This window comes from Xanthomonas sp. 3075, assembly GCF_014197275.1.
Classification (GTDB): Bacteria; Pseudomonadota; Gammaproteobacteria; order Xanthomonadales; family Xanthomonadaceae; genus Xanthomonas; species Xanthomonas campestris_B.
Window position 1 is genome coordinate 113,770 of the sequence record NZ_JACIFI010000010.1, and the last position, 57,671, is coordinate 171,440.

A 57,671-nucleotide genomic window follows, 5' to 3' on the forward strand; every position below is an offset into this window, starting at 1 on the left:
TCGTTACGGCGGGTGCCGCGCAGGATCAGCGGCAACGCCACGTTCTCGGCGATGCTGCGGTCGTTGAGCAGGCGATGGTCCTGATAGACCGCGCCCACCTGGCGACGATGCAGCGGAATCTGCCGGCCGCGCACCTTGAGCAGGTTGCGTTCGCCCAGCAGCACTGCACCCTGGCTGGGCCGCTCGCTGAGGTGGATCAATTTGAGCAGGGTGCTTTTGCCGGCGCCGGAGTGGCCGGTCACGAACAGCATCTCGCCATCGGCCACTTCGAAGCTGACATCGGTCAGCGCCTGGTGGCCCCCGGCGTAGTGCTTGCTGACATTGTCGAAACGCAGGACGGTCATCCAGCGATTATGCCGGAGCGCCAGCGCTTGCGTCGCATCGCCGACGTCCGGCGATGCGATTGAGATCGCAAACGATCAGTTGCCGGAGACCAGCGACCGCAGGCGACGGCCGATACGGCTCAGCAGCGACGGGTTGCCTGACGGCTTGGCGGCGCTGCGCACCGGCTTGGCGACCACCTGGGTCGGTTTGCGTGGCGCGACGGGCGCGGGCACCGGAATGGCCGCCACCGGCTCGGCACCGTCGACCGGACGGCCGTTACGGCGACGCCGCCGCTTGCGCGGTGCGCGCTCGGCATCGTCCACGGTGGGGGACGGCGCCTGGACCGACGCCGCCGCAACCACCGGGGTGTCGGTCGGCGCGGCCGCTGCCGGGGCTTCGCCTTCCACGCGTGGCTTGCGACGCGGACGTGGCTTGCCATCGGCACTGCCGCCGTCACGGCGACCGCCGCCACTGCCGCTGCGCGATGCGCCACCCGGGCCGCTGCGGCCACCGCCGCGACGCTGTTCTTCGGCGGCACGCTGTTCGCGCGCTTCGCGGAAGATCGTGCCCACGCTGTCGCCGGCATCGGCGTCGACCTCCTCGCCTTCCACCGGCGCGCGCGCGGTGCGCGGCAACGGCGTCAGCAGCTCGGTGGTGACCGGCTCGACCGGGATCTTCTGTTCGATATAGGCCTCGATATCCGGCAGGCTCATCGCATAGCGCTCGCAGGCGAAGCTGATCGCATCGCCCTCTTCGCCCAGCCGCGCGGTACGGCCGATGCGGTGCACGTAATCTTCCGCATCGAACGGCAGGTCGTAGTTGTAGACGTACTTGACCCCGTCGATATGCAGGCCGCGCGCGGCCACGTCGGTGGCGACCAGGATTTCGAGCTGGCCCTTCTGGAAGCGGTTGAGCAGCGACTCGCGCTTCTTCTGCGGCACGTCGCCCGACAGCACGCCGACCCGGTAACCGTGGCGCTCCAGCGTGCGCGCCACACGCTCGACGAACGCCTTGGTATTGACGAACACCATGGTGCGCGCGCCTTCGCTACGCGACAACAAACCCAGCAGCAGCGTCTGCTTCTCTTCGTCGGACGGGAAATAAATGCGCTGGCGCACCCGGGCGGCGGTGATGGTCTCGGTTTCGACCACCAGCTTTTCCGGCTCGTTCATATGCTCGTAGGCGAGCTCGAGCACGCGATGGCTGAGCGTGGCCGAGAACAGCAGCGTCTGCCGGGTGCCGCGCTCGGGCATGCGCCGCAGCAGGAAGCGGATGTCCTTGATGAAGCCCAGGTCGAACATGCGGTCGGCCTCGTCCAGCACGCAGATCTCGCAGGCGTGCAGCGAGACCACCTTGTGCTGCTTGACGTAGTCGATCAGCCGGCCCGGGGTGGCGATGATCACGTCCACGCCCTGCTGCAGCAGCTCGCGCTGCTTGTCGTAGTCCACCCCGCCGTAGACCAGCGCAAAGCGCAGGCCCAGGTCGGCACCGAACTTGACCGCATCCTTGTGGATCTGGATCGCCAGTTCGCGGGTCGGGGCCAGGATCAGCGCGCGCGGGTCTTCCGGCTTGCGGTCGGCCAGCGCCGGGCGGATCAGCAGGCGGTTCATCACCGCCACCAGGAACGCCAGGGTCTTGCCGGTGCCGGTCTGGGCCTGCCCGGCGACATCGCCGCCGGGCAGCGCGACCGGCAGGGTCAGCGCCTGGATCGGGGTACAGCGGGTAAACCCGGCGCTCTCCAGCCCGGTGATCAGCGCCGGATGCAGGTCGAACGTGGAAAAAGTCAAATCGGTCAGCGGTTTGTCGCTCATTATTCCGTCTTCGTGAGGCGCCCTGGGCAGCCCGGGCGCGGCTTGCATCGATGCCGACAGCGTCGCAAACTGCGGCAGTTGTGGCGGACAGCGCGGCTTCAGGACTGACACTTGATTCAGTCGCGCAATGCCCCAGTTTAACGCAATGTGGCGGCCTGCCCGGTCGGGTGGGCCGTTTTGGTTTCCAGGAGACCCAACGTGAGCGACAAGGTTCAACATGTCGGCGATGCCGACTTCGATACAGCTGTACTGCAATCCAGTGAACCGGTCCTGGTGGATTTCTGGGCCGAATGGTGCGGCCCGTGCAAGATGATCGCCCCGGTGCTGGACGATCTGGCCACTACATATCAGGGCAGACTCAAGGTTGCCAAGGTCAATGTGGACCAGAACCGCGCCCTGGCCGTCAAGTACCACGTGCGCTCGATCCCGATGCTGCTGCTGTTCAAGGACGGGCAGGTGCAGGCGACCGAGATCGGGGCAGTTGGCAAGGGCCAGCTGACCCAGATGATCGACAAGACCCTGGGCGGCGCAGCTGCCTGAGTGAATGGGCGTCCAGCAATGGGCGCCCTGTGGTTCGCCAGCAGTTAACTGCGGCCCTGGCAGACGCTTGCGCGGTTGCGCGCAGCGGTGATAGTGTCAGCTGATCCGGCGCACGCTCGTGCACCGCCGTACCCCTCTAGAAACATCTTCTAGACTCCCATCACCAAAGTTCGCCCCCCAGCCGGGCGCTCGCACTCTTAGCGAGGAATCACGCACTTGTCCGATCATCCTTCCTCCGATACCGGGAGCAGCGTCGACGCTCCTGTCGAGAAGCGCGTGCGCAAGCCGCGCGTGAGCAAGACCGCCGTCGCCCATGACGATGCCGGCGCACAGCAGCCCAACCTGCCCTTGCCCGCCAGCCCCGCACCCGACGCTCCACGCGCTCCGCAGGCACCGTCGCACGCTGCCGATTCGGTACCGGCGCAGACGTCCAGCGATGGCCCCTATGCCGGTAACCCGCCCAGCACCAGTCAGGGCGGCGACCGTGGCGAATCCCGCGAAGGCGGCCAGTCGCAGCAGCAGCGCTTCAACCAGGCGCAGCAACAGCAGAATCAGACGCAGGGCCAGGGCCAGCAACAGAGCCAAGGCCAAGGCCAGCAACAGGGTCAGGGTCAGGGCCAGAACGCCGGGCAGAATCCGCAGGGCCAGGGGCAGAACCAGCAAGGCAATCGCCGCGACCGGTTCCGTAACCGCCGTGACCGCGGGCCGCGCGACAGGTTCGGTAACGAAGGCGGCGGCATGCCGTCTTCCGATGGCAGCAACGAGCCGTTCATCGCGCGTCCGCATCCGGCCGTGCCGGAAGGCTTCCCGATCTATTCGCTGAGCGACCTCAAGCGGATGCCGGCGCAGAAGCTGCTGGACATCGCCGATCAGCTCAACATCCAGGAAGGCGTGGCGCGCGCGCGCAAGCAGGACGTGATCTTCGCCCTGCTCAAGGTGCTGACCCGCCATGGCGAAGGCGTTGCCGCCGACGGCGTGCTGGAAATCCTGCCCGACGGCTTCGGCTTCCTGCGTGCCGCCGAAGCCAGCTACCTGGCCGGCCCGGACGATACGTATATCTCGCCCAGCCAGATCCGCCGCTTCAACCTGCGCACCGGCGACCATTTGTCCGGCCGCATCCGCTTCCCCAAGGACGGCGAACGCTATTTCGCGCTGTCGATCGTCGACACCATCAATGGCGAGCCGCTGGAAGCCAGCAAGAACAAGGTGCTGTTCGAGAACCTGACCCCGCTGTTCCCGCGCCGCCGCTTCCGTCTGGAGCGTGGCGATGGGTCCACCGAGGACATCACCGGCCGCATCCTGGATCTAATGGCGCCGCAGGGCAAGGGTCAGCGTGCGCTGATCGTGTCCCCGCCCAAGGCCGGCAAGACGATGATGATGCAGCAGGTGGCCACGGCCATCACCAGCAATCATCCCGAAGTGCACATGATCGTGCTGCTGATCGACGAGCGCCCGGAAGAAGTGACCGAAATGCAGCGCACCGTGCGCGGCGAGGTCATCTCCTCCACCTTCGACGAACCGGCCGCGCGCCACGTGCAGGTCGCCGAGATGGTGATCGAGCGGGCCAAGCGCCTGGTCGAGCACAAGAAGGACGTGGTGATCCTGCTCGATTCGATCACCCGTCTGGCGCGCGCCTACAACAACGTGGTGCCCAGCTCCGGCAAGGTGCTCACCGGTGGTGTGGATGCCAACGCGCTGCACCGTCCGAAGCGCTTTTTCGGTGCGGCCCGTAACGTCGAAGAAGGCGGCTCGCTGACCATCATCGCCACCGCGCTGGTCGAGACCGGCAGCAAGATGGACGAGGTGATCTACGAAGAGTTCAAGGGCACCGGCAACAGCGAAGTGCATTTGAACCGTCGCATCACCGAAAAGCGCGTCTACCCGGCGATCGACATCAACCGCTCGGGCACGCGTCGCGAAGATCTGTTGATCGAGCCGGAGCTGCTGCAGAAGATATGGATCCTGCGCAAGCTGTTGCACCCGATGGACGAGATCGCGGCAATGGAATTCCTGCTGGACAAGATGAAGACCACCAAGTCCAACGACGAGTTCTTCAGTTCGATGAAGCGCTGACCTCGATCGGCATTGTCGATAAAAAAGCCCCGCATCGCGGGGCTTTTTTGTGGGCGCGGTGGTTGTTCGTGAGACGCGAACTTGGTTATCGTCCGCGCCACGCATGCGGTCATTTGGCGGCTACGCCAAACGACGCGCGTCCGCATAGGGCGGGGTGTCGGGGTAATCGTCCTCGCGCAGCCTTGCCTGCAGGTCGCGCCACCATTGCGGGTCGAACAGTTCCGGATGCAGGTGCTTGACCGCTTCCAGCTGCGAGGCCGGCAGGCCCATGAACAGCGCGAAGCGCTCGGGAAACACGTCGCGCGGGCCGACGTGGAACCAGGGCTCGGCGGACATCTGTTCTTCGTAGGTGGTGGGGGTTGGCCAATCGCGGAATGTGCATTCGGTGATCAGGCACAGCTCGTCGTAGTCGTAGAACACCGCGCGCTGATGGCGGGTGATGCCGAAATTCTTCAGCAGCATGTCGCCGGGAAAGATGTTGTTGCGCGCCATGTCCTTGATCGCCTGGCCGTAGTCCAGCGCGGCCGCATGCGCGGCCTCGGGCAGTTGTTCGCGCAGATACAGATTCAGCGGGCGCAGGCGCCGTTGCACGTAGCACAACGCAATCAGTACATCGTCGCCATCCTCGCTCAGGCTCAGCGCGCAGCTGGTCTGCAGTTCTTGCAGCAGCGCAGGCGAGAAGCGCGATTTGGGAAACCGCAGGAAGCGATACGGCTGCGCATCCAGCAGACGACCGATGCGATCGAGCTGGAACACCAACTCGTATTTGCCTTCGACCTGCGCGCGGCTCATGGTCTTGGGATACGCAAAACGGTCGCGGATCAGCTTGAACACCAGCGGATAGCTGGGCAGCGTGAACACCACCATGACCATGCCGGGTGTGCCGTCGGCATGCACCAGTTGTTCGGCTGGATGCGCCTGGAAATGGCTGAAAAACGTGCGATAGCGTTCGGTCTTGCCCTGCTTGGCACGCCCGAGCATCGTGTACAGCTCATCGACCGGCTTGTGGGTGAGCAGGCTGCGCAGGAACACCACCGCATCGCCGACGGTGGCCAGATCGGCCTGGAAGTAACTGCGCGAGTTACTGAACAGCTGCGCGACATCGCTCCGCTTGGTCAGTACCGCTTCGGCGCGTAACCCGGCAGCGTCGTTGACCAGCGCAATGACGAACGGGGAAAAGCGATGTTCGCCAAACACCCGCCCGATCAGATACGCACGACGCTCGCGGTAGAACACCGTCTCCAGCAGTTCCACACTGCGCACCGGATGCTCGCCCCAATGTGCGAGATCGTCGAGCAGGCGCACCGCGATCGCGGCCGCGCACCGGGTACGGTGCGCATACGGCAGGGCAAACGCGTAATCGCCGAGCACGCGCACCAGCATGTCGGTCAGCCGGCCCGGCGAGACTGCGTAGGTATGGCGCGCGACCGGCAGCGTGATCGCATCGGTCGGCTCGATATCCAGCGCGATGAATTCGATCTCGGCATCGACCCCGTGGGTGCCAAAGTACCGCCGGGTCAGGGTGTTGTAGAAGGTCTTGTACAACTCCTGATCGATCAATCCGCTCAGCAGCGCGGCGTAATGGCTGCGTGCGCGCATCCACAAGATCCGGTCGTGCGCCTGCCCGAGCAGCACCGCGCGCAGACGCAACATGCATTCGGTGATGTATTGATCGTAGAGCGCGATGCGTGCGACCGCGTCGTCGCGCGCGGCGCTCCAGTCGCGCGTCTCGAAACGCTGCTTGGCACGTGCGGTGATCTCGGCAAACCGCGCGTGGTAATCCTCGAAGGCTTCATACACGGCCTGGGCGATCGCCAGTGCGCGGCGCTCGGACTGCGGCGGTAACGGGAGCTGGCTCATGGCGGCAGTGTACCCAGCGCATGTTGCGGCGTGCAGCCAAGACAACCGGCCAATCGAGCAGGCGCGTCGTCGACGAATGCCGAGGCCGCTCGCAGCCAGGGACAGCACCCGTGACCGGAAAGACATTGCGCCGTCATGCGAGGTCTGGCACATGCCGACCGCGCTATCGCAATGGCATTAAGCCCACAAAAACGACAAGGCCCGCCTCTCATCAAGGCGGGCCCTGCATGGCGCACTTGCTGGACGCACCGACGGGCGGTGCGCTGGATCAGGCCTTCAGCGTCGCCAACACCTCGTTGAAGGTCTTGCTCGGGCGCATCGCCTCGCTGACCTTGGCCAGATCGGGGTGGTAGTAGCCGCCGATGTCCACCGGCTTGCCCTGGGCGCCGTTGAGCTCGGCCACGATGGTGGCTTCGTTGTCGGTCAGCGCCTTGGCCAACGGTGCGAACTTGGCCTGCAATGCGGTGTCTTCGGTCTGCGCGGCCAGGGCCTGCGCCCAGTACATCGCCAGATAGAAGTGGCTGCCGCGGTTGTCCAGCTCACCGACCTTGCGCGCCGGCGACTTGTTGTTGTCCAGGAACTGGCCATTGGCCACGTCCAGCGCCTTGGCCAGCACGGTGGCCGACGGATTGTCGTAGCGGTTGCCCAGATGCTCCAACGAGGCGGCCAGGGCCAGGAACTCGCCGAGCGAATCCCAACGCAGGCTGTTCTGTTCGACGAACTGCTGCACGTGCTTGGGCGCCGAGCCGCCGGCACCGGTTTCGAACAGACCGCCGCCGGCCATCAGCGGCACGATCGACAGCATTTTGGCGCTGGTGCCCAGCTCCAGGATCGGGAACAGGTCGGTGAGGTAATCGCGCAGCACGTTGCCGGTGACCGAGATGGTGTCCTGGCCCTTGCGGATGCGCTCCAGCGAGAAGGTGGTCGCGTCCACCGGCGGCAGGATGCGCAGATCCAGGTCGTTGGTGTCGTGGTCCTTCAGGTATTTCTCGACCTTGGCGATCACCTGCGCGTCGTGCGCGCGCGCCTTGTCCAGCCAGAACACGGCCGGGGTATCGCTCAGACGTGCACGCTCGACCGCCAGCTTGACCCAGTCCTGGATCGGCGCGTCCTTGACCTGGCACATGCGCCACAGGTCGCCGGCTTCCACCGCATGTTCGAACACGGTGGCGCCGGTGTCGTCGGTGACCTTGACGGTGCCGGCGGCGGCGATCTGGAAGGTCTTGTCGTGCGAGCCGTATTCCTCGGCCTTCTGCGCCATCAGGCCGACGTTGGGCACCGAGCCCATGGTGGACGGATCGAATGCGCCATGCGCCTTGCAGTCGTCGATCACCGCCTGATAGACATCGGCGTAGCAGCGATCCGGGATCACGGCCTTGGTGTCCTGCAGCTTGCCTTCGGCATTCCACATCTGACCGGAGTCGCGGATCATCGCCGGCATCGACGCATCGACGATCACATCGCTGGGCACATGCAGATTGGTGATGCCCTTGTCGGAATTGACCATCGCCAAGGCCGGACGCTGCGCATATTCGGCCTGGATATCGACCTTGATCTGCGCCTGCTGTGCTTCCGGCAGCGAGCCGATGCGTGCGTACAGGTCGCCGATGCCGTTGTTGGGATCGAAGCCGACCGACGCGAGCGCTTCGGCATGTTTGCTCAGCGTGTCCTTGTAGAACTCGCCGACCACCACGCCGAACAGCACCGGGTCGGAGACCTTCATCATGGTGGCTTTCAGGTGCACCGAGAACAGCACGTCCTTGGCCTTGGCATCGGCGATCTGCGCGTCGATGAAGCTGGCCAGCGCACGCTTGCTCAGCACGGCGGCATCGACGATTTCGCCAGCCTTCACCGCCACGCTTTCCTTCAGCACGGCGCTGCTGCCGTCGTTGCCGACGAACGCGATCTTCAGCGTGCCGGCGGCCGCCAGCGTGGTGGATTGCTCGCTACCGAAGAAGTCGCCCTCCTGCATATGCGACACGTGCGACTTGGAGTCGCGGCTCCACTTGCCCATGCGATGCGGATGCTTGCGTGCGTAATTCTTCACCGACAACGGCGCGCGGCGATCGGAGTTGCCTTCGCGCAGCACCGGATTGACCGCGCTGCCCTTGACCTTGTCGTAGCGCGCCTTGATGTCTTTTTCGGCAGCGTCCTTGGGTGCGTCCGGGTAGTCCGGCAATGCATAGCCCTGGCCCTGCAATTCGGCAATGGCGGCCTTGAGCTGCGGCACCGACGCGCTGATGTTGGGCAGCTTGATGATGTTGGCTTCCGGCGTGGTGGCCAGCGCGCCCAGCTCGCCGAGGTCGTCGGCGATCTTCTGGGCGTCGGTCAGCTGTTCCGGAAACAGCGAAAGAATGCGGCCGGCCAGCGAGATGTCGCGGGTTTCGACCACGATGCCGGCGGTATCGGTGTAGGCATCGATGATCGGCAGCAGCGACTGCGTGGCCAGATAGGGTGCTTCGTCGGTGAGCGTGTAGATGATCTTCGGTGTCTTCGACATAGGGTGCGATGGCTCGTGTGGTCGGAAGGAACGCCGCCTCCAGTGACGATGGCGCCGGCGTGCGCGACGGAGGTCGCTGATGGCACGCCGATCGGCCAGCGCGTAGCACGCGGCGATGGATCAGCAGGGCATTGTCGCGTCTGAGCCGCGCCCGGGTAAAGCGACCACGGGCGGACGCTCCATCCCGTCACCCGGCCCATCGACATGGATGCAGCTGTAACGAATGGGTCACGCAGTCAAAAGGCGCGATCGTGTGATCGCGCCTTTTGAGGTGTTGCATGTGCGATAGCGCGTACTCTCACCGTGTTGGCCCGGGATCTACCAGGAGCAGTGGCAGCGCTCATCGGCCCGAAACGGCTGTGAATGCAGTTCGCGTGCGTGGGCACGCAGCCGCTTGACCGATCAGTTCACGGAAATGGTCTGCGGCGAACCTGCCGGCTTGCCACCCACCATCGTCTCGATGGTGTAGCTGCCGGTCGGCCAACCGTATGGCTTGTTGAAGCTCAGGTTGGTGGTTTCGGCGCCGTCGGTATTCAGCGTTGCGGTCTGCTCGCCTGCCACCTGACCGTCCTGAAAGATCATCTTGGCCGAAACCGGCACGTTTTTCGCGCTGCCATCGGTCTTGATCGAGACGATGATGGTGTTTTTCAGGCCGATGTTGGCAGAGGGCTTGACGCTCTTGTCGGCCGCCACCTCGGTGCCGACCACCACGCTGGACACGGTGACGCCGGAACCCGTCGCGGCAGGAGCGGCGGTCTCGGTACTTGCAGCGCCGGAGGCGGTGCTTTGGCCAGCCTGGTCACTCGCTGGTGGAGTGCCGGCCGGGCCGGGCATCGCAGCGGTGGCGGCGCCGGAGGTCGGATCCTTGGACACGGCGGCGTCGTCGGCCTTCTTGCTGCACCCGGAGAGCGCAATGACGCCGGCAAGCGCCACGGCGAGGGTGCTTGAAATGGATATGCTACGCATGGATCAATCTCCAGAGATCGAACGGATCGTTGGTCTTTCAACCGTCTTCAGCGCGCAATGCGCCTATGCCTTGGGAGGCAAGTGCAACACCTGCCCTGGGAACACCTTGTCGGGATCCTTCAGCGTTTCGCGGTTGATTTCGAAAATACGCGGCCACAGATTGCCGTCGCCCAGATGGTGCTTGGCGATGCTGGACAAGGTGTCACCGGTCTGCACGGTGACCGATTCTCCGACCAGCTGTGCATTGCCATGCACGCTGGTACGCACGTTGGAAACGTCTGGCGCAGGCGAGATCTGTGCGGTGCTATCGACCGAAGACGTCACGTCGGAGAAATCGGCTTTCTTGTCGGCACTCATTGCTGCAATCCTTCGAACATCAGGTCATTGCAGCGTGCGTGCAGCGCCGTTAAGCGTGGATCGCGCCTGGGTGAAGCTGGCGCGATCCTGGCTGCGCGGTCATTGGCGCACGTCGCGGAAGATCGACAGCGGTGTCGGCACGCTGGGCGAGCTACGCAGCGGGTTAATGTCCAGCCCGCCACGGCGGGTATAGCGCGCTTCCACTGTCAGCCATTCCGGCGCGCAGCGGTTCAGCACGTCATTGAAAATCCGTTCGACGCATTGTTCGTGAAACTCGGCGTGGTCGCGGAAACTCACCAGATACCGCAGCAACCCTTCCCTGTCGATCGGCGCGCCGCGGTAACGCAGCGTGACGCTGGCCCAATCCGGCTGGCCGGTGACCGGGCAATTGGATTTGAGCAAGGCCGAGGTCAATACCTCTTCCACCGAAGCCAGTTCGTGCGCCGCCAGATACGCGGCATTCGGCGGGCCGTAGTCGTCGATGCTGACATCGAGCATATCGATCGATTCGCCTTCGCCCACCGCATCGATCGGCGGTAGACCGAATTCCACCGCCACATCGGCACCGGCGCGCGTGGACAGGTCGGTGGCGATGCGCGTGCGCACCGCTTCGGCGCTATTGAAACGCGTGGCGTTGAGCGAGTTGAGATACAGCTTGAGCGATTTGGATTCGATCAAGGCGGGCGAATCGCAGGGCACGTGCAAGGTTGCGGTGGCCACGCACGGCTTGCCGTGCGCGTCGAGCCAGCTGAGTTCGTAGGCATGCCAGCGATCACGGCCGATAAAGGGCACTGCACCGGCCAGGCCGATCGCCTCACGGCCGGCCGCACGCGGAATCGGAAACAACAGGGACGGGTCGTAGCCGCTGGGATAGGCGACCTCACGACCGAGTGTGGAATCTTCTGGGGTATTCATCCAGTCATTTTAAGTCGAGCGGGCTGGCCGTGAGGTATACGGCAGACGCTGGAGCACCGAGCTGGCGACCCAAGCAGCGGGCCTTCAAGCTGCCCGCCGCCCCACTCGATCGCCAACGCTCAGCGAGAAACCTGCAACTGCACACGATTCCCTATTCCCCACTCCCCATTCAGCCCGCCTCACCCTGATGCAGATAATCCAGCGACACCTGCAACAGCGCGCGCAAGCCCACATCCAGCGACGATTCGTCGAGCAGGAACTGCGGCGAATGGTTGCTGGGCGCAGTCGCCGGGTCGATGCCCTTGGCGGTGGAACCGACAAAGAAGAACATCGACGGCACCTGCTGGGCGTAGAACGAGAAATCCTCCGCACCCATCTGCAACGGCGGCTCGTAGACATTGTCGGCGCCGACCACGGCCTGCAGGCTGGGCAGCATCTTGGCGGTCAGTGCGGGGTCGTTGACGGTGGCCGGGTTGCCGGGCTGGTCCGGCACCTGCGCATCCACCTTGGCGCCATGCGCGGCAGCGGTGTGCTCGGCCACGGTCTTGAGGTCGGCGAAGATCTGCTGACGCATGCCTTCGTCGAAGGTGCGGATGGTGCCGACCATGTCCACGTCGTCGGGGATGATGTTGTAGCGGATGCCGCCCTTGATCGCGCCGAAGCTCAGCACCGCCGGTTGCTTGGACAGGTTGGCGCGGCGGCTGACCACCGTTTGCGCGGTGGAAATCATGTCGGCGCTGGCCACGATCGGGTCGATGCCGTTCCACGGTGCCGAGCCGTGGGTCTGGCGGCCGATCATCTTGATCGCAAAGCGGTCCGAGGCCGCCATCAGCGGGCCGCTGCGTACCGCGATCTTGCCGGCCTGCACGCTGGAGAACACATGCAGGCCGAACACCGCCTGCGGTTTGAAGTCGGCGAACAGGCCTTCCTTGAGCATCAGCGACGCGCCGCCCTCCTCGTTGCCCGGTGCGCCTTCTTCGGAGGGCTGGAAGATCAGCATCACTTCGCCGGGCAGCTGCTCGCGCATGCCCACCAGCGCTTCGGCCACGCCGAGCAGGATCGCGGTGTGGGCGTCGTGGCCGCAGGCGTGCATCACCCCGACCTGCTCGCCGCGGTACTCGGCGGTGGCCTTGGAGGCGAACGGCAACCCGGTCTGCTCCTTCACCGGCAAGGCATCCATGTCGGCGCGCAAGGCGATCTTCGGCCCCGGCTTGCCGCCCTTGATGATGGCCACCACGCCATGGTGGGCGATGCCGGTGCGCGGCTTGAGACCGAGCTTGCGCAGCTGCGTAGCGACGGTGGCGGCGGTGCGCTCCTCGCGGTTGGACAGCTCCGGATGCTGGTGGAAGTCGCGGCGCCACTGCACCAGCTTGCTCTGCAACGGCGCGGCGGCGGCCTGGACTTCGGGCCGGGGCGCGGCCTGGGCGGCGGCCAGGGTGGGCAGGGCAAGCAGCAGCGCGCTGGTCAGCAGCCGGGAGTGGCGCATCGAAACATCCTCTGGAAATGGAACTTCACTTTAGTCCACCCATGCGCTGGATGGGCTGCAGTGGGGCCCGATTCAGGCCCGCGGTCAACCGCAGCGGCCCTGACGCGTTGCCGCTGCACCGCATCTGTGAACGTGTTGGTCGTTTCGCCGGGCAAGCCGTTACTTCAGTAACACTCAATTGCCTTGCTGCAACGATATGCTTCGCATCGCCGCCCCCCACGGTCGCATCCACGCGACCGGCCCGCCCTCAGGAGTTGTCGCATGTCGCGTTTTTGGAAGATCACACTGCTGGTCGTAGCGGTGCTCGTCGTGGTGCTGGTCGCAGTGCGGATGCTGGGCGGGGGCAATCATGGCAAGCGGGCCGGCGCGCCGGACGACACTGGCAGCGAGGACAGCGGCCCGGTGCCGGTCACGGTGGTGGCTGCCACCACCCAGGATGTGCCGGTCTACGCCAGCGCGCTGGGCACGGTCACCGCACTCAATACGGTCACGGTCAGCCCGCAGGTCGGCGGCCAGCTGATGAGCCTGAACTTCAAGGAAGGCCAGGAAGTGAAGAAGGGCGAGCTGCTGGCGCAGATCGACCCGCGCACGCTGCAGGCCAGCTACGACCAGTCGCTGGCGGCCAAGCGGCAGAATCAGGCGCTGCTGGCGACCTCGCGCGTGAACTACCAACGCTCCAACGACCCGGCCTACAAGCAGTACGTCTCGCGCACCGACCTGGATACCCAGCGTAACCAGGTGGCGCAGTACGAGGCAGCGGTGTCGGCCAACGATGCGCAGATGCGCTCGGCACAGGTGCAGTTGCAGTTCACCCGCGTCACCGCGCCGATCGACGGCATCGCCGGCATCCGCGGCGTGGACGTCGGCAATATCGTCAGCAGCAGCTCGACCATCGTCACCCTGACCCAGATCCGCCCGATCTACGTGTCCTTCAACCTGCCCGAGCGCGAGTTGCAGGCAGTGCGCAGCGGTCAGGCAGCCGCACCGCTGGACGTGGCGGCGCTGGATCGCGGCGATGCGCACATCATCAGCGGCGACGGCAAGCTGGACGTGATCGACAACCGTATCTCCGCCGACAGCGGCACCTTCAGCGCCCGCGCGATCTTCGCCAACACCGACAACGCGCTGTGGCCGGGCCAGTTCGTCAACGTGCGCCTGCAATTGCGCACGATCTCCGGCGGCACCGTGGTGCCGACCCAGTCGGTGCAGCGTGGCCCGGATGGCGATTACGTCTACGTGGTCGGCACTGACAACACCGCGCAGATGCGCACCGTGGTGCAGGGCGTGGAAGTGGACGACAGCCACGTGCAGATCACCAAAGGCCTCAAGCAGGGCGAGCGCGTGGTCACCGAAGGCCAGTTCCGCTTGAAGCCGGGCAGCAAGGTCAGCGCGCTCAAGCCGGGCGAGACCCCGCCAGAACCCACCGAGGCCGAACTCAAGGCCGTGCAGGACAAGCAGGAACGCGGCGGCACCGGTGGCCGCCGTGGCGGCGGCCCGCGCTAACGCCTGACCGCTGGCGACGGGACTTCCGTCGCCAGTGCGCGTCGGCGCCCTGCGCGCCGGTTTCGATTGACGTCTCCAGCAAGGACACCCCCCGTGGGCTTTTCGACCATCTTCATCCGCCGTCCGATCGCCACCTCGTTGTTGATGGCGGGCGTCCTGCTGCTGGGCATCCTGGGTTACCGGCAGTTGCCGGTCTCGGCGCTGCCGGAAATCGACGCGCCCAGCCTGGTCGTCACCACCCAGTACCCCGGCGCCAACGCGACCACCATGGCCTCGTTGGTGACCACGCCGCTGGAGCGCCAGTTCGGGCAGATTTCCGGGCTGCAGATGATGACCTCCGACTCGTCGGCGGGCTTGTCCACCATCATTTTGCAGTTCTCGATGGAGCGCGATATCGATATCGCCTCGCAGGACGTGCAGGCGGCGATCCGCCAGGCCACCCTGCCCTCGTCGCTGCCGTATCAACCGGTCTACAACCGGGTCAATCCGGCCGATGCAGCGATCCTCACGCTCAAGCTCACCTCCGATTCGCTGCCGCTACGCGAGGTCAACCGCTACGCCGATGCGATCCTGGCCCAACGCCTGTCGCAGGTGCCGGGCGTGGGCCTGGTGTCGATCGCCGGCAATGTGCGGCCTGCGGTGCGCATCCAGGTCAATCCGGCGCAGCTGTCGAACATGGGCCTGACCATGGAGTCGCTGCGCAGCGCACTCACCCAGACCAATGTCTCCGCGCCCAAGGGCTCGCTCAACGGCAAGACCCAGTCCTACAGCATCGGCACCAACGACCAGCTCACCGATGCGGCGCAGTACCGCGAAACCATCATCAGCTACAAGAACGGCGCGCCGGTGCGGCTGGCCGATGTGGCCAAGGTGGTGGACGGGGTGGAAAACGACCAGCTCGCCGCGTGGGCCAATGGCAAGCCGGCGGTGCTGCTGGAAATCCGCCGCCAGCCCGGCGCCAACATCGTGCAGACGGTGGAGCAGATCCGCAGCATCCTGCCGCAGCTGCAATCGGTGCTGCCGGCCGACGTGCACCTGGAAGTGTTCTCCGACCGCACCGAAACCATCCGCGCCTCGGTGCACGAGGTGAAGTTCACCCTGGTGCTGACCATCGCGCTGGTGGTGGCGGTGATCTTCGTGTTCCTGCGCCGGCTGTGGGCCACCATCATTCCGTCGGTGGCGGTGCCGCTGTCGCTGGCCGGCACCTTCGGAGTGATGGCGTTCGCCGGCATGTCGCTGGACAACCTGTCGCTGATGGCGCTGGTGGTGGCGACCGGATTCGTGGTCGACGATGCGATCGTGATGATCGAAAACATCGTGCGCTATATCGAACAGGGCAAGAGCGGGCCGGAAGCGGCCGAGATCGGCGCCAAGCAGATCGGCTTCACCGTGTTGTCGCTGACCGTCTCGCTGGTGGCGGTGTTCCTGCCGCTGCTGCTGATGCCCGGCGTCACCGGGCGGCTATTCCACGAGTTTGCGTGGGTGCTGTCGATCGCGGTGGTGATCTCGATGCTGGTGTCGCTGACGCTGACGCCGATGATGTGCGCCTACCTGCTCAAGCCCGACGCATTGCCGGAAAGCGACGACGCGCACGAGCGTGACGCTGCGGCCGGCAAGACCAATCTGTGGACCCGCACCGTGGGCGCCTACGAGCGCAGCCTGGACTGGGTGCTGGCGCATCAGCCGCTGACCCTGGCGGTGGCGATCGGTGCGGTGGCGCTGACGGTGGTGCTGTATGTGGCGATCCCCAAGGGCCTGCTGCCCGAACAGGACACCGGCCTGATCACCGGCGTGGTGCAGGCCGACCAGAACGTGGCCTTTCCGCAGATGGAGCAGCGCACCCAGGCGGTGGCCGCCGCGCTGCAGAAAGACCCGGCGGTGACCGGCGTGGCCGCTTTCATCGGTGCTGGCACCATGAACCCGACGCTCAACCAGGGCCAGTTGTCGATCGTGCTGAAGACGCGCGGCGACCGCGAGGGCCTGGACGAGGTGCTGCCGCGCCTGCAAAAAGCCGTGGCCGGCATTCCGGGCGTGGCCTTGTTCCTCAAGCCGGTGCAGGACGTCACCCTGGACACGCGCGTGGCCGCCACCGAATACCAGTATTCGATCTCGGATGTGGACAGCACCGAGCTGGCCACCTGGGCCGGGCGCATGACCGAGGCGATGCGCAAGCTGCCCGAGCTGGCCGACGTGGACAACAACCTGGCCAACCAGGGACGTGCGCTGGAACTGACCATCGACCGCGACAAGGCCAGCATGCTCGGCGTGCCGATGCAGACCATCGACGACACGCTGTACGACGCCTTCGGACAACGCCAGATCTCCACCATCTTCACCGAGCTCAATCAGTACCGGGTGGTGCTGGAAGTGGCGCCGGAATTCCGCAGCAGCACCGCGCTGATGAATCAGCTGGCGGTGGCCAGCAACGGCAGCGGCGCGCTGACCGGCACCAATGCCACCAGCTTCGGTCAGGTGACCTCGTCCAACTCGTCCACCGCCACCGGCGTGGGCAACCAGAACACCGGCATCGTCGTCGGCGCCGGCAGCATCATTCCGCTGGCCTCGCTGGCCGAAGCCAAGGTCACCAACACGCCGTTGGTGGTGAGCCACCAGCAGCAGCTGCCGGCGGTGACCATCTCGTTCAATCTGGCACCGGGGCACTCGTTGTCGCAGGCGGTAGCGGCAATCGAAAAAGCGCGCGAAGACCTGAAGATCCCGACCCAGGTGCATGCGCAGTTCGTCGGCAAGGCCGCCGAATTCACCGGCAGCCAGACCGATATCGTGTGGCTGCTGCTGGCCTCGATCGTGGTGATCTACATCGTGCTGGGCGTACTGTACGAAAGCTACATCCACCCGCTGACGATCATCTCCACGCTGCCGCCGGCCGGTGTCGGCGCGTTGCTGGCGTTGATGATGTGCGGGCTGAGCCTGTCGGTGGACGGCATCGTCGGCATCGTGCTGCTGATCGGCATCGTCAAGAAGAACGCGATCATGATGATCGACTTCGCCATCGACGCACGCCGCGAAGGCGCCAACGCGCACGAAGCGATCCGCCGCGCCTGCCTGCTGCGCTTCCGCCCGATCATGATGACCACCGCCGCCGCGATGCTGGGCGCGTTGCCGCTGGCGCTGGGCACCGGCATCGGCTCGGAACTACGTCGCCCGCTGGGCATCGCCATCGTCGGCGGCCTGCTGCTATCGCAGCTGGTGACGCTGTACACCACCCCGGTGATCTACCTGTACATGGAACGCGCCGGTGAGCGGCTACGCGCCTGGCGTGCGCGCCGTGCCGCCCGCCGCGACGGTGTGACCCCGGCCTCCACCTCGGAGCGCCCGGCATGACGACTGGTGCAGCGAAGGCTGATCGGATTTCCGGCCTGCGGCGGCGCATGCCCACACGCGCATTCGGGCGTGGCTTTGGCCCTGCTTGCCGAATCCCGATTCCCGATTCCCGAATCCCGGCGCTACAGCCATGAACATCTCCGCGCCCTTCATCAAGCGCCCGATCGGCACCTCGCTGCTGGCGATCGGTTTGTTCGTGATCGGATTGATGTGCTATCTGCGGCTGGGTGTGGCGGCGTTGCCGAACATCCAGATCCCCGTGATCTTCGTGCACGCCACGCAGTCCGGCGCCGATGCCAGCACCATGGCCTCCACCGTCACCGCGCCGCTGGAACGCCACCTGGGCCAGCTGCCAGGCATCGACCGCATGCGCTCGTCCAGTTCGGAGAGCAGCAGCCTGGTGGTGCTGGTATTCCAGAGCAATCGCAACATCGATTCGGCCGCGCAGGACATCCAGACCGCGATCAACGCATCGCAATCGGACCTGCCCTCCGGGCTCGGTACGCCGATCTATTCCAAGGCCAACCCGAACGACGACCCGGTCATCGCCATCGCATTGACCTCGGACACCCAGTCGGCCGATGAGCTCTACAACGTGGCCGACTCACTGCTGGCGCAGCGCTTGCGCCAGATCACCGGCATCAGCTCGGTGGATATCGCCGGTGCCTCCACGCCGGCAGTGCGCGTGGACGTGGACCTGCGCGCGCTCAACGCACTGGGCCTGACCCCGGACGATCTACGCAACGCGGTGCGCGCCGCCAACGTCACCTCGCCGACCGGCTTTTTGTCCGACGGCAACACCACCATGGCCATCATCGCCAACGATTCGGTGGCCAAGGCCGCCGATTTCGCGCAGCTGGCGATCTCCACCCAATCCAACGGGCGCATCGTGCGGCTGGGCGATGTGGCCACCGTCTACGACGGCCAGCAGGATGCGTATCAAGCCGCCTGGTTCGACGGCAAGCCGGCGGTGGTGATGTATGCCTTCACCCGCGCCGGCGCCAACATCGTCGAGACCGTGGACCAGGTGAAAGCGCAGATCCCCGAATTGCGCGCCTACCTGCAACCCGGCACCAAGCTCACCCCCTACTTCGACCGCACGCCCACCATCCGCGCCTCGCTGCACGAGGTGCAGGCCACGCTGATGATCAGCCTGGTGATGGTGATCCTGACCATGGCGCTGTTCCTGCGTCGGCTCGCGCCCACGCTCATTGCCGCGGTCACCGTGCCGTTGTCGCTGGCCGGCTCGGCGTTGGTGATGTACATGCTGGGCTTCACCTTGAACAACCTGAGCCTGCTGGCGTTGGTGATCGCCATTGGCTTTGTGGTCGACGATGCGATCGTGGTGATCGAAAACGTCATGCGGCATCTGGACGAAGGCATGCCGCGCCTGGAGGCTGCCCTGACCGGTGCGCGCGAGATCGGCTTCACCATCGTCTCGATCACCGCCTCGCTGGTGGCGGTGTTCATTCCGATGCTGTTTGCCAGCGGCATGGTCGGTGCGTTCTTCCGCGAGTTCACCGTGACCTTGGTGGCGGCAATCGTGGTGTCGATGCTGGTGTCGCTGACCTTGACCCCGGCGCTGTGCAGCCGCTTCCTGTCGGCGCATACCGAGCCGGAAAAACCCGGCCGTTTCGGTGCCTGGCTGGACCGCATGCACGAACGCATGCTCGCCGTTTACACCGTGGCGCTGGACTTTTCGTTGCGCCACGCGCTGCTGCTGTCGCTGACGCCCTTGCTGTTGATTGCCGCCACCATCTTTCTCGGCGGTGCGGTCAAGAAGGGATCGTTCCCCGCGCAGGACACTGGCCTGATCTGGGGCCGCGCCAATTCCAGCGCCACGGTGTCGTTCGCCGACATGGTCAGCCGCCAGCGCCGCATCACCGACATGCTGATGGCCGACCCGGCAGTCAAAACCGTGGGCGCGCGCCTGGGCTCGGGCCGCCAAGGGTCCAGCGCCTCGTTCAATATCGAGTTGAAGAAGCGCGACGAAGGCCGCAGCGACACCACCGCACAGGTGGTTGCACGGCTGAGCGCCAAGGCCGACCGCTACCCGGATCTGGATCTGCGCCTGCGCGCGATCCAGGACCTACCCAGCGACGGCGGTGGCGGCACCAGCCAGGGCGCGCAATACCGGGTGTCGCTGCAGGGCAATGACCTGGCCCAGTTGCAGGAATGGCTACCGAAGCTGCAGGCGGCGCTGAAAAAGAATGCGCGCCTGCGCGATGTCGGTACCGACGTGGATACCTCGGGCCTGCGCCAGAACATCGTGATCGACCGTGCCAAGGCTGCGCGCCTGGGGATTTCGGTCGGTGCGATCGATGGCGCGCTGTATGGCGCGTTCGGCCAGCGCTCCATCTCCACCATCTATTCGGATCTCAACCAGTACAGCGTGGTGGTCAACGCGCTGCCCTCGCAGACCGCCACGCCCAAGGCGCTGGACCAGATCTTCGTGCCCAACCGCGCCGGCCAGATGGTGCCGATCACCGCGGTCGCCACCCAGGTGCCTGGCATGGCGCCGCCGCAGATCATCCATGAAAACCAGTACACAACGATGGATCTGAGCTACAACCTGGCACCGGGCGTGAGCACCGGCGAGGCAGATCTGATCATCAAGTCCACCGTGGAAGGGCTGCGCATGCCCGACGGCATCCGCCTCAGCGGCGACGACAGCTTCAACGTGCAACTCAGCCCCAACTCGATGGGCGTGTTGCTGCTGGCCGCAGTGCTCACCGTCTACATCGTGCTGGGCATGTTGTACGAGAGCCTGATCCACCCGGTGACCATCCTGTCCACGCTGCCGGCGGCAGGCGTGGGCGCGCTGCTGGCGTTGTTCCTGACCAATACCGAGCTGTCGGTGATCTCGATGATCGCGCTGGTGCTGCTGATCGGCATCGTCAAGAAGAACGCGATCATGATGATCGACTTCGCGCTGGTGGCGCAGCGCGTACACGGCATGGATGCGCGCGCGGCTGCACGTGAGGCCTCGATCGTGCGCTTTCGCCCGATCATGATGACCACGATGGTGGCGATCCTGGCGGCAGTGCCGCTGGCGGTGGGCCTGGGCGAAGGCTCGGAACTGCGTCGCCCGCTGGGCATCGCAATGATCGGCGGGCTGATCTTCTCGCAGAGCCTGACCCTGCTCAGTACCCCTGCGCTGTATGTGATTTTCTCGTGCCTGAGCGAACGCTGGAAGGCGCGTCGCGCCCGTGCGCGCGCGCGCCGTGCAGAACGGGCGGCAGCGCGGCGCCCGGCTGCCTCGGCGCACTGAGCCGCAGCTGACAAAAGACCGTACTCCGCCAGATGCGTGCGGTCTTTTTTGATAACAGATCGCACTGATTTTTTACTAAGCTCACCGTCAGGTGGATGTCGCCAGCTTTTTGCTTCCCATCAGCACACGACCAAGCTGCCAGGTGCGATGCCCTCGCCGCTTGCGGGACCGTGTGGCGGCATGGATGCCGCCACCGAGCCTCCACGGACGGATTCACGGCGTGTCCCGCAAGCGGTGAGGGCATCGCGCCCTCGAGGCGCTCGACTTCGGAACAACCAAGCAATGCTGAAGCTCAAGATCCCGGTCGCCTTGAGAGGTAATCGAATGGTGTGGATGCGCCGAGTGCGGAGCGGATGATCTGTGGCTTTGCTGCAGGGCCCTTGCCCGCCCACCATCGCGGGACACGCAGCAAGTACGTCCTTGTAAGCTCTTACGCGGCATCCATGCCGCGTAAGGTCCCGCGACGCTGGACGGGCAAGGACCAGTGGAGATGGTCGGTGTGCGTGGTTACAAGCAGGGGATGCAGCGCGGTAATTCGATTAGGTGCAGTCTGATCAGCTCAGTTCCATCCGATCGATGTCACTGCCATCCAACACCAACTCACTCGTCAAACCAGGGGCCTGGGCCAACACGCTGCCGCTATCGAGACAGCGCTGAGAACTTTATCGGTCGCTCTTCGTAGTGCGTGCAGTTGGGCGATATCGCATGCAGCACCTGAAACCGTGGGATACCGCTACCTCGCACACACACACCTATGGTGCTGCCTTACACCACTAACGCCTGCAGCGACTCCCGCTCCAGCTGCGCATACAGCGCGAACTCGTCGTGCACCTGCGCGCCCAACGCCTGCTCGAAACTGCGCTTGCTCGAATGTGCGGCGTAGGCGCGTTGCTCGGCGCCGCCAAGATTGGACTGGAAGATGCCGGCCGCACTGACCGGCAGGAAGTCTTCATAGATGATCGGATCGGCACTGACCAGGCCGAGTGCAATGGCCGTTTCTGCCGGGAATGCGGCCACTTGCGACGGATCGCTGCGACCGGCGTCGGTCAACGCGTAACGGAAGTAGCCCAGCCCTTCCTGACGCAACAGCGCCTCGTCGTCTGGAAAGGCCACGAACGCGGTCTGCAGGCGGGTGGCGTAATCGGCACCGGTGCTGCCGGCGCCATCGGCGTCGCGCGCCTGCGCCAGCAGCGCGTCGTACAGCGCGCGGCCCTTGGGCGTCAGCGCAAGCCCGCGTTGCTCGATCTCGCCAAAGCGCGCGGTATGCGTGCCGTGCTCGGGCTGCCCGCCGTCGCCGACAAAGCGCACCGGCTCTTCCAGCGCCTTGAAGCTGGTCTGGCGCAGCAGGATCGGCACGCGCCGACACGGCGGCCCTTCGATCACCGCCTTCGCATCGATGCCGGCACGCTGCATCTGCGCCTGCGCCGCGTCGATATCCAGCGTGCGTGGAGTGAGGTGATTGATATGCGGGCCGTGGAAGCTCACCACATCGGCGATCAGCTTGTGCGCCTCGCTCAGCGCGCGGTAGGTGGGCAGCGACACCGTGGCATCGCCGTGCCAGCGGAAGGTTTCCAGCGCTTCGGCCACGAAACGCTGCGCCTGCCCGGCATCGAGCCCGCCGACACGCTCGCAGTGTTCGATCAACTCCACGACCGCATCGGTGAAGATCTGCCGCTGCTCCAGGATCTGCGCCGCCTGCTCGCGCAACCCGGCATCCTCGATCAGTTCCAGCCGCAGCAGCGAGGTGAACACGCGGAACGGATTGGCCGACAGCGCGGCTTCGTCGATCGGGCGGAACGCGGTGGAATGCACCGGTACACCGGCCACCGACAGATCGTAATAACCCACCGGATGCATGCCCATCACCGCGAACAGCCGACGCAAGGTGGCCAGCTCCTGCGCGGTGCCGACCCGGATCGCGCCGTGCCGCTCCAGATCCAGCCGTGCGCGCTCGTCATTGCGCTGCAGCCGCGCCGCCAATGCCGGATCGGCTTCCAGCGTCTGCGCGTTGACCTGCGCCACCAACCTCATCAGGTCGCCGTACAACGGGACCTCGGCGCGATACATGTCCGACATCGCCTGTGCAAACAGGCTGCGGATGTGATCGGAGGAAACAAACACGGGATCGCGCATGGGACGTCTTTGGCGGAGCCGGCCAACGCCAGCGTTGCTGCATTCTCGCCGACCGCGCCCTGCGCCGACCAGCTGCAGGGCAGCATGTTGCCGCACAGACAGCCGGCGTACGGTTGATGACGCCAGACCTTGCCGCTGCCTACGCCACTCGAACCGCATCACACGCGCTACAGCCCCGTCTGCACCGCCGCTTCGGCCGCCTCGCTGGCCTGGCGCGCGGCCTCCAACCGCTGCGCATGGTCGCCAAGCTGGCGACGCAGCAGCGCGTCCAGGGTGATCGGCCGTTCCCAGCGGTCGTAGCTGGCGACGATGGCATGCCGCAGCGCACGCATGTTCGCCACGTCCGGCGCCACCGCCAGGCGCGTGATCACGCCCTCCCACCCGTCGTGATGGTCGCGGCTGTAGGCGCGTACGCTGTCGCGGCACGACAACCGCACCACCTGCGCCCAGAAACAGGCGAAATAGAGATCCCCGGCATGCCAGCCGTGCACCTGCAACAGCGCCTGCACGTAGTCGCGCGGCGTACCGGAGTAGCGCGCCACTTCGTCGATGAAACTGTCCGGGTAGCGCTGTGCGTAGCTGCCCATGTCGGCCAGATGCTGGTCCACCCAGGCATCGCCGGTGCCAGGAACCACCGCAGGGGCTGCATCCGTCGTTGCGGCGGATGTTGGCGTGGGCGCAGGCGAACTCTGCGCAGCCGCCCATGCCGGCAGCAGCAGCGCCATCAGCAAAGGCAGGGATCGCACCAGGGAGGTCGGCAGTAAACGCATCTGCCGATGATGCCGCATGCCCGCGCCGGTGTCAGGCCGATTGCGGTTCGGGCGCTCCGGATGCATCGGGGTAGCGGTCGCCGGGCATTGCGAACGCGTGTGCAGCATCGGTGATGCCTGCCGTACGAGCATCGCCGCGGCTGACAGGGTGCAGCAGGCCTGATCCCGCTCTCAGCGCAAATCGTAGAACCCGATCTGATGCACTTCGCGGCAACCGGTCAGGTCGCAGGCACCGACATAGCCCGGTCCGATGTAGCGCTGCCGTGCATCGCGATTGTGCGGGCTGCTGTAAGGGTCCGGGCCATACAGACCATTGCCGTAATAGATCTGCCCGTAGGGGCGGTTGCGCGATGCGCCCAGCCGCAGTCCCGCGCCATCCATCGGATATCCCCCGACGTAGCCGCCATATCCACCGTAGCGCTCGTGCGAATACCTGTCGGCAGAGGATGCGCTGGCGCTATGCCCGCTCGGACGGCTCTGCAAGGTCGCAATGCTCTGGCCTTGTGCGTCCACATAGCCTTGCTCGGGGTCGAAGCGCACCTTTCGGACATACACCACGTCCCCACCCTCTCGTCGCGTACTCAGGCGGACATAGCCGCCGCCATCGTCGTAGTAGGGCTGACCATCGCGAAAGATCACTTCGCTCGGATTGACGACTTCTTCTTCGAGTTCGGCCGCCACCAGTGCTGGCGCACCGATCAGAGCCAGCAAGACGGCCAGGCTGGCACGGTACGTAGACGACAACATGCGCATTGGTGATCCCTCCAAGATCGGCCAGCCGCATGCGACCGACCTGAGACGTCCTGTTGCCGGGCACCGAGGTCCCCGCCGTTTGCATCTGCCATCCAGCTCGCGCGCTGGCCGCAGCATGCCTCAGCTTAGCGCGTGCTGCCGGGCCAATGCATCCAGGGCGTGCACCGCCGCCGGCCAACCGGCCGGGTCGGGCACCTCGCGCATGCGCGGTTCGTCGGCGGCCACGCCGTGCTCCTGCTCGTGTGCCCAGGTCACCGCGTACGGGGTGTAGATGCCCCAGCCACCGATCGCCAGCACCGGCTCCACGTCCGAACGCAGCGAATTGCCGATCATCACAAAGCGCTGCGCCGGCAGGTCGAACTCGCCCAGCACCCGCGCATAGGTGGCGGGATCTTTTTCGGACACTACCTCGACCCGTGGAAACAGATCTGCCAGCCCCGACTGTTCGATCTTCTGTTCCTGGTGGAACAGATCACCCTTGGTGATCAGCACCACCGCGTAGCTGGCGGCAATCGCGCCGACTGCCTCACGCACGCCGGCAATCACCTCGACCGGGTGCTGCAACGTGGCGCGGCCGATCTCGACGATGCGCTGGATATCGCGTGCCTCGATGCGGGCCTGCGTCAGTTCGATCGCGGTTTCGATCATCGACAACGTCATGCCCTTGGCGCCGTAGCCGAAGACCTTGAGATTGCGCCGCTCCACTGCCAGCAGATGCTGCTGCATGCGGCTGTCACCCAGATCCAGGTAGCCGGCCAGGATCGCTTCGAAATCCGCTTCGGCGCTGCGGTAATAGTCCTCGCTCTTCCAGAGGGTATCGTCGCCGTCGAAGCCGACCAGTTGAATCGCCTGGCCGTCGCGCTGTGCAAAAGAGGTCATCGCGCAAGTGTAGAGCCTGTTCTCCCGTTTGCGGTGAGTCCAGGGACGCCTGCTGACGAAGAGATGGCGACGGCACGCGACATCCGCGGCGCCGCTACGTCGGTGCGACCGCGTGGCACCCCTCGTCACCTGGAGCACCGCACGGCCGCAACGCACACGACGATCCATCGCATGCTCCACCCGCATCGGAGGCTGCAATCCTGCTGGAGGTTAATCCCCGGCCGCGTCACCCGGACCAGGCTGATAGCTGGCGAATTCGTCGCGCGACAGCCGGCCATCGCCATTGCTGTCGAAGCCGGCAAAACTCTCGCGCAGGACGGGGTCGGCACCAGCTTCAGCCGCTGTCAGCAATCCATCGGCATCGGTATCCAGACTGCGAAACGTGCGTGGCACCAAGGTCCCGGCTTGCGGTGCGAGCGATGCCTCCGCACCGCCCTTGGCGCCGGATGGGCCCGCAGGGCTGGCGGGTAGCAACGGCGTGGCGGCGGGCGATGGCGGGTCGATCGGCAACGGCGACATCGTCGGCGTCCTGGTCCCCGCCGTGGCCGGGAGTGCAGGTTGCCGATTGGCCGGAGGCAACTCCGGCGGCGCGGAAAATGCCAACGGTGGGCTCCACAGGGCAACCAACAGGGCGATGCGCAAGTGCGACATGGGAACGAGGCCGGAACGGGGTCGCATTACCGTAGCGTGCCGCACGTAAAGAAAACGGGAGCGACCCTGGCAGATCGCTCCCGCATGTCCATCCTTCTCAAACAACTGACTCAAACAACTGATTTTTGAAGCAACTGATGTTAGAACCGACCGCAAGCCAACGATTGACTTGCGGACAAGTAGCCAGCGGCCGGCGGCACGTACTACACATATGCTTCTCGACTACGCTTCTACGACACAGACGCCGCTCGGTACTGGCGCGACACTCACATCTCCATCTGGTCAGGCATGCGTCTCACCTGACTGACGGATCGCATAACAGGTGATTGTGTGATGTGCAGTTACCTCCGTTGATGATGACGGGCTGGTGTGTTGCAGAACTGCGCTATCGGGTGTGATCGGATTGCTTAGTTGCCTTGCGAGCCGGTGGCGCCGGCACCGCCCTGCTGCTTGGCGACGAAGGCCTTGTACTCGTCCGGGGTCAGCTTGCCATCGGTGTTGCCGTCGGCCTGGTCGAAGATCTGTGCGAGCCCGGCATTGACCTGCGCTTCCTGCTTGCTGATCGCGCCGTCGCTGTCGGTATCCACGCTCGCCCAGGTCTGACCACCGCCGGAACTTGCGCCACCGGACTGGGCCGAGGTGGCCGAGCTACCCGACTGCGCTGCGGCATCCTGTGAAGTGCTTTGTGCCATGGCCGGCAGCGCCAGAGCGGCGGCAAGAGCGGCGGTTGCGGCGAGCAGCGAGGTGCGGTTGCGATTGTTCATCTGGGTGGTCTCCTGTGCTTGGGAATGCGCGGTGTTGCCGTGCATGGAGCCACCTTACCCAACCCGAATGAACGCACAACCTGGCGCAATTTCCCGCGAAACGTCCTCTTAACCACACTGGCCGCGTTTGCGATTAGCCGGCTGTTAGGCCGCGGTGAGCCAAATCGAAACGCTTCATTCAATTGTCGAAATTATGCGAAATCTGCCGCGTTTTTTAACGCCTTATTACGCGTTTGGCGTGTCGTCGTCCCACGTCCCGGAACTGAACAATTTCCAACCCAGCACCACACCTGCGATCGCACCCATCACTTCCAGCACGACGCGCGATCCCAATTCATTGGGATCGTGGATCTTGGCCAGCGCCAACCGCGCATAGAGAGGCGACTCCAGCCGGACGATGCTGGTGTAGACGAGATTCCAGATGTCGTAACCGGCGCCGATGGCCACCGCGAGCAGGCAGGCGATGCCCAGCGTGTGACCGTGGGTGAACTGCAGCCGTCGGCCGATGTGTTCGACCGCAGCGAACACCACCACGCCAAGCACAAGCGCAATCAGGCCTGCTTCCAGCGAACCGAGCAGGCCAAAATGCAAAGACAAATTCATCGCGACGATCCAGGCAGCAGGTGCATCAGTCTAGCGGCTGCAGCCGATGGAGCGCGGCGCAAGGCGTCCAACAGCCCGCCCATGCGCATCGGCGATGATCGGCGATGATCGGCGCCATCGTCCAGCTGCACCACCACAGCCGATGATGGCAGCCCCCGCATTGCCTCGGGGCTACGGCGCCCGCCTGGTGATGCCGATCATCGGATGTGTTCGGCTTCGATGGCTGCACACGGCTGGGGAAGCACGCCAGGGCTGATGGCCTGGTCGAAAGACGCATCCCGGCACGGCCGGGCCATTCCAAAGAAAATGACCCGCTCACGGCTTCGACAGCCAACGCGCGCCCGCTCACGCATCGTCTTGCCCACGCGCGCTGACCTGCGCCTCGCCTTCCTCGTCCCACTGCACGCTCACCGAGATCGGCTTGCAGCACACCTGGCAATCTTCGATGTAATGCTGGTCGCCACCGGTCAGATCCAGCGTCAGCGTGATCCACTCCCCGCAGTACGGGCAGGCAATATCGACAAAGCGTTCCGGGTCGGACATGGCAATTCCTATGAGCGAGGGGAGATCACACCACGCCGCGCAGCCGAGGTGCGTCGACAAGCGCAGCGGCTAACAAAACGGCTTCGCGTCAGCCTACTGCAGGCAGGCTATCTGCGGCCTGGCTGCAGGGCCCTTGCCCGCCCAGCGTCGCGGGACACGCTGCAAGTACGTCCCTGTAAGCTCTTACGCGGCATCCATGCCGCGTAAGGTCCCGCGACGCTGGGCGGGCAAGGACCAGTCGAGATGGTCGGCATGCATGGGTTTAAACACAGCAACCAGCGGAGTCGCTGGTGCCGTGTCCTCGCCGCTGGCGGGACCGTGTGGCGGCATGGATGCCGACACCGAGCCTCCAGGGATGGATTCACGGCGTGTCCCGCCAGCGGTGAGGGCACCGCGCATTCGACCCACTCAGTGTTTGATCTGGACTTTTGACTGCATCCACCAAGATACGGCCGACAAAACAATTGCACTCACTGACAGGCGCTCGCTAGGTTGTGTTAGCTACTCTAAGTGTCAGCGGCTGTCGCGCCTGGCACCTGTCAGGTTTCCGACTGCACCGACGTCGCGCTTGCAATCAATCGACCGGCACATCGTACGCGGTGTCGGGGCTCGGCTCAGGACGGAGGGTGAAATGCCACCATTCCATCGGATAGTTGGCAAATCCTTCGGCCGCCATGGCGCGCACCAGTCGCTGACGGTGCATGCGCTGCGTCGCGCTGATATCGCGCGCATCGGTATGCGCCCGCGAATCGAAGAAATCGAAATCGGTTCCCATCTCGACTGCACGGCACAGCCCCTGCCGGCAATCCAGCAAGCCCAGATCCACCGTTGCGCCCCGGCTATGCCCGGAGGGCTCGGCAATGTAATCGCCCAGCAGCGCACGCTTGTCTACAGTCGGGTAATACCGCGCCTTGGTCGATTGCTCCTGCAAATCCGCAGCCCAGAGCACGAATGCCCGCACCGCTCGCACCGGCCGATAGCAATCGAACACCTGTAGCCGATATCCATCGCGCTGGAGGGTGTGCGCCACCCGCGCCAATGCCTCGGCCGCAGGACGCAACAGATAGCAGGTAGGCGCCGAATACCCTGGCACCACACGCCCGGTGAAGTTGTCGCTGCCTGCATAGCGCATCTCCGCCACGATCTCGGGCGCGAGCGTATGCACGTCGATCAGACCCGCTTGGCCAACGGTCTTGGCCGACGAGACGCGCACATCCGCTGCCGAGGCAACGCTCGGTACGAACGCGATCAACGCCAGCGCGGAACAGGCCATCGACCGCCAGCGACGAGACGCCATGTGCAACAACCTGACGTGCTTCATTGCGCTCCTGGACATACGGAACTAGAGAACCCAACGATACCCCAGCATCCGAACCGGATCGCCAGGCGCCGCAGCGGCCGCGATGCAATCACGAGCCGTCACCCTCAATCGATTCGGCAGTAGCAGGCGGACTCGCTGGCCTGGGCGATCCGGTCAACGCGTAAAGGATGCGCGCATCCTCGGCATCCAGCGTGTGCGCCTCATTGCCGCGATAGTGATGGTGAAACGCCCGCACTGTGGCGGCCGGGTTGTCGAGACTGTAGCCAAGCACGGCGAGCGCTTGCCAGGGATCGAAGCCCGGCGGGGCGGCAGCGGCATCGGCGGCGGGCCAGCGACCAAAGCCTGCATCGGCCAGACGCTTCCATGGGAACAACGGCCCCGGATCGGTCTTGCGCGTGGGCGCGACGTCCTCGTGGCCGACGATCTGCGTGCGTGGAATGCGCAGGCGGGTGCACAGGTCGTCCAGCAATACCAACAAGCTGTCGATCTGGGCAGGCGCGAATGGTTCGCTACCGTCGTTGTCCAGCTCGATGCCGATCGACGCGGAGTTGATGTCGGTGATGGTGCCCCAGCGGCCGGCACCACCGTGCCAGGCGCGCTCGTCGTCGCTGACCAATTGATAGCGCTTGCCATCGCCTCCGATCAGATAATGCGCACTGACCTTGCCCCCACGATTGCGTCCGCGCAGCGTGCTCAGGCTTTGCTGCACCGAGTGCTGGTCGGTGAAGTGCAGCACGATCAGGATCGGGCGCCGCGCGTCGTAATTGGGCGACGGCACCCATTGGGCCAGCGGATTGCGCTGCGGCGCATGCGCGCAGGCAGCCAATGACAGCACGATCAAGCAAAGCGCGGCATGCCGCCAGAACGAGAACGGCAGCGTGGACAGGGGCGGCATCGAAATCTCCTGGCGAAACGACAACGGGCATCTGCCATGCCGTTGCCTTGATGGACATTGCATGCGACCAACCCATTATCTGCCCAGTTGGCCACGTTGGGGGCACAGAAGCCGCATTGCCCGACAGGTCAGCGGACACGTTGCGTAGGGTGGCATATCCTGAGCCGGCGTCTTGTCCGATCCGATGCTCGATTGCCGCAAGGTTGCTCCACGTACGAACGCGGCTGCACCGCATCACGCGCGGCTCGCGGGCGTCGCTCGGCCGATGACAGCTGGCACTACACCGGCACGGCTGTTGAGCGTGCACCGCCGCGTCGGCACCATTGCAGCATCGTCCGACCGGACAATTGGCACGCCCGGCAGCGGCATGCGTACACTGCAAGCCATCTGCCCTCACCGTGCATCGCGAATGCGCTTGCAGCATTCGCGCAGCGTTGCGCCCGTCATCCGTTGCCGCATGTCGCCTTCAAGAGTCTTCTCCATGCCACTGTCGCGCTACTTGCCGACGTTACTGCTGGCCATCGCGCTGCCCTGCCTGGCAAGCTCGGCAACCGGTGCCACAGGCGTGCAGCAAACCGTGCCGTTTGCCATCAGCGATGCGCAGCTGACCGCCGATTACTGGATCCAGCGCAGTCGCACCGCGCAAATCCCGCGCATGGATGCCGCGCAGATTGCCAGCTTCAATACGCGCCTGCTGCGCGACGATGCATCCATGCACGATCTGGCGCAGTTGCCGCAGGTGGTATCCGCTGTCGAAGTGCGTGCACGCATCGAGGCGTTGTCGGCCACACCGACGCGGGTGTTGTACGACACCAATGGGCACCGCATCGATACAGCGCATCTGGCGGCCTTGCGCGCGTCCCTGGCGCTGGACGCGCTTCCCGCGCAGGTGGCACCGCGCTTCGCGCTGGTGCTAAGACGCGCCGCACTGCGCACCTTCCCCACCAGCCAACGCGTGTTCACTACCACCGACGACCACGATATCGACCGCTTCCAGGAATCGGCGCTGTCTGCCGGCACGCCGGTGGCAGTGCTGCACGACAGTGCCGATGGTGCCTGGCGATTCGTGCTCGCCACCAACTACGCGGCATGGATTGCGGCCGATGAGATCGCCGAAGGCGGTCGCGCCGAGGTGCTGGACTACGCAAGGCGCAGTCCACGCCTGACGGTCACCGGTGCACGCGTGGAAACCGCCTATACGCCAGAACTGCTGCCTGTGTCTGCGGTGAAGTTCGACATGGGCGCCAGCGTGCCGATCCTCGGTGACTGGCCTGCGCACCAGCCGGTCAATGGTCAGTTGCCGCTCGCTGCCCATGTGGTGCAGTTGCCGCTGCGCAATCCCGACGGTCGCCTGCAGTTGGTGCCGGCGTTGATTCCGCGCAGCGCCGACGTGCATGTGGGTGCACTACCGGCAACAGATGCGGTACTACTGCGTCAGGCCTTCAAGTTCCTCGGCGAACGCTATGGTTGGGGCAACGATTACGACGCGCGCGACTGCAGTGGCTTTGTGCTGGATGTCTATCGCAGCCTGGGCATCGTGCTGCCGCGCAATACCGGCGATCAGGCCCGCAGCCCAGCACTGCGTCAGGTGCCGTTCGATGCGCGTGCACCATTGCCCAAGCGCCTGCAGCAACTCGCGCAGCTACAGGTCGGCGACCTGATCTACATCCCCGGCCACGTGATGCTGGTGATCGGCCATGAACGCGGTGCACCGTGGGTGATCCATGATGTGGCCGGCGCCAACTATCGCGCTGCCGACGGCAGCATGCAGCGCGCGCGCTTGAACGGAGTCTCGGTCACGCCACTGTTGCCGCTGCTCGGCACCGACGGCACGCCGTTTAGCGACCGGATCACCCGCATCCAACGCATCGCAGCGCGTGATACCCCATGAAGAGCGCGGACATCCCGCGCTGAATGCGCCCGTGCACTCGCCCGTCCTCGGGCAACGTGACCTTACTTCACTTCTGCTGGCGTGCAGGTCGAACGGATGCCATCGGGTCTCGACCACGCGCCTGGTGCGCATCCGGCACAGCCGTCGACGGCTGACCGGCTGACCGGCTGACCGGCTGACCGGCTGAGCATCGCTGCAACCATCCGGTCGACCAGGTGGCGCATGCGACATGCCGCGGCATTGCTGAGTACAGTAGCCGCAAGAGGGTGTGGGTGAGAGGCCCCGGCAGCGCACCACACGCCCACCGGACACCACTGACCTGACGCCGCCTCGTCCTGCTTGACCATCCCCCGGAGCCCGCATGCGCCTTGCCACCTTGTTTCGATCCGTCGCGCTGTTGGCATTGGCAAGCGGTAGCGTGTGCGTGACTGCCGGGCCAATCGATGCGTTGCATCAGGCCCGTGCGCTGATCGTGGTCACCACGGCGGATTGGGACAGTACCCAGGCGCGCCTGCAGACATTTAGGCGGGTGGATGGCCGGTGGCAACCGGCGGCACCGGCATTTGCCGTTGCGCTGGGCCGGAACGGCAGTGCCTGGGGCGAGGGCCTGCATCCTGCACAGGCGCAGGGACCGCAAAAACGCGAAGGCGACGGCCGCAGCCCGGCCGGTGTGTTCGCGATCGGCCCGGCCTTCGGATATGCGCCAAGCATCGACAGCGCGATGCCGTATCAAGCCATGACGGCGACCAACTACTGCATGGATGTACCGACCTCGCCGCTGTACAACCGCATCGTCGATACCGCAGAGGTAGGCCAGGCGGCAGTGGCCGGCTCGACCGAGCCGATGCGGCTGGACCTGCACGATCCGGGCGATGCGCGTTACAGCCAGGGCTTTGTGATCGCGCACAACCCCAGCGCGATTCCCGGACGCGGCAGCTGCATCTTCGCGCACCTATGGCGTACGCCAGGGCAGGTCACCGCCGGCTGCACCGCGATGGCGCCTGCCGACATGCGCCGCGTGCTGGCCTGGTTGACGCCCGACGACATGCCGCTGTTCGTGCTGTTGCCGCGTGCCGAATACGCACGCGTGCAAGCAGCCTGGCGGTTGCCCATGTTGAAGGAGGCGGCACGATGAGCACACCTGCGTCCGCACCCGATTCGACCGGCATGGTGCGCGTGGTCAGCCGCTGGCAGATCGTGGGATTGTCGATCAACGATGTGATCGGCAGCGGCATCTATCTGCTGCCTGCGGCCACCGCCGCACTGCTGGGGCCGATGAGCCTGTGGGCGGTGATGCTGGCGGGCCTGGCGGTGGCGTTGCTGGTGCTCTGCTACGCGCAGGCGGCGAGCTATTTCGACACGCCGGGCGGCAGCTATCTGTACACGCGCGAAGCCTTCGGCCCGTTCGTCGGCTTTCAGATCGGCTGGATGATCTGGCTCACCCGCATCAGTTCGGCCGCCGCGCTGAGCAATGGCCTGGCCGATGCAGTGGCACGGTTCTGGCCAACGGTCGCCACCGAGCATTGGGCACACCTGCTGGTGGTGGTTGGTTCGTTGGGCTTGCTCACCGCCATCAACGTGATCGGGGTGAAGTCGGCCGCACGTACCGGCATTGCGCTGGTGATCGGCAAGCTGGTGCCGTTGCTGCTGTTCGTGGCGATCGGCCTGTTCTACGTGGACTGGTCGTGGGCATTCGCCGGCACCGCGCCGGATGTGCGCGATCTTGGCAATCTCGGCGAAGCGGCCTTGTTGCTGCTGTTTGCCTACGCCGGCTTCGAGAACATTCCCGCTGCGGCAGGCGAGTACCGCAATCCGCGTCGTGATGTGCCGTTCGCGCTGATCACCATGATCGTCACCGTGACCCTGATCTACGCAGCGGTGCAGGTCGTCGCGCAGGGGACGCTGCCCAATCTTGCCGCCTCGCCCACGCCGCTGGCCGATGCCGCAAGCCGCTTCGGTGGCGAAGCGCTGGCGCTGATCCTCACCGTGGGCGCCACCATCTCCATCCTCGGCACCACCAGCAACACGGTCATGCTGGGCCCACGTTTCCTGTTTGCGCTGGCACAGGATGGCTACGGCCCGGCGTTCCTGGCACGCGTGCATCCGCGCTTCCACACGCCTGCGGCGGCCGTGCTCACCCAGGGCGTGCTGTCGCTGGCGCTTGCGCTGTCCGGGTCGTTCACGCAGCTGGCCTTGCTGTCGATGGTCACACGCTTGTTTGCGTATATCGGCACCGCAGCTGCGGTGATCGTGCTAGCGCGCCGCTACCGGCAACGCACCGACACATTGCGCCTGCCCGGTGGGCCGGCGATTCCCATCGCGGCGTTGCTGCTGTCGTTGGGGCTGCTTGCCAGCGCAAGCTGGCAGAACCTGGCCGCCGCCGGGGTGGCGTTGCTGGTGGGTTGGGTGTTTTATCTGTTCCCGCGCAAATCCGCCTAGCGATTTCGCAGCGCGCTCGCGCCAATCTCACGCACGTCTAACCAGGCGCGCCCAACGCTGCAGTTCTCATCTGCATGGGAGCTTGCAATGAAACTGCGCCATGTCTACAGCACCGCCGATCTCGACAGTGCACAACGCGTTGTGCACGCCGCACGAACCGCAGGCATCGACAACGATGGGTTGTCGCTGATTGCCCGCTCGGATATCGAGCTCGAACGCATGCCCGACGAACGCAAGGACGCCACCACCGATTTCCTGCCCGCCGCCGCACGCGGCGCAGCCACTGGCGGCGCGGCTGGCCTGGTCGCAGGATTGGTCGCAATTGCCGTGCCTCCGATCGGCCTGACAGTGGCCGGCGTGGGCGTGATGGCGGTGGCTGGCGCCCTGGTCGGTAGCTGGACGTCGGCGTTGGTGGGAGCCACCGTGCCCGATCCGATCCGGCGTCAGTTCGAAGAAGAGATCGAGGCCGGGCGGGTCCTGGTGATCGTCGATGCGGACGAGGCGGAACTACGCAGTGTCGAACCCACGCTCATCGCCGCAGGGGCGAAACACCTGCCTTACGAAGTAGCATCTGCGGCGACCTGACAGCCAACGGTTGTGCGCAACGATCAACGTGCCGACATGTCGCTGCAGCAGAGCGCAATCACAAAGGAATTGCTCAAGACATGCGCGTTGATGCCCCCATCACTTCACTTGTCAACGGAGTTAACATCGGCGGTTCTACCGTAGGTCGTACATTCACCACGGAGACGCGCATGAACGCACCGTATCAGATTCCCGGACGTGCCCCGGACGAGAACAGAAGCCAGAATGTGTCCAGCTATTGGCGCGAACGCTTTACCGAAGAGCCTTATTACGCAGAAGGCGACCGCTACGAAGACTACGAAGCGGCCTATCTGGCCGGTCACGAAGCGCGTATCCGCGACGTTGCACGCGCCTACGATCAGGTCGAAGCCGAGTTGCACCGCGATTGGGAAGCCAACCGTGGCTCATCGTCACTGAGTTGGAGCAAGGCGCGTCATGCAGTCCGTCGTGCCTGGGAAAACGCCACCGACTTTGTGACCGGCGATGCTTCCAGTTCCGACGCTACGAAACGCCACCGCTAAGGTGGCGTTTTTCATGCGGTGGCCGCAGCTATCGGCTGATGATGGTGGCGGACTAGAAGAGGTTCCTGCGCTAACACCGGTGACATCGCACAGCTGTATCGCATCGTCACCAAACCGGCACTGCGCGCTGCGATTGCATGATGCAATCGCTTCGCCAGGCATCGTGATACCACCCATGCGCAGCACCGGCGCGATGGCCGGCTGACCAGCCGGAGCGTGCAGAACGCGGAAGATGCCGCTACTGCCGAGTGGCATTGCCGCAGTGCCATCTACCTGGTCGCGCACATGTTCTTCAACGACCTCAATGCCAATCTGCACAACTACGGAGTGAACGCGGGTCTTGCTCGTCGCGCAGCTTCGCCTGCATTCCCGCTGCGATCAGGTACCCGCCGCCAACGGCAACACCGTTCCACCGGCTGGTGGAGCAATGTCGTTGAAGTCCGCTGCAAGTAGACTGCTTTGCATGTTTAGTGGAACCACGATGTGAGACGCCGGCCACCCGCAGAAAGTGAATTGGTACAGGGGCGCGCTCGACGGCGTGGTGTAACGTGAAAAACCCGACGCGGGATACGTTGCGGGAAGGCTGCAGCGTAACCACGATCTATCCACTGGAGGACCTCATGTCTGCCCGCCATCTGCTTGCTCTGGCCTGCTCGGCCACCCTGTTCGCCGCCAACCTCGCGGGTGCAGCTCCCGCTGCCACCGCTGCAGCTTCCATCCCAAAGGCGCAATGGCCGTTTCAGGCCACCACCGTTGCCGACTTCGACCAACCCTGGGCGATGACGTTCCTGCCCGACGGCACGCTGCTGGTGAGCGAAAAACGCGGGGCATTGATGCGCCTGGATCCCGCAACCAAGCGCAAGAGCGCCATCACCGGCATTCCGGCCGTGGCTTACGGCGGCCAGGGCGGCTTCGGCGATGTGCTGACGCATCCGCGCTTTACCCAGAACGGCCTGGTCTATGTGAGTTATGCCGAGCCGGGCCAGGGCGATACCCGTGGTGCAGCGGTTGCGCGCGCCAAGCTCACCCTGGATGCGACTGGCGGCGGCACCTTGTCGGATCTGAAGGTGATCTGGCGCCAGGACCCCAAGGTCAGCGGCAATGGTCACTTCGGCCATCGCCTCGCGTTTGGGCCGGATGGCAAGCTGTGGATCAGCTCCAGCGAGCGCCAGAAGTTCGATCCCGCCCAGGACATGAAGGCCAATCTCGGCAAGCTGATCCGGTTGAACGACGACGGCAGCGTACCGGCCGACAACCCGTTCGCCTCTCAGGGCGGCGTGGCCGCGCAGGTGTGGTCGCTGGGCCATCGCAATATTCTCGGCATCGCCTTCGATGGCAACGGCCGTTTGTGGGAACACGAAATGGGCCCGGCCGGTGGCGATGAGCTCAACCTGATCCAGCGCGGCGCCAACTACGGCTACCCGATCGTCTCCAACGGCGATCACTACGACGGCAAACCGATCCCCGATCACGATACCCGCCCGGAATTTGCCGCGCCCAAGATCAGTTGGACCCCGGTGATTTCGCCAGCCGGCTTTGTGATCTACAACGGCAAGCAGTTCCCGGCATGGCGCGGGAATGGCTTCATCGGCGGGCTGTCGTCGATGGCCCTTGTGCAGGTGTCACTCGGCGATCAACCACGCGAAGTGGCCCGCTACGACATGGGCGCACGCATCCGTGAAGTGGAACAGGGCCCTGACGGCGCGTTGTGGTTGCTGGAGGACGAAGACAACGGCAGCACCGGGCGTCTGCTCAAACTGACGCCCAAGAGCAAGGCGGCGATCGAGACCGAGGCCTGACGCCCAAGCCCCTGGGTCAGCAACATCGTGCCACCGCCACACGTTCGCTACGTGCTGGCGGTGGTTGCGTCACCACTGCGATGCCCAAGCTCCTGGATGCACGAGGCCCGCTGCGCTGACGACGGCCACGCGAGCCAGCATCAGCCGTTTCAGCCTTGCAACAACTCGAACGTCACTGCCTCGCCACTCTTGGCCGATGCGCACACCCACACATCGAACACACCGGGCTCGGCGCCGAACACGCCCTTGGGGTTGGTGAATGCCAGCGCATCGCGTGCCAGCGTGAACACCACATCCCGACTTTCGCCCGGCTGCAGCAGCACCTTGCGAAAGCCCTTGAGCTCGCGCACCGGGCGCACCCGGCTGGCGACGCGATCGTGCACGTACAGCTGCACCACTTCCTCGCCGGCAACGCTTCCGGTATTGGTCACACGCGTGGTGATGCTCAAGGTCTGATCCCAACCCAGTTGCGCGCTGCTCAACTGCGGCTGCGCATAGGCAAAGGTGGTGTAGCTCAAACCGTGGCCGAACGGATACAGCGGCTCGTTGGGCATCTCGCGCCAGCGCGCCTTGTACTCGGACAGCGTCGGCAATTCCGGGCGACCGGTGCGCAGATGGTTGTAGAAATACGGCTGCTGCCCGGTCACCTGCGGAAAGCTGATCGGCAGACGCGCCGACGGGTTGTAGTCGCCGAACAGCACATCGGCCACACCGGTACCGGTCTGCGTGCCCAGGTACCAGGTCACCGCAATCGCCTCGGCATCGCGTACCGCACCGTGCAACGCCAGCGCACGCCCGTTACGCAACAACACGACGATCGGCGTGCCGGTGGCGGCGACGGCTTCGGCCAGCGCCTGCTGCGCCGGCGGCAACACGATCTCGGTGCGCGACTGCGCCTCGCCACTGAACCGCTGCGGCTCGCCCAGCGCCAGCACCACCACATCGGCGGCCTGCGCCGCATCGATCGCAGCAGAGATGCCGCCTGGCAGCGGGTCTTCCAGCCCGCAGCCGGGCACCACGTGGATGTTGTCGCTGTCGACCACCGCACGCACGCCCTGCTCCAGGGTCACATAGCGCTCCTTGTCGCCGAACAGCGTCCAGCAACCTTCGATGTTCTCGCGGTCCTGCACGAACGGCCCGATCAGCGCGATGCGCTGCCCGCTTTTCTTCAGCGGCAACACGTCGCCGTCGTTCTTCAGCAGCACGATCGAACGCCGCGCGGCATCGCGCGATAACGCATCGTGCGCGGGCAGGTGCGCGGTGTCCGCTTCGCGTGCCGGGTCCAGCGAGCGATACGGATTGTCGAACAACCCGATGGCGTCCTTCAGCTGCAACATGCGGCGCACACTGGCATCCAGCGTGGCCATCGGCACCTCGCCGCTTTCCACCAGCGACGGCAGATGCGCAGCATAGAAGCCGCTCTGCATGCTCAGGTCCAGGCCGGCCAGGAACGCTTTTTTGGTCGCATCGCGCTCATCGGCGGCGTAGCCGTGCGCGATCAGCTCCATGTCGGCGGTGTAATCGGAAATCACCACGCCGGGAAACTGCCATTCGCCGCGCAGGATCTCGGTCAGCAGCTCGTGGTTGGCGCTGGCCGGCACGCCGTTGATGTCGTTGAACGAGGACATCACGGTCAGCGCACCGGCATCGAAGGCGGCCTTGAACGGCGGCAGATGCACATCGCGCAGGGTTTGCGGCGCGATATCCACGGTGTTGTATTCCATGCCGGCGGCCACCGCGCCATAGGCGGCAAAGTGCTTGGGCGTGGCCAGCAGGCAATCGTCGGCGGTCAGATCGGCGCCCTGGAAGCCGCGCACGCGGGCGGCAGCAAAGACCGCGCCCAGCAGCACGTCTTCGCCGGCACCTTCGGCGCCACGTCCCCAGCGCTGGTCGCGCGCGATGTCCACCGCAGGCGCGTAGGTCCAGTGCAGGCCGGCGGCGGTCGCCTCGATCGCGGTGGCGCGCGCGGTGCGCTCGGCCAGCTCCGGCTCGAAACTGGCCGCCTCGCCCAGCGGAATCGGGAACACCGTGCGCATGCCGTGGATCACGTCGGCGGCCAGGATCACCGGGATGCCCAGGCGGCTCTCTTCCACTGCCACCTTCTGGATCTGCACGCCCAGCGCCGCGCCGACGCCATTGAACAGCGAGCCGACCAGCCCCTGCCGGACCTGCTGCAACACCTCGTCGGCGTTGAGCACGTTGGCCTCGGGATTCACGTCCGGCGCGAACGGCCGCACCATGTCGGCGAACACACCCAACTGTCCGACCTTCTCTTCGACGGTCATCTGGGCAATCAGGGTTTCGATGCGATCAGCAGCCATGAGATCCTTGAGAAAACGTTTACATGGCCGTCGATTCTAGCCTGACGCGGCCACGAGGGTGCAAGTTTCGGGATTTGCAATGCGGGATTCGGGGTTTGTAGAGTCCGGTTGAACCGTGTGCTGGCGCTCTGGATCGGCGGCGCGGTGAGGGATCCGTGGTCCGACGCCACCTGGGCCTCTCCGGGACTCGGCCATGGTCGACCCTCGCCGACAGCTGCAGCGGCCGGTGGCCGTCAGCTGGCCCGCTCACGCTCGATGATCACCCCCACCGCCTGCGCGCCGCGCACCGCACCGGGCTTGCTCAGCTTCAACCGCAGCCAGTGCACGCCGAACTCGTCCAGCACGATCGCCGCGCAGCGCTCGGCCAGGGTCTCGACCAGACCGAAATCCGATGCCTGCACGAATTCGATCAGCCGCTTGCTCACCGCCTTGTAGTTCAAGGTATCGGCGATGTCGTCGCTGGCAGCCGGAATGCGGTTGTCGAAGCCCATTTCCAGATCGAACCGCAAGGTCTGGCGGATCCGCCGCTCCCAGTCGTAGATGCCGATGAGCGCATCGATGTCGAGACCTTCAATAAAGACTTTGTCCATGGGGAATAGGGAGTCGGGAATAGGGAATGGTGAAGAGCACAAGCAACGGCGGCAGCGCGAACGGAATCGGAATAGCGCTCTTACGATTCCCGATTCCCGATTCCCGATTCCCGCGCCGCCGCCAACGGCGGCAGCGCAGCCATATCCCAACGCGGCGTCACATGCACCGACGCATCGGCGCGCTCGCCGGCTTCCAGCCTTAGCGCGCCGGCGAAGGCGATCATGGCGCCGTTGTCGGTGCACAAGGCCGGGCGCGGGAAGCACACCCGGCCGCCGCGTCGCTGGGCCGCTTCCTGCAGGCGCGCGCGCAAGCGTTTGTTCGCCCCCACGCCGCCGGCCACCACCAGGGTGGTGCAGTCGGCCGCGTCCAGCGCGCGCAGGCATTTGATCGCCAGCGTCTCCACCACCGCGTCCTCGAAGCCGCGCGCGATGTCCGCGCGCGTGGCATCGGACTGGTCGCTGGCCCGCCAGGCCAGCAGCACCTGGGTCTTGAGCCCGCTGAAACTGAAATCCAGGCCCGGCCGGTCGGTCATCGGCCGGGCGAACTTGTAGCGCCCCGGCGTGCCGGTTTCGGCCAGCGCCGCCAGCTGCGGCCCGCCCGGATACGGCAGGCCCATCATCTTGGCGGTCTTGTCGAAGGCCTCGCCGGCCGCATCGTCCAGGGTTTCGCCCAGCACCTCATAACGCCCCAGCGCCTGCACCGACACCAATTGGGTATGCCCGCCGGACACCAGCAGCGCCACGAACGGCGGCTGCGGCGGATCGTCTTCCATCAATGGCGCCAGCAGATGGCCTTCCATGTGATGCACGCCGATCGCCGGCACGTCCAGCGCCCAGGCCAGCGAACGCGCCACGCCGGCACCTACAAGGAGTGCGCCGACCAGGCCGGGACCGGCGGTGTAGGCCACGCCATCGAGCTCGTCGATGCGCAGCCCGGCCTCGCCCAGGGTCTGGCGGATCAACGGCAGCAGCTTGCGCACATGGTCGCGGCTGGCCAGCTCCGGCACCACGCCGCCGTATTCGGCATGCAGCGCGATCTGGCTGTAGACCGCATGGGCGCGCAGCGCCGGCACGCCGGATAGCGCGGTGTCGTAGACCGCCACACCAGTCTCATCGCACGATGATTCGATCCCAAGGACTTTCACGGCAGCTCGGCAGACAGATACATGCGGCGCATTTTCGCAGCTTTTGTGCTGCGCAGATCGGCCGGCGGCGATCTGCTGCGCCGCCGCGTCCGGCAGCCCGCTTCCGGCGCGAGCGCACGCTTTGACAGGCCTGCCGGTGCAATTGCCACCGGGGGCTTGCAGGCCGTTTGTAAGTCGTTATAATGCGCGGCTCGCCGGGGCAACCCGGAAATTCCGTCACGCGAGTCCGCTCGCACCCGCCCGGGGCTCCCGGACGGAAATCCCATTATCTGGAGAACCCATGCCCAGCGTTAAAGTCCGCGAGAACGAGCCCTTCGAATTTGCGCTCCGCCGTTTCAAGCGCACCTGCGAAAAGGCCGGCGTGCTGGCCGAAACCCGCAAGCGCGAGTTCTACGAAAAGCCGACCCAGGAGCGTAAGCGCAAGGCTGCCGCTGCCGTGAAGCGTCAGTTGCGTCGTTCTTCGCGCGACGTCACCAAGCGCCAGCGCTTGTACTGATCGAACGCGGTTCCTTGTCGCTGGGCATGCGCTGAAGGCGCGACCCGGCGGAATCGAACCCAAGAGCCGGCACGCGCGAGCGTCGCCGGCTTTTTGTATTGGTTTCCATGTTGCCTCTGCACCGCAATGCGCAGGCACACAGGCGCTGGTGCCGCGCTTGCGCGCTCTGCAGGCCATCCCGCCTCGGCGTGTCTGTGCAGGCGTGACGCGCTCGGCGCGCGCATCGGCACACCCTCAATACGCACTCAGGAGTTATCCCATGCCCCTCAAGCAACAACTCACCGATGACATGAAAGCGGCCATGAAGTCCGGCGACAAGCACAGCCTGGGCGTGATCCGGCTGATCAACGCCGCGATCAAGCAGAAGGAAGTGGACGAGCGCATCGAGATGGACGACGCCGCGGTGATCGCCGTGCTCGACAAGATGGTCAAGCAGCGCAAGGACTCGGTCACCCAGTTCGAAGCCGCCGCACGCGAGGACCTGGCGCAGATCGAGCGCGAGGAGATCGTGGTGATCGAGCGTTATCTGCCGGCCAAGATGGGCGAAGCCGAGATCGTCGCCGCCATCCAGGCGGCAATCGCACAAACCGGCGCCAGCGGCCCGGCCGATATCGGCAAGCTGATGGGCGCGCTCAAGCCCAAGCTGGCAGGCCAGGCAGACATGGGCCTGGTGTCGACCCTGGTCAAGCAACACCTGGCGGGCTGAGTTCCGCCACTGCCCTGCCCTGCGCCACGTGGCCAGGGCAGTGTTCGGGGGCGCCGCAAAGGCGGCCAGCGCTCTGTTGCCATCATTGCCAGAGAACATGCAGCCATCGCCCGTATCGATGCTCTCGGTGGCGTTGCAGCGCGCACCGCGTGCACGCCGATCTCACGATCGCCGCGTCGCGAGGTTTTGATCGCTCCAGGATTGCGTGCGGCAGGTGAAACGCGCCACAGCTGATCGCTGCTGTGAAGGCATCACCGGGCACGTGGCGCAGCGCGCAGACGCCGCTCCCGGTTGCCGGTTGCAACTGGTTCGCTATTTCGATCAATGCCGACGGCAGCCATTGCGTGCATCGGGACCCAGGCAATCCACGTCGGCCAACGCTGACCTGCGCGCCCGTTGCCGCAACTGCTCCAGCCCACACGCATCATCCAGCGCCCGCTTTCACCAGACCTTCGATCGCGCCCTGCTAGAACGACTGCGCCAGCGCAGGCGTGGGCGAAGCACTCCGCATACCGGCTTCGTCCAACGACACCTGCGCACAGACACGGTATGCCCAAGGATTCCCCGCCGGTGACGAAGCTCTCGACCGAACACCTGCAGAAGCACATGCGCCGCCTGCAACGCAGCCTGCCGATGGCGCTGCTGAACCGCTTTCTCGAAATCGATGTCATGACGCAGGCGGCATCGCTGTCGTTCTATGCCTTGCTCTCGCTGGCACCGTTATTGGTGCTGCTGCTGTGGCTGACCGCATCGCTGTATCCGCCGGCGCAGGAAGCGTTGGTGCACCAGATCGCGCAGCTGGCCGGCGGTAGCGCTGCCGAAGTCGCCGATACCGTGATCCGCAACGCCACCGATCAACCGGGTGTCGGTTCGCTGGCCGGACTGTGGAGCACGCTGCTGCTGTTCATCGGCGCCACAGCGGTATTCGCGCAGTTGCAGAACGCGCTGAACCTGATCTTCCGCACCGACAAGCAGCGCCTGGAAGGCGTGATGGCATGGCTGAAAAAGCGCGTGTTCTCGTTCGGCGTGATCCTGGCGCTGGGCTTTTTGCTGATCGTCTCGATGATCGCCACCACCGCGCTGCAAGTGGTGTTCGCGCGGCTGCCGTCGGTGCTGCCTGCAGTCGGCTATGTCACCACCCTGGCGCTGTATTCGCTGGCCTTCGCGTTTCTGTATCGCTACCTGCCCGATCGCACCGTGAACTGGAAGCAGGCCTTCGTGGGCGGCGTCATTACCGCATTGTTGTTCGCGCTGGGCCGCTACGGCATCGGCCTGTACATTGCCGAGGCAGCGCCTGGCAGCGCGTATGGCTCGATGGGCACGCTGGTGATCCTGCTGGTGTGGATGTACTACGCTTCGGTGGTGTTCTTCGTCGGCGCCCTGCTGACTGCGGTGATCGACGAACGCGTGCGCTCGCAGCGCAAGTTGCGCGAGGCGGGCGTGGATACGGACAACCTGCCCCCGGTTGCGGCCGAACCAGACCCCGCGCTGCAACCGCAGGAAGCACCGCCACGCAGTTGATTGCGTGCGGCGCGCCCTGCGCGACGCATCCTCACGCGGTACGTAAACGCGGCTGAGGGCCATCGCTCATTGACACCGGCGAGCGCCGGCCGCTGGGCTATCCTAGCGGGATGGCCCGCATCCCCGACGCATTCATCGACGAACTACTCGCACGCACCGACATCGTCGAGGTGGTGGGCGGCCGCGTGCCGCTCAAGCGTCAGGGCAAGGAATATTCGGCGCGCTGCCCGTTCCACGACGAGCGCTCGGCCTCGTTCACGGTGTCGCCGACCAAGCAGTTCTATCACTGCTTCGGCTGCGGCGCGCACGGCACCGCGATCAGCTTCCTGATGAACTACGACCGCCTCGAATTTCTCGATGCGGTCGATGAGCTGGCCAAGCGCGCCGGCATGGAAATCCCGCGCGAGACGCAGCAGCGCACCCCGCAGCAGCAGGACGACAGCCGCGAACTGTATTCGGCATTGGAAGCAGCCACCAAGTTCTTCCAGCGCCAGCTCGAGGGCAGCGAACGCGCCCGCGACTATCTGGACGGACGCGGCGTGGACGCCGACAACCGCGCGCGCTTCCAGATCGGCTACGCGCCCGATGGCTACAGCGCGCTGAAGGACACCCTGGGCACCGATGCGCGGCGCATGAGCGTGCTCGAACGCGCCGGGCTGTTTTCCAAGAACGATCGCGGCCACGTCTACGACAAGTTCCGCGACCGGGTGATGTTCCCGATCTTCGACCGCCGTGGTCGCGTGATCGCCTTCGGCGGACGCATCATGGGCGCGCCGGCCGATGGCCGCGACCCGGGCCCGAAGTACCTCAATTCGCCGGAAACCGCGCTATTCCACAAGGGCCGCGAGTTGTACGGCCTGTGGCAGGTACGCCAGGCCAACCAGAAGATCGAGCGGCTGATCGTGGTCGAGGGCTACATGGACGTGGTCTCGCTGTTCCAGTTCGGCGTCACCCAGGCGGTGGCCACGCTGGGCACCGCCACCACACCCGAACATGCCGAGCTGCTGTTCCGCAACGCACCGGATGTCTACTTCTGTTTCGACGGCGACAATGCCGGCCGCAAGGCCGGCTGGCGTGCGCTGGAATCGGTGTTGCCGCGCATGAAGGACGGCCGCCAGGCGTTTTTCCTGTTCCTGCCCGATGGCGAAGACCCCGACACCATCGTACGCAAGGAAGGCGCACAGGCCTTCGATCAACGCCTGAAACAGGCCACGCCGCTGTCGCAGTTCTTCTTCGACGAGATGTCGCGCGAGATCAACCTGCACACGCTCGACGGCAAGGCGCGTCTGGCCGAACGTGCCAAGCCGATGCTGGCGCAGATTCCAGAAGGCGCGTTCGGCGATCTGATGAGGCAGGAACTGTCGCGCCTGACCGGCGTGGGCGCGTCCACCTCGCCACAGGCGGCCACGCCACAAGGGCGGCCACCGGCCCGCATGGCCGCACCGGCGCAAAAACGCAGCCTGGTTCGCGCGTCCATCGCGATCCTGCTGCAACAACCATCGCTGGCGATGAGCCTGGAGGGCCAGCACAATTTCGCAGGCCTGCGCCTGCCCGGCATCGACCTGTTGATGGAACTGCTGGCATTGGTCCGGCAACGGCCGGAAATCAGCACCGGCGCGCTGCTGGAGCATTTCGCAGAGCGCGAGGAACAGGCCGCCCTGCAGAAGCTGGCCGCACACGCGCTGCCGGGCGACGAACACAGCTGGGCGATGGAGCTGCACGACGCCATGGCCCAGCTGGACCGGCAGCTGCTGCAGCAGCGCCTGGAAGAACTGCAGACCAAGCAGCGCGCGCAAGGACTCGACGAGACCGACAAATACGAACTGCGCGAACTGCTGCGCCTGCGTCCGGGCGCGCGCTGAACACCCAGCGCGCGTTGTCAGACCACCGGTTGCCGACGCAGCCGGGCAGCCTTGCGCTCATAGCTGCTGGAACAAGGTCTTGGCCATCGAGCCGAGCGCTGCGCTGACCGCTTCGATCTTGTCGGCATCGGCCAGTGCCGCCTGGCCGGCATGCGCGGTCAGCCGCTCGATCAGCGCATCGCGCGCGGGCGCGCCGTCGGCACTCTGCGTTTGCGGCGTGCCAGGCACGGGCGTGAGCCACTGGGCAATCAGCGCCTGATAGGCGGTGGTGTGCTGGTAGGCCATCTGGTCGAGAAACTGCACGACCGTGGTGGGGGTGCCGGTGAGCGTACCGGTCAGCGGCTGGTTGCCGATCTGCCGGTAGTTCACCGTGGACGCCACCGCGTTGGCGATGGCCACATCGACCAGCACATCGATTTCCTTGATCGGCGCATTCCCGTACAGCGTCTTGATCTGGCTGAGCATCGGCACGGTCCAGGCATGCGGCACGCAATCGAGCGTGTTCCACAAGTCGGCATTCCAGATCTGATACGGCGCCGCGCCTGGCGGTGGAGAGGGCAGTGTCTACGCATACAGCGCGGCGAACCCACCGTTGCCCGGCGTGGCACCAGCGGTGGGATAGCAGTGCACGGCGCTGAAATTGTCCAATTTGCCGTTGGTCTTCAACCAGGTCGCCAAGGTCGGCGACAACGCACCGCCCAGGCTGTGCCCGGCAAAGATCACCGTCGCCTTGCTGCCATCCAGCGCTTGCAGGAAATCCAGCAAGGTCGTGTTCGGCGCCAGCGCGGTGGAGGGACTGACCATATTCAGCAGATGCCACACACCGGTGGCGGCCCCCATCGAGATGACCGCCGAACCTGGCGTGACGGGTTTCTTCGCCGCCATCAGCGCCGGGCCGAGCAGCGGGGTGTAGGTCGCAAAATCCACTACCGAGGACACATCGAAGTCTTCGGTGAACCAGTCGTATAGCGACTCCGGGTTGGTGGCGCTGAGCGCGACCACATACGCCTCGCCGATGCCCGGCATGGCGTCGGTATGCGCCACGTACATGGCATTGCCGGACAGCGACGAATCGGCGGCCTGCCAGACCTGTGGCCCCCACACCAGTTGCCAATCGCCGATCCTGTCCTGGGTGTCGGCCGAGGCCAGCGTCTGCAGCAACGTGGCCTGATGGTCCGCCTGCAACGCAGGTTGGCTGCCCCTGCGATCGCCCACCCAATTGGCCAGGGCGGAAAGCGCGAAGGTCTGTTGATATGGGTCGTAGCGCATGGACGGGCTCCTTTCCTTAAGCCTTGCGTGGAAACACAATCGGACACGAACGCGGCACGCGAACACCGTTCGGACACGGAGGCGCGCGGGGTGTGCAAGCGGAATCTGGCAAAGGAGGTGCGTGCCCGAAGCGCTCGCACGGCGGAATTTCGACGCGTCGCACGAATCGATCACCGCCACGAGCGGCGCTGTCCGCACCGCTGCAGGCAGGCGTAACCGCATGCTTCTGCCGGAGCCGGTGCGAGCACGCATCGTCCCCGCCTTCGCTGCGCCAGTGACTCGCACGCTGCACACTGGCCTCTACAATGGCACTCTGCAGACGGCATTCCCCTCACATACGCACGATGATCAAACACTTGCTGGCGCGGTTACGCATCGATCCCTTCACCCTCGCGCTGCTGTGCACGGTCACGCTCGCCTCGTTCCTTCCGGTCTCGGGCAACGCCGCCGCGATCATGGACGATGTCACCGACGTGGCGATCGCCGCGCTGTTCTTCCTGCACGGCGCGCGCCTGTCGCGCGAGGCGGTCAAGGCCGGTGCGCTGCATTGGCGCCTGCATCTGCTGATCCTGATCTGCACGTTCGTGTTGTTTCCGCTGCTGGGGCTGGCGTTCAAACCGCTCGCGCATCTGGCGCTGACACCGGAACTGTATGTCGGCGTGCTGTTCCTGTGCGCACTGCCGTCCACGGTGCAATCGTCGATCGCCTTCACCTCGATGGCGCGCGGCAACGTGCCGGCTGCCGTGTGCGCAGCGTCGCTTTCCAGCCTGTTGGGCGTGTTTTTTACGCCATTGCTGATGGGCGCATTGGTCGGCAGCCAGGGCGCGATGGCACATCCGGCCGAAGCGATCGGCAAGATCCTGCTGCAGTTGCTGGTGCCGTTCCTGGCCGGCCATTTCATGCGTCCGTGGATCGGCGGCTGGGTCGAGCGGCATCGCGCCGTGCTGCGCTACACCGATCAGGGCACCATCCTGCTGGTGGTCTACACCGCCTTCAGTGCGTCGGTGATGGAGGGGCTGTGGCAGAAGACGCCGCTGCCGGCCCTGCTTGCCGTGATCGGTGCTGCAGCGCTGTTGCTGGCCATTGCGATGCTCTCGATCACCTTCCTCGCGCGGCGCCTGCACTTCAGCCGCGCCGACGAAATCACGATCGTCTTCTGCGGCTCGAAGAAGAGCCTGGCCACCGGCATACCGATGGCGAAAGTCATGTTCGCCGGCGGTGGCCTCGGCGCGATCGTGTTGCCGATCATGCTGTATCACCAGTTGCAGCTGATCGTGTGTGCGTTCGTGGCAGCGCGGTATGCGCGGACCGCAACGAGCGATCCGCACACCGATGCCGGTGGTCGTTGAACGTCCCCCGCTGCACAGTGATGGTCTGATCGATGACACCCAGCGCTGCTCGCGCTGCGTGTGCTGCAGAGGCCTGTTTGCCGCCGACGCGTCGCCTGCGAAGCGATAGCCAGGACGCTACGCCCGGGGCGACAGCAGTTCGCATTGCGTGTCGTTGCGGGTTGTAAGCACATATACAACGGTCATCACGCACTTCGACGCTGGCACCGTGCCGCTCGCTAGAGTGCTTGATCCACCTTCCTGCCGACCCCACGGGTAATTGCCATGACGCTGTCGTTCCGACGCCCTGCCCCGTCCTTGCTCGCGCTGCTGGCGGTGCTGGCCACGCTCACTGCCTGCAACAAACCCGCCACGCCGGCAGCCCCCGCACCGACCAAGACGGCGGCCACACCGGCCCCCGCGTCCAGCATCGCCTGGCGCGAGGGCGATGTCGAAGACGCCTTCGCCGAGGCCAAGGAGAGCGGCAAGCCGATCCTGCTGTACTGGGGCGCGACCTGGTGCCCGCCCTGCAATCGCCTGAAGGCCACCTTGTTCAAGGATCCGGCCTTCATCGCCCGCACGCAGCAATTCGTGGCGGTGCATCTGGATGGCGATTCAGAGGGCGCGCAAGCCTGGGGCGAGCGCTTCGGCATCAAGGGCTACCCGACCATCATCGTGCTGCGCCCGGATCGCAGCGAAATCACCCGCTTGGCCGGCGATGCCGACAACGCGCGTCTGGCCGATGTACTGCGGGTGGCGGCCAAGAGCACCAGCAGCGCCAAGCAACTGCTCGACACCGCATTGCAGACCCCGCAGCAGCTCAGTGCGGACGACTGGGCCGTGCTCGGCAACTATGCCTGGGGCACCGACGATCGGCTGGTCAAACCCGAGGAGGCCGCCGGGGTATTCACACGCCTGTCCAAATCGGCGCCACAGCCGGCCCTGCAGCGCAGTTTCGCCCTGGCAGCGATGACCGCCGCAAAGGACCCACCCGCCGCCAGCGCAGCGTCGCGCAAGCTAGTGGAAGCGGTGCTGGCCGATCCGGCAGAAGTCCGCGCCAATCTCGGCATGCTGAACTATATGCCCGCGCGGCTGGTCGCCGCTGCCAGCAGCGATGCCACCGAGCGCACCACCTTGTCCAACGCGATGAATCTGGCGCTGGACAAGGTCTACGCCGACACCACATTGCCGATCGACGACCGGCTCGGTACCGCGTATGCACGGATCCAGCTGGCACGCCTGGCGCAAGGCCAGCCCACCGAGACCGAGGCGAAAGGCCCGCAACCGCCGCTTCCCAAGACCGTGGTCGACACCGTGCACCAACGCGTGCAATGGGCGACCGACACCGCCAAGACCGATGAGGAGCGTCAATCCATCATCAGCACCGCCGCATGGTTGCTCGGTGAAGTAGGCGACAGCAGCGGCGCCGAACAGTTGCTGCTGGCCGAGTTGACGCGCAGCAAGACGCCGTACTACTACATGCCCGAACTGGCCGATCTGGCCGAAAAACGCGGCGATAAGAAGACCGCGCTGTCCTGGCTCAGGAAGGCGTACGAAAGTGCGCAAGGACCCGCCACCCGCGTGCAGTGGGGCGTGATGTATGTGGATGGCCTGATCCGGCTCAGCCCGGACGATACCGCCGGCATCGAGGCCGCCACCACGCAGGTGATCGGCGAGCTGGCCGGGCAACCCGATGGCTACCGGCAACGCACCCGGCAGCGCTTCGCCACGCTTGGTGCCACGTTGAAGACCTGGAGCAAGCAGCATCGCCAGGAAGGCAAGGCGGTGCTGACGCGCCTGCAGCAGAAGATGCAGAGCAGCTGCGGCAGCAAGAACACCAGCGAGTGCGCCAGCTGGTTGAGCTGAGCCGGCATGACGGCGCAGCCAGCGACGCAGCGAGGTTGAGCGCGCTGGCAACCCGTACTGGCGGTTGGGTCGGTCGCCGCGCAGAACCGGCGTGTACGCGTGAAATAGGCCGGTTCCAGGCACGCGCCTATCCGTCTGACGGCTAGGTCGTCGGCCTATCGCCTAGACGGCAGCGGGCGTTCGCTGCCGCTAGCGCACCCACGGCAACAACAGGTGATCCACCATCAAAAACGCGAACAGCGCCATCAGATAGACGATCGAATACCCGAACATCTTCATCGAGAACAGCTCGTCGGGCGGGTCGAGCATGCGCCAGGCGTACCAGAGGAACACCACGTTGAGCACGATCGCGCCGCCCAGGTAGAACACCCCGCTCATGCCCACCGCCACCGGCAGCAGCGTCACGATCGCCAACAGCACCGTGTAGACCAGGATCTGCTTGCGCGTATGCGGCACGCCATGGGTCACCGGCAGCATCGGGATCGCGGCCTTGGCGTAATCGGCACGGCGGAAAATCGCCAGCGCCCAGAAATGCGGCGGCGTCCAGATGAAGATGATCAGCACCAGCAGCGAGGCATTGATCCAGTCGGTGCTGGTCGGCAATCCGGTCACCGCCGCCCAGCCCAGCATCGGCGGCGTGGCGCCGGCCAACCCGCCGATCACGATGTTCTGCGAAGTCGCACGTTTCAGGTACACGGTGTAGATCACCGCATAGCCGATCATCGAGGCGAAGGTCAGCACCGCAGTGATGACGTTCACCCACAGCACCAGGATGGTCATGGAGATCACGATCAGCGCGCTAGCAAACACCAGGACCTGCCACGGACGCACCTTGCCCACCACCAGCGGCCGCCAAGAGGTCCGTGCCATCTGCGCATCGATCTTGGCATCGAGCAATTGGTTGATCGCCGCCGCCGCCGATGCCGCCAGCCAGATGCCCAGAAAGCCCAACGCACCGGTACGCACCTGCATCCAGGTCGGCATGTCGGGAATGGCCAGGAACATGCCCACCAACGCGGTGAACACGATCAGTGCCACCACCTTGGGCTTGGTCAGATCCCAGTAATCGCGTGCGCTGGCAGCCATGCTCACTCCGGCGCGCGCAGCCGCGCCAGCAGCGAGACCAGCACGAACAGCAACGCCACCGCGCCCCCGTTGTGCATGACCGACACTTCCAGCGGCAAGGCCAGCTTGACGTTGAGCATGCCCAGCGTCACCTGCACCGCCACCAGCAGTGCCAGCGCCGTTGCCCACACGCGCATGCCCGGCGAGCGCGACAAGCGCCAGGCCAGCCACCAGAGGTACAGCGCGGTCGCGATCGCCCACAGCCGGTGCGCCATCTGGATGGCGATCCGCGCTGCGCCATCGAGCACGCCGCCTTCGTAATCCACGCCGATCCCGCGCCACAGCGTGAAGCCTTCGCGGAAGTCATGCGGCGGCCACCATTGGCTGACGCAACGCGGGAAATTGTCGGCCGACCAGCTGCCGCCGCCGCACGCCAACGCCGCGTAGTTGGCACTGACCCAACCGCCCAGCGCGATCTGCAAACCCAGTACCGCCACGCCCGCGCGCAACAGCCACTTCAGACGCGATGCGTCGGCCAGCGTGATCGGCAAGTGGGTCGCCCGCCATGCCATCCACACCAGCAGCGAGAACATCAGCATGCCGCCGAGCAGATGCCCCATCACCACGATCGGCTTGAGCAGCAACGTCACCGTCCACATGCCCAGCAACGCCTGGAAGATCACCACCGCCAGCGTCAGCACTGCCGCGCGGGCCAGATCGATATTGCTCCAGCGCAGCGCTGCCAGCAGCAGGATGGCCTCGCCGGCGATCGCCACACCAGACGCCAGCGCGTGCCAGCCGGACATGTAGAGCGGAATCGACAACGCCACCAGCGCCGCAGCAGACACCACCTGCGCGATCCCAAGGCGACGACGGCGCACTGCCAGCAACGACAGCACCAGCACTTCCACGCCAAGCGCACCGGCCAGGAAGCGGTGCACCTGCTCGCGCCAGGCCTTGTGCGACTCCAGCGGCCGGATCTTGCTGGCCACATGGGTGTTGGCCTCGTCGCTGGTCTGCGGCCAGGTGACGCGGCCGTAGCAGGTTGGCCAGTCCGGGCAGCTCATGCCGGCATCGGACAGGCGCACGAACGATCCGAACAGGATCGTGCTCGCAGTGAACAACGCAGCCAGCCAGGCCATGCGATGGAAGTGGCGGAACAATGCCGGTGGCGCAAACAGATTCATCGAAACGGGCTCACATCAGTTTCAGCAGCTTGACCAGATCGGCACGCAGGCCGGCCGGGTCGAACCCCGGGGCATAACGCAGGATCACAAAGCCATTGGGGTCGATCACATACACCGGCACGCCGGCGGCATCGTTGCCACCTGGCAACGCCTGCCGCAGCCGTGCATCGTCGCGCAGCACGCGCAACGCAGGCATCGGCGGCAGGCCTGCGGGCGGGGTGCCGATCCACAGCACCTCCACCTTGTCGGCACGATGCCCGAGCAATTGCCACACCTTGTCCAGTTCCGCCGCCAACGCCACGCATTGCTGCGAGCAACCGGCTGGTGGGGCCAGCGCAATCCGCCACACCCGCTCGGCCGGCGCCCAGGCATACGGTTGTCCGTCCGCGCGCAGCGGCACCAGTGCCCGCAGGTCGGCAGGCGGGGCAAGCAGTTCGCCATGATTGCGCATCGCTGCCGGCTGCCAACCGGAGAAGCGCAGCACGCCGGCCAGCAACATCGAGCCGAAGAACAGCACCGCCAGGGCAATCAGCATCCTGCGGCCGCGTTTGACCGAATGCGGGGTGGCCGATGGGGAGGGGGTCATGCCCGCGATTTTCTCATGCCGCAAGCATCAGTGCCCGCGTCGGCGACGGCGGCGCGCACGCCATGTCAGTAGCGTCGCGGTGGCCAGCACCGCCGCAGCCAGGCCGAACCATTGCACCGCATAACCCAAGTGCCGCGCGGGTGGCAGCGTGTTCGGCAGCATCTCCAGATCGCGCGCATAGCCCACCGGTAATGCCGGATCCAGGCGCAAGACCTGCGACGAAATGTCGCGCCCGCCAAGCGCGCTGCGTAAAGCGGTCACCTCCAGGCGCGTGGCCAGCCAGGAATGTGGCGCAGTGGCCGGCGCCAGCGCCGGCCCGATCGCCAGACCCGCCGACGGCGGCGCACTCAACAGTCCCTGGACAGCCGCAGTGCCCACTAACGGCGCGATCGCCGGCAACTGGCGGTTGGCCGGCAGCGGCAGCCAGCCCAGATCGACCAGTAACGTCGCAGACGCACCTTCTACCGCCGCGAGTTGATAAACCCGCACACCGGCACGCCCGGCATGCAATTGGTTGTCCAACAGCACCTGCTGCGGCAGAAACCGCACACGCCCGCTCACCCACGCCAGCTCGTGCGGCGTGGCCAGTGCCTGCACCAGGGTCAACGGCATTTCGCGCACATGCTCCGCGCGTTCCAGCAACGCCTGTTTGCTGTGCATGCGTTGCAGCTGCCACTGCCCAAGCGCCACGAAGCCGGCGCTGACCAGTAGCGCCAGACACCATCCCAGCACGGCAGTGTGCTTGTGCATCATGACAAGCGACGCAAAAAAGCGTGCAATGCCGCTACCACGCCGACGACCAACGGGGCTGTTATGAACGATTCGCTCAAGACGCTGCTGATTGTCGCCTTCCTGATCGTGATCCTGTGGAACCTGGGCGCTGGCCTGTACTACTTGCTCACCGACCGTGGCCAGACCAAGCGTACCGTCAACGCACTCACCTGGCGTATCGGGTTATCGGTCGCACTGATCGCCGTGGTCATCATCGGGATCTACACCGGCTGGATCAAGCCACATGGGCTTGGCCGCTGACGCGGCCGGGAATGGGGAATGGGGAATCGTAGAAGCAGAAGCAGGCTCGCTTTTGCGATTCCCGATTCCCGATTCTCAAAGCACATACACGAACAGGAACAGCGCCAGCCACACCACGTCCACGAAGTGCCAGTACCAGGCAGCGGCTTCAAAGGCGAAATGGTTGTCGCGGGTAAAGTGCCCACGCGCAACACGCAGCCACATCACCGCCAGCATGATCGTGCCCAGCAGCACGTGCATGCCGTGGAAGCCGGTGAGCATGAAGAAGGTCGAGCCGTAGATGCCCGAGCCAAGGGTCAGATTGAGTTCGGTGTAGGCGTGGATGTACTCCTCGGCCTGCAGGAACAAAAACACGCAACCCAGCAACACGGTCAGGCCCAGCCACAGCAACAAGGCGCCGCGGCGCCCGCCCTTGAGCGCGTGATGGGCGATGGTCAAGGTGACGCCGGAGCTGAGCAGGATGAGCGTATTGATCAGCGGCAAGCCCCAGGCCGGGATGGTCTGGAACTGCCCACCGATCGTGCCCGGACCATTGGTCGGCCATGCGGCGGAATAGCCGTTCCACAGCAGCTCGTTGGTCATCACGCCGTCGCCTTCGCCGCCCAGCCAGGGCAGCGTCAGCACACGCGTGTAGAACAACGCGCCGAAGAAGGCGCAGAAGAACATCACCTCGGAAAAGATGAACCACACCATCCCCATCCGGAACGAGCCGTCCACCTGCCGGTTGTAATGCCCGGCATTGGATTCGCGGATGACATCGCCAAACCACATGAACAGGGTCGCCAGCAACATCGCCACGCCCGCGAAGAAGGTCCAGCGCCCCCAGCCCGCATCGTTGAGCCAACTGGCCACGCCAATCATCATCACGAACATCGCAATCGACCCGACGAAGGGCCACTTGCTGTGGCTCGGGACGAAATACGCATCGGCGTTGGGGCTGTGATCGGCCATGGCGTTGCTTCCGTGTCGTGCTGCGTGTGGATGAAGGGTTACGGCGCCGCGCGCGGTGCGCTGGATGCGCCCCCGCCTTGCAACTCCGAGGTCAAGGTGTCGTTGCGATAGAACGTGTAGGACAAGGTGATCGTGGTGACTTCGGGCGGCAGCGCGGGGTCGACGATAAACCGTAGCGGCATGTCGCGCGTCTCGCCGGCCTGCAAGGTTTGCGCGGTGAAACAGAAACATTCGGTCTTGTTGAAATAACCCGACGCACGCGCGGGTGCGACCGATGGCACCGCGCTGCCGACCACCGCACGCGCACTATCGTTGCGTGCGAAATACAGCGCCTCGTTGAGTTCGCCCGGCACCACATCCATCGTCATCTGCTCGGGATGGAAGGTCCACGGCAGTTTGGAGTTGACGCCTGCATCGAACTCCACCCGCACGGTCCGCTTGCCGGAAGGCGTCAGCGCACCCGCACTTGCCCCCGTACTGCCGGGAACACGCTCCATCCGAATGCCGAACACCTTTTCGCAGGCGATGCGGTAGAGCGGCACCAGCGAAAAGGTCAGCACGAACACGCCCAACACCACGCCCAGCAGTTTGAACAGGCCGGCGGTCGGTGCAGGTGCGGGTGCGCGCGTATTCACCGCCCGATAACTCCGGATGCAATGAAGCCGGCGTAGATCAGCAACGCGACGATGCCGACCGTGATCGCCGTGCGGCGCACCGCGCGGCGTTGTTGCGCCTGCCGTTCGGCAGCGGACAGCAAACGTGTCACGGCAGGCGCGGATGCGGACTCAGTGACCGATGTCTTCATGCGCAAGATCTCCAGGCTTGATCACCGGTGGCACGGTGAAGGTATGCGCCGGCGCAGGCGACGGGACTGTCCATTCCAGTCCCTTGGCGCCTTCCCACGCGCGCGCGTCGGCTTTTGCGCCATGACGCAGCGAGGCGAGCAGAATCCCGGCCATCAGGAACGGAGTGGCGAACATGCCGAACGCACCGATCGAGCTGATCAGATTCCAGTCGGCAAACACCACGTTGTAATCGGGAATACGCCGCGGCATTCCGGCCAGGCCAAGGAAATGCTGTGGAAAGAACAACAGATTGACGAAGATCATCGTCCACCAGAAGTGGAACTTGGCCCAGGCCTCGTTGTACATCCGCCCGGTCCACTTCGGCCACCAGTAATACACCGCCGCAATCAGCGCGAATACCGCGCCGGTGACCAACACATAATGGAAGTGCGCGACAACAAAGTACGTGTCGTGATACTGGAAATCCGCCGGTACGATCGCCAGCATCAGGCCCGAAAAACCGCCGATGCTGAAAAGAATCACGAATGCCACCGCCCACAGCATCGGCGACTCGAAGGTCAGCGAACCCTTCCACATCGTGCTGACCCAGTTGAACACCTTTACCCCGGTCGGGATGGAGATCAGCATCGTGGCGAACATGAAGTAGATTTCGCCACCGAGCGGCATGCCCACGGTGAACATGTGGTGCGCCCACACGATGAAGCTCAGGAACGCGATCGCTGCGATTGCATAGACCATCGCCTGATACCCGAACAACGGCTTGCGGCTGAAGGTCGGAATGATTTCGCTGACCACGCCGAACGCCGGCAGGATCATGATGTAGACCTCCGGGTGCCCGAAGAACCAGAAGATGTGCTGGTACATCACCGGGTCACCGCCACCGGCCGCGTTGAAAAAGCTGGTGCCGAAGAATTTGTCGGTCAACAACATGGTCACCGCGCCGGCCAGCACCGGCATCACCGCGATCAACAGGAACGCGGTGATCAACCAGGCCCAGCAGAAGATCGGCATCTTCAACAGGTCGATACCGGGCGCGCGCATGTTGAGCACGGTGGCGATGATGTTGATCGCGCCCATGATCGAACTGACGCCGGCAACGTGGATTGCGAATACGCTGAACGCCACGTTGTAGCCGCCCTGCAGCGACAGCGGCGGATACAGCGTCCAGCCACCGGCCGGCGCGCCACCGGGCAGGAACAACGTCAGCAGCAACAGCGTGAACGCCACCGGCAGCAACCAGAACGACCAATTGTTCATGCGCGGCAACGCCATGTCCGGCGCGCCGATCTGCAGCGGAATCATCCAGTTGGCCAGCCCGACGAAGGCCGGCATCACGCCACCGAAGATCATCACCAGTGCATGCACGGTGGTCATCTGGTTGAAGAATTCCGGTTTGACGAACTGCAAGCCGGGCTGCATCAACTCCGCGCGAATCACCACGCTCA

The 57,671-nt window shown here is 65.2% G+C and carries 49 protein-coding genes (2 of these 49 only partly in view); 18 read left to right on the forward strand and 31 right to left on the reverse strand.

Annotated features, from left to right (window positions below; all coding sequences use genetic code 11):
• Nucleotides 1–344, reverse strand: partial view of a cell division ATP-binding protein FtsE gene (gene ftsE, locus GGR62_RS11395; protein WP_184408010.1) — the 5' portion only. 343 nt of this gene lie to the left of the window's left edge; 344 of the gene's 687 nt are visible here — the first part of the coding sequence; the start codon lies at nt 342–344; its stop codon lies off the left edge, out of view.
• 75 nt (nt 345–419) lie between these two features.
• Nucleotides 420–2,135, reverse strand: coding sequence for an ATP-dependent RNA helicase RhlB (rhlB, locus tag GGR62_RS11400; RefSeq protein WP_184408011.1), 1,716 nt, complete (start codon nt 2,133–2,135; stop codon nt 420–422).
• 198 nt (nt 2,136–2,333) lie between these two features.
• Here rhlB and trxA point away from each other — a divergent pair, with 198 nt between their 5' ends.
• Nucleotides 2,334–2,675 carry a thioredoxin TrxA gene (gene trxA, locus GGR62_RS11405; protein WP_184408012.1) on the forward strand — a complete coding sequence of 114 codons (342 nt, stop codon included), beginning with the start codon at nt 2,334–2,336 and terminating at the stop codon, nt 2,673–2,675.
• A 216-nt stretch (nt 2,676–2,891) separates the two neighbouring features.
• The gene (gene rho, locus GGR62_RS11410) at nt 2,892–4,748 is read left to right on the forward strand and encodes a transcription termination factor Rho (RefSeq protein ID WP_184408013.1); all 1,857 of its coding nucleotides are present in this window, start codon (nt 2,892–2,894) and stop codon (nt 4,746–4,748) included.
• A 120-nt stretch (nt 4,749–4,868) separates the two neighbouring features.
• On the opposite strand, the gene aceK is transcribed toward rho, so the two are convergent.
• The 6 genes from aceK to GGR62_RS11440 all read right to left on the reverse strand — a co-directional run bounded on the left by aceK (nt 4,869) and on the right by GGR62_RS11440 (nt 12,832).
• Nucleotides 4,869–6,608, reverse strand: a complete 1,740-nt coding sequence (gene aceK / locus GGR62_RS11415; protein ID WP_184408014.1) for a bifunctional isocitrate dehydrogenase kinase/phosphatase — start codon at nt 6,606–6,608, stop codon at nt 4,869–4,871.
• Nucleotides 6,609–6,876: 268 nt separating this feature from the next.
• Nucleotides 6,877–9,108 carry an NADP-dependent isocitrate dehydrogenase gene (locus GGR62_RS11420; protein WP_184408015.1) on the reverse strand — a complete coding sequence of 744 codons (2,232 nt, stop codon included), beginning with the start codon at nt 9,106–9,108 and terminating at the stop codon, nt 6,877–6,879.
• A 402-nt stretch (nt 9,109–9,510) separates the two neighbouring features.
• Nucleotides 9,511–10,074, reverse strand: coding sequence for a hypothetical protein (locus GGR62_RS11425; protein ID WP_184408016.1), 564 nt, complete (start codon nt 10,072–10,074; stop codon nt 9,511–9,513).
• Between the two features lie 63 nt (nt 10,075–10,137).
• Nucleotides 10,138–10,431, reverse strand: a complete 294-nt coding sequence (locus GGR62_RS11430) for a LysM peptidoglycan-binding domain-containing protein (RefSeq protein WP_184408017.1) — start codon at nt 10,429–10,431, stop codon at nt 10,138–10,140.
• A gap of 99 nt (nt 10,432–10,530) precedes the next feature.
• On the reverse strand, nt 10,531–11,346 hold the full coding sequence (gene queF, locus GGR62_RS11435; RefSeq protein ID WP_184408018.1) for an NADPH-dependent 7-cyano-7-deazaguanine reductase QueF: 816 nt from the start codon (nt 11,344–11,346) through the stop codon (nt 10,531–10,533).
• Between the two features lie 169 nt (nt 11,347–11,515).
• Entirely contained in the window at nt 11,516–12,832 is a 1,317-nt protein-coding gene (locus GGR62_RS11440; protein ID WP_184408019.1) for a M20 family metallopeptidase, read from the reverse strand.
• 261 nt (nt 12,833–13,093) lie between these two features.
• Between GGR62_RS11440 and GGR62_RS11445 the strand changes: the two genes are divergently transcribed.
• From GGR62_RS11445 to GGR62_RS11455, 3 genes are all read left to right on the forward strand, one after another.
• Nucleotides 13,094–14,335 (forward strand): efflux RND transporter periplasmic adaptor subunit, encoded by a 1,242-nt coding sequence (locus GGR62_RS11445; protein ID WP_184408020.1) that lies wholly within the window; start codon nt 13,094–13,096, stop codon nt 14,333–14,335.
• A 93-nt stretch (nt 14,336–14,428) separates the two neighbouring features.
• A complete protein-coding gene (locus GGR62_RS11450; RefSeq protein WP_184408021.1) occupies nt 14,429–17,677 on the forward strand; it encodes an efflux RND transporter permease subunit in 3,249 nt (1,082 codons plus the stop codon).
• A gap of 130 nt (nt 17,678–17,807) precedes the next feature.
• Nucleotides 17,808–20,948, forward strand: coding sequence for an efflux RND transporter permease subunit (locus GGR62_RS11455; RefSeq protein WP_184408022.1), 3,141 nt, complete (start codon nt 17,808–17,810; stop codon nt 20,946–20,948).
• 765 nt (nt 20,949–21,713) lie between these two features.
• Here the strand turns inward: GGR62_RS11455 and GGR62_RS11460 are convergent.
• The 10 genes from GGR62_RS11460 to GGR62_RS11505 form a co-directional block, all read right to left on the reverse strand.
• A complete protein-coding gene (locus GGR62_RS11460; RefSeq protein WP_184408023.1) occupies nt 21,714–23,081 on the reverse strand; it encodes a VOC family protein in 1,368 nt (455 codons plus the stop codon).
• 167 nt (nt 23,082–23,248) lie between these two features.
• On the reverse strand, nt 23,249–23,869 hold the full coding sequence (locus GGR62_RS11465) for a hypothetical protein (protein WP_184408060.1): 621 nt from the start codon (nt 23,867–23,869) through the stop codon (nt 23,249–23,251).
• Between the two features lie 153 nt (nt 23,870–24,022).
• A complete protein-coding gene (locus GGR62_RS11470; protein ID WP_184408024.1) occupies nt 24,023–24,604 on the reverse strand; it encodes a hypothetical protein in 582 nt (193 codons plus the stop codon).
• Nucleotides 24,605–24,724: 120 nt separating this feature from the next.
• On the reverse strand, nt 24,725–25,483 hold the full coding sequence (locus GGR62_RS11475) for an HAD family hydrolase (protein ID WP_184408025.1): 759 nt from the start codon (nt 25,481–25,483) through the stop codon (nt 24,725–24,727).
• Between the two features lie 210 nt (nt 25,484–25,693).
• A complete protein-coding gene (locus GGR62_RS11480; protein WP_184408061.1) occupies nt 25,694–26,101 on the reverse strand; it encodes an EF-hand domain-containing protein in 408 nt (135 codons plus the stop codon).
• Between the two features lie 440 nt (nt 26,102–26,541).
• Nucleotides 26,542–26,898, reverse strand: a complete 357-nt coding sequence (locus GGR62_RS11485; protein WP_184408026.1) for an EF-hand domain-containing protein — start codon at nt 26,896–26,898, stop codon at nt 26,542–26,544.
• A 225-nt stretch (nt 26,899–27,123) separates the two neighbouring features.
• Nucleotides 27,124–27,501, reverse strand: a complete 378-nt coding sequence (locus GGR62_RS11490) for a hypothetical protein (protein WP_184408027.1) — start codon at nt 27,499–27,501, stop codon at nt 27,124–27,126.
• Nucleotides 27,502–27,846: 345 nt separating this feature from the next.
• Complete coding sequence (locus tag GGR62_RS11495; protein ID WP_006449379.1) at nt 27,847–28,044, reverse strand: CPXCG motif-containing cysteine-rich protein; 198 nt, start codon at nt 28,042–28,044, stop codon at nt 27,847–27,849.
• 574 nt (nt 28,045–28,618) lie between these two features.
• Complete coding sequence (locus tag GGR62_RS11500) at nt 28,619–29,317, reverse strand: M15 family metallopeptidase (RefSeq protein ID WP_260305862.1); 699 nt, start codon at nt 29,315–29,317, stop codon at nt 28,619–28,621.
• A gap of 136 nt (nt 29,318–29,453) precedes the next feature.
• Complete coding sequence (locus GGR62_RS11505; RefSeq protein ID WP_184408029.1) at nt 29,454–30,260, reverse strand: N-acetylmuramoyl-L-alanine amidase; 807 nt, start codon at nt 30,258–30,260, stop codon at nt 29,454–29,456.
• 481 nt (nt 30,261–30,741) lie between these two features.
• Here GGR62_RS11505 and GGR62_RS11510 point away from each other — a divergent pair, with 481 nt between their 5' ends.
• The 6 genes from GGR62_RS11510 to GGR62_RS11535 all read left to right on the forward strand — a co-directional run bounded on the left by GGR62_RS11510 (nt 30,742) and on the right by GGR62_RS11535 (nt 37,495).
• Nucleotides 30,742–32,151 (forward strand): SH3 domain-containing protein, encoded by a 1,410-nt coding sequence (locus tag GGR62_RS11510; RefSeq protein WP_184408030.1) that lies wholly within the window; start codon nt 30,742–30,744, stop codon nt 32,149–32,151.
• A 361-nt stretch (nt 32,152–32,512) separates the two neighbouring features.
• Nucleotides 32,513–33,286, forward strand: coding sequence for a L,D-transpeptidase family protein (locus GGR62_RS11515; RefSeq protein ID WP_184408031.1), 774 nt, complete (start codon nt 32,513–32,515; stop codon nt 33,284–33,286).
• A complete protein-coding gene (locus GGR62_RS11520; RefSeq protein ID WP_184408032.1) occupies nt 33,283–34,590 on the forward strand; it encodes an APC family permease in 1,308 nt (435 codons plus the stop codon). Before GGR62_RS11515 ends, GGR62_RS11520 begins: the two co-directional genes overlap by 4 nt.
• Nucleotides 34,591–34,677: 87 nt before the next feature.
• Nucleotides 34,678–35,175 carry a hypothetical protein gene (locus GGR62_RS11525; RefSeq protein WP_184408033.1) on the forward strand — a complete coding sequence of 166 codons (498 nt, stop codon included), beginning with the start codon at nt 34,678–34,680 and terminating at the stop codon, nt 35,173–35,175.
• Between the two features lie 170 nt (nt 35,176–35,345).
• Nucleotides 35,346–35,696: a hypothetical protein gene (locus GGR62_RS11530; RefSeq protein WP_184408034.1), complete on the forward strand. Its 351-nt coding sequence runs from the start codon at nt 35,346–35,348 to the stop codon at nt 35,694–35,696.
• 620 nt (nt 35,697–36,316) lie between these two features.
• Nucleotides 36,317–37,495, forward strand: a complete 1,179-nt coding sequence (locus tag GGR62_RS11535; RefSeq protein WP_184408035.1) for a PQQ-dependent sugar dehydrogenase — start codon at nt 36,317–36,319, stop codon at nt 37,493–37,495.
• A gap of 149 nt (nt 37,496–37,644) precedes the next feature.
• Here the strand turns inward: GGR62_RS11535 and GGR62_RS11540 are convergent, their stop codons facing one another.
• The 3 genes from GGR62_RS11540 to tsaD form a co-directional block, all read right to left on the reverse strand.
• On the reverse strand, nt 37,645–39,816 hold the full coding sequence (locus GGR62_RS11540) for a glycoside hydrolase family 3 N-terminal domain-containing protein (protein ID WP_184408036.1): 2,172 nt from the start codon (nt 39,814–39,816) through the stop codon (nt 37,645–37,647).
• Nucleotides 39,817–40,049: 233 nt separating this feature from the next.
• Nucleotides 40,050–40,406 (reverse strand): dihydroneopterin aldolase, encoded by a 357-nt coding sequence (gene folB, locus GGR62_RS11545; protein WP_184408037.1) that lies wholly within the window; start codon nt 40,404–40,406, stop codon nt 40,050–40,052.
• 80 nt (nt 40,407–40,486) lie between these two features.
• A complete protein-coding gene (gene tsaD / locus GGR62_RS11550; RefSeq protein ID WP_184408038.1) occupies nt 40,487–41,551 on the reverse strand; it encodes a tRNA (adenosine(37)-N6)-threonylcarbamoyltransferase complex transferase subunit TsaD in 1,065 nt (354 codons plus the stop codon).
• Between the two features lie 280 nt (nt 41,552–41,831).
• Here tsaD and rpsU point away from each other — a divergent pair, with 280 nt between their 5' ends.
• From rpsU to dnaG, 4 genes are all read left to right on the forward strand, one after another.
• Nucleotides 41,832–42,047: a 30S ribosomal protein S21 gene (gene rpsU / locus GGR62_RS11555; RefSeq protein WP_002808376.1), complete on the forward strand. Its 216-nt coding sequence runs from the start codon at nt 41,832–41,834 to the stop codon at nt 42,045–42,047.
• A 259-nt stretch (nt 42,048–42,306) separates the two neighbouring features.
• On the forward strand, nt 42,307–42,753 hold the full coding sequence (locus GGR62_RS11560) for a GatB/YqeY domain-containing protein (RefSeq protein ID WP_184408039.1): 447 nt from the start codon (nt 42,307–42,309) through the stop codon (nt 42,751–42,753).
• 570 nt (nt 42,754–43,323) lie between these two features.
• On the forward strand, nt 43,324–44,274 hold the full coding sequence (locus tag GGR62_RS11565) for a YihY/virulence factor BrkB family protein (protein ID WP_326520254.1): 951 nt from the start codon (nt 43,324–43,326) through the stop codon (nt 44,272–44,274).
• A 110-nt stretch (nt 44,275–44,384) separates the two neighbouring features.
• Nucleotides 44,385–46,136 carry a DNA primase gene (gene dnaG, locus GGR62_RS11570; protein ID WP_184408041.1) on the forward strand — a complete coding sequence of 584 codons (1,752 nt, stop codon included), beginning with the start codon at nt 44,385–44,387 and terminating at the stop codon, nt 46,134–46,136.
• Between the two features lie 57 nt (nt 46,137–46,193).
• Here dnaG and GGR62_RS21205 read toward each other — a convergent pair whose 3' ends face one another.
• Nucleotides 46,194–46,646 (reverse strand): hypothetical protein, encoded by a 453-nt coding sequence (locus GGR62_RS21205; RefSeq protein ID WP_260305846.1) that lies wholly within the window; start codon nt 46,644–46,646, stop codon nt 46,194–46,196.
• Between the two features lie 54 nt (nt 46,647–46,700).
• Nucleotides 46,701–47,405 carry a hypothetical protein gene (locus tag GGR62_RS21210; protein ID WP_260305847.1) on the reverse strand — a complete coding sequence of 235 codons (705 nt, stop codon included), beginning with the start codon at nt 47,403–47,405 and terminating at the stop codon, nt 46,701–46,703.
• A gap of 344 nt (nt 47,406–47,749) precedes the next feature.
• Here GGR62_RS21210 and GGR62_RS11580 point away from each other — a divergent pair, with 344 nt between their 5' ends.
• Together GGR62_RS11580 and GGR62_RS11585 are read left to right on the forward strand one after the other, a co-directional pair.
• Nucleotides 47,750–48,754, forward strand: coding sequence for a bile acid:sodium symporter family protein (locus tag GGR62_RS11580; protein ID WP_184408042.1), 1,005 nt, complete (start codon nt 47,750–47,752; stop codon nt 48,752–48,754).
• Nucleotides 48,755–49,018: 264 nt separating this feature from the next.
• On the forward strand, nt 49,019–50,599 hold the full coding sequence (locus GGR62_RS11585; RefSeq protein ID WP_184408043.1) for a thioredoxin family protein: 1,581 nt from the start codon (nt 49,019–49,021) through the stop codon (nt 50,597–50,599).
• Nucleotides 50,600–50,788: 189 nt separating this feature from the next.
• Here the strand turns inward: GGR62_RS11585 and cyoE are convergent, their stop codons facing one another.
• Genes cyoE through GGR62_RS11605 form a run of 4 tightly spaced genes read right to left on the reverse strand, consistent with a single transcriptional unit; the run spans nt 50,789 to nt 54,190 of the window.
• Nucleotides 50,789–51,685 carry a heme o synthase gene (gene cyoE / locus GGR62_RS11590; protein WP_184408044.1) on the reverse strand — a complete coding sequence of 299 codons (897 nt, stop codon included), beginning with the start codon at nt 51,683–51,685 and terminating at the stop codon, nt 50,789–50,791.
• Between the two features lie 2 nt (nt 51,686–51,687).
• The gene (locus GGR62_RS11595) at nt 51,688–52,851 is read right to left on the reverse strand and encodes a COX15/CtaA family protein (protein WP_184408045.1); all 1,164 of its coding nucleotides are present in this window, start codon (nt 52,849–52,851) and stop codon (nt 51,688–51,690) included.
• A gap of 10 nt (nt 52,852–52,861) precedes the next feature.
• A complete protein-coding gene (locus GGR62_RS11600; protein ID WP_184408046.1) occupies nt 52,862–53,437 on the reverse strand; it encodes a hypothetical protein in 576 nt (191 codons plus the stop codon).
• 27 nt (nt 53,438–53,464) lie between these two features.
• The gene (locus GGR62_RS11605; RefSeq protein ID WP_184408047.1) at nt 53,465–54,190 is read right to left on the reverse strand and encodes an SURF1 family protein; all 726 of its coding nucleotides are present in this window, start codon (nt 54,188–54,190) and stop codon (nt 53,465–53,467) included.
• A gap of 60 nt (nt 54,191–54,250) precedes the next feature.
• Between GGR62_RS11605 and GGR62_RS11610 the strand changes: the two genes are divergently transcribed.
• Nucleotides 54,251–54,469: a twin transmembrane helix small protein gene (locus GGR62_RS11610; protein WP_184408048.1), complete on the forward strand. Its 219-nt coding sequence runs from the start codon at nt 54,251–54,253 to the stop codon at nt 54,467–54,469.
• A 75-nt stretch (nt 54,470–54,544) separates the two neighbouring features.
• Here the strand turns inward: GGR62_RS11610 and GGR62_RS11615 are convergent, their stop codons facing one another.
• The 4 genes in view from GGR62_RS11615 to ctaD are tightly spaced (at most 38 nt apart) and all read right to left on the reverse strand, a layout consistent with a single transcriptional unit that may run on beyond the window.
• Complete coding sequence (locus tag GGR62_RS11615) at nt 54,545–55,420, reverse strand: cytochrome c oxidase subunit 3 (RefSeq protein WP_184408049.1); 876 nt, start codon at nt 55,418–55,420, stop codon at nt 54,545–54,547.
• Nucleotides 55,421–55,458: 38 nt separating this feature from the next.
• Complete coding sequence (locus GGR62_RS11620; RefSeq protein ID WP_184408050.1) at nt 55,459–56,055, reverse strand: cytochrome c oxidase assembly protein; 597 nt, start codon at nt 56,053–56,055, stop codon at nt 55,459–55,461.
• Nucleotides 56,052–56,186, reverse strand: coding sequence for a hypothetical protein (locus GGR62_RS21215; RefSeq protein ID WP_260287821.1), 135 nt, complete (start codon nt 56,184–56,186; stop codon nt 56,052–56,054). The genes GGR62_RS11620 and GGR62_RS21215 overlap by 4 nt, the downstream gene beginning before the upstream one ends.
• A 19-nt stretch (nt 56,187–56,205) precedes the next feature.
• Nucleotides 56,206–57,671 carry the 3' portion of a cytochrome c oxidase subunit I gene (gene ctaD, locus GGR62_RS11625; protein WP_184408051.1) on the reverse strand. 139 nt of this gene lie beyond the right edge of the window, so only the last 1,466 of its 1,605 coding nucleotides appear in the window; its start codon lies off the right edge, out of view — the gene reads right to left on this strand; the stop codon is at nt 56,206–56,208.

What these genes read in the sequence shown, in the direction of transcription:
- GGR62_RS11580 (WP_184408042.1), top strand. Translation starts at nt 47,750, where the DNA reads ATGATCAAACACTTGCTGGCGCGGTTACGCATCGATCCCTTCACCCTC.
- queF (WP_184408018.1), bottom strand. Translation starts at nt 11,346, where the DNA reads ATGAATACCCCAGAAGATTCCACACTCGGTCGTGAGGTCGCCTATCCC.
- GGR62_RS11610 (WP_184408048.1), top strand. Translation starts at nt 54,251, where the DNA reads ATGAACGATTCGCTCAAGACGCTGCTGATTGTCGCCTTCCTGATCGTG.
- GGR62_RS11515 (WP_184408031.1), top strand. Translation starts at nt 32,513, where the DNA reads ATGCGCCTTGCCACCTTGTTTCGATCCGTCGCGCTGTTGGCATTGGCA.
- aceK (WP_184408014.1), bottom strand. Translation starts at nt 6,608, where the DNA reads ATGAGCCAGCTCCCGTTACCGCCGCAGTCCGAGCGCCGCGCACTGGCG.
- rpsU (WP_002808376.1), top strand. Translation starts at nt 41,832, where the DNA reads ATGCCCAGCGTTAAAGTCCGCGAGAACGAGCCCTTCGAATTTGCGCTC.
- GGR62_RS11535 (WP_184408035.1), top strand. Translation starts at nt 36,317, where the DNA reads ATGTCTGCCCGCCATCTGCTTGCTCTGGCCTGCTCGGCCACCCTGTTC.
- GGR62_RS11465 (WP_184408060.1), bottom strand. Translation starts at nt 23,869, where the DNA reads ATGCGGCATCATCGGCAGATGCGTTTACTGCCGACCTCCCTGGTGCGA.
- GGR62_RS11475 (WP_184408025.1), bottom strand. Translation starts at nt 25,483, where the DNA reads ATGACCTCTTTTGCACAGCGCGACGGCCAGGCGATTCAACTGGTCGGC.
- GGR62_RS11425 (WP_184408016.1), bottom strand. Translation starts at nt 10,074, where the DNA reads ATGCGTAGCATATCCATTTCAAGCACCCTCGCCGTGGCGCTTGCCGGC.
- GGR62_RS11595 (WP_184408045.1), bottom strand. Translation starts at nt 52,851, where the DNA reads ATGAATCTGTTTGCGCCACCGGCATTGTTCCGCCACTTCCATCGCATG.
- GGR62_RS11430 (WP_184408017.1), bottom strand. Translation starts at nt 10,431, where the DNA reads ATGAGTGCCGACAAGAAAGCCGATTTCTCCGACGTGACGTCTTCGGTC.
- folB (WP_184408037.1), bottom strand. Translation starts at nt 40,406, where the DNA reads ATGGACAAAGTCTTTATTGAAGGTCTCGACATCGATGCGCTCATCGGC.
- GGR62_RS11510 (WP_184408030.1), top strand. Translation starts at nt 30,742, where the DNA reads ATGCCACTGTCGCGCTACTTGCCGACGTTACTGCTGGCCATCGCGCTG.
- GGR62_RS11560 (WP_184408039.1), top strand. Translation starts at nt 42,307, where the DNA reads ATGCCCCTCAAGCAACAACTCACCGATGACATGAAAGCGGCCATGAAG.
- GGR62_RS21210 (WP_260305847.1), bottom strand. Translation starts at nt 47,405, where the DNA reads ATGCGCTACGACCCATATCAACAGACCTTCGCGCTTTCCGCCCTGGCC.
- GGR62_RS11455 (WP_184408022.1), top strand. Translation starts at nt 17,808, where the DNA reads ATGAACATCTCCGCGCCCTTCATCAAGCGCCCGATCGGCACCTCGCTG.
- GGR62_RS11420 (WP_184408015.1), bottom strand. Translation starts at nt 9,108, where the DNA reads ATGTCGAAGACACCGAAGATCATCTACACGCTCACCGACGAAGCACCC.
- GGR62_RS11520 (WP_184408032.1), top strand. Translation starts at nt 33,283, where the DNA reads ATGAGCACACCTGCGTCCGCACCCGATTCGACCGGCATGGTGCGCGTG.
- GGR62_RS11585 (WP_184408043.1), top strand. Translation starts at nt 49,019, where the DNA reads ATGACGCTGTCGTTCCGACGCCCTGCCCCGTCCTTGCTCGCGCTGCTG.
- rhlB (WP_184408011.1), bottom strand. Translation starts at nt 2,135, where the DNA reads ATGAGCGACAAACCGCTGACCGATTTGACTTTTTCCACGTTCGACCTG.
- cyoE (WP_184408044.1), bottom strand. Translation starts at nt 51,685, where the DNA reads ATGGCTGCCAGCGCACGCGATTACTGGGATCTGACCAAGCCCAAGGTG.
- GGR62_RS11500 (WP_260305862.1), bottom strand. Translation starts at nt 29,317, where the DNA reads ATGGCCTGTTCCGCGCTGGCGTTGATCGCGTTCGTACCGAGCGTTGCC.
- GGR62_RS11470 (WP_184408024.1), bottom strand. Translation starts at nt 24,604, where the DNA reads ATGCGCATGTTGTCGTCTACGTACCGTGCCAGCCTGGCCGTCTTGCTG.
- dnaG (WP_184408041.1), top strand. Translation starts at nt 44,385, where the DNA reads ATGGCCCGCATCCCCGACGCATTCATCGACGAACTACTCGCACGCACC.
- GGR62_RS11530 (WP_184408034.1), top strand. Translation starts at nt 35,346, where the DNA reads ATGAACGCACCGTATCAGATTCCCGGACGTGCCCCGGACGAGAACAGA.
- GGR62_RS11490 (WP_184408027.1), bottom strand. Translation starts at nt 27,501, where the DNA reads ATGAATTTGTCTTTGCATTTTGGCCTGCTCGGTTCGCTGGAAGCAGGC.
- GGR62_RS11600 (WP_184408046.1), bottom strand. Translation starts at nt 53,437, where the DNA reads ATGACCCCCTCCCCATCGGCCACCCCGCATTCGGTCAAACGCGGCCGC.
- GGR62_RS11605 (WP_184408047.1), bottom strand. Translation starts at nt 54,190, where the DNA reads ATGATGCACAAGCACACTGCCGTGCTGGGATGGTGTCTGGCGCTACTG.
- GGR62_RS11505 (WP_184408029.1), bottom strand. Translation starts at nt 30,260, where the DNA reads ATGCCGCCCCTGTCCACGCTGCCGTTCTCGTTCTGGCGGCATGCCGCG.
- GGR62_RS11525 (WP_184408033.1), top strand. Translation starts at nt 34,678, where the DNA reads ATGAAACTGCGCCATGTCTACAGCACCGCCGATCTCGACAGTGCACAA.
- GGR62_RS11485 (WP_184408026.1), bottom strand. Translation starts at nt 26,898, where the DNA reads ATGAACAATCGCAACCGCACCTCGCTGCTCGCCGCAACCGCCGCTCTT.
- GGR62_RS11540 (WP_184408036.1), bottom strand. Translation starts at nt 39,816, where the DNA reads ATGGCTGCTGATCGCATCGAAACCCTGATTGCCCAGATGACCGTCGAA.
- GGR62_RS11495 (WP_006449379.1), bottom strand. Translation starts at nt 28,044, where the DNA reads ATGTCCGACCCGGAACGCTTTGTCGATATTGCCTGCCCGTACTGCGGG.
- GGR62_RS11445 (WP_184408020.1), top strand. Translation starts at nt 13,094, where the DNA reads ATGTCGCGTTTTTGGAAGATCACACTGCTGGTCGTAGCGGTGCTCGTC.
- GGR62_RS11615 (WP_184408049.1), bottom strand. Translation starts at nt 55,420, where the DNA reads ATGGCCGATCACAGCCCCAACGCCGATGCGTATTTCGTCCCGAGCCAC.
- GGR62_RS11460 (WP_184408023.1), bottom strand. Translation starts at nt 23,081, where the DNA reads ATGCGCGATCCCGTGTTTGTTTCCTCCGATCACATCCGCAGCCTGTTT.
- GGR62_RS11440 (WP_184408019.1), bottom strand. Translation starts at nt 12,832, where the DNA reads ATGCGCCACTCCCGGCTGCTGACCAGCGCGCTGCTGCTTGCCCTGCCC.